At 68.3% G+C, this 57,671-nt stretch carries 44 protein-coding genes, 3 pseudogenes and 1 CRISPR repeat array (2 of these 48 running past the window's edge); of the genes and pseudogenes, 22 read left to right on the top strand and 25 right to left on the bottom strand.

All coding sequences use genetic code 11. The annotated features are described in order from the left end of the window. The 4 genes from ACN27A_RS00515 to ACN27A_RS00500 all read right to left on the bottom strand — a co-directional run. Positions 1 to 729 carry the 5' portion of a UbiA prenyltransferase family protein gene (locus ACN27A_RS00515; protein WP_421448856.1) on the bottom strand. Its footprint begins 48 nt before the window's first position, so 729 of the gene's 777 nt are visible here — the first part of the coding sequence; its start codon is at positions 727 to 729; its stop codon lies beyond the left edge, outside the window. Positions 730 to 790: 61 nt separating this feature from the next. Then, positions 791 to 1,861: an NAD-dependent epimerase/dehydratase family protein gene (locus tag ACN27A_RS00510; protein ID WP_421448854.1), complete on the bottom strand. Its 1,071-nt coding sequence runs from the start codon at positions 1,859 to 1,861 to the stop codon at positions 791 to 793. Beyond that, entirely contained in the window at positions 1,855 to 3,165 is a 1,311-nt protein-coding gene (locus tag ACN27A_RS00505) for an aspartate aminotransferase family protein (protein ID WP_421458332.1), read from the bottom strand. The genes ACN27A_RS00510 and ACN27A_RS00505 overlap by 7 nt, the downstream gene beginning before the upstream one ends. Before the next feature lie 76 nt (positions 3,166 to 3,241). Continuing rightward, the gene (locus tag ACN27A_RS00500) at positions 3,242 to 5,080 is read right to left on the bottom strand and encodes a glycosyltransferase (RefSeq protein ID WP_421448852.1); all 1,839 of its coding nucleotides are present in this window, start codon (positions 5,078 to 5,080) and stop codon (positions 3,242 to 3,244) included. A 175-nt stretch (positions 5,081 to 5,255) separates the two neighbouring features. Here ACN27A_RS00500 and ACN27A_RS00495 point away from each other — a divergent pair, with 175 nt between their 5' ends. After that, positions 5,256 to 6,314 carry an endonuclease/exonuclease/phosphatase family protein gene (locus tag ACN27A_RS00495; RefSeq protein WP_421448850.1) on the top strand — a complete coding sequence of 353 codons (1,059 nt, stop codon included), beginning with the start codon at positions 5,256 to 5,258 and terminating at the stop codon, positions 6,312 to 6,314. Here ACN27A_RS00495 and ACN27A_RS00490 read toward each other — a convergent pair. Continuing rightward, positions 6,292 to 8,091: a BTAD domain-containing putative transcriptional regulator gene (locus ACN27A_RS00490; RefSeq protein WP_421448849.1), complete on the bottom strand. Its 1,800-nt coding sequence runs from the start codon at positions 8,089 to 8,091 to the stop codon at positions 6,292 to 6,294. The two genes, ACN27A_RS00495 and ACN27A_RS00490, sit on opposite strands and share 23 nt — an antisense overlap. A gap of 779 nt (positions 8,092 to 8,870) precedes the next feature. Between ACN27A_RS00490 and ACN27A_RS00485 the strand changes: the two genes are divergently transcribed. Together ACN27A_RS00485 and ACN27A_RS00480 are read left to right on the top strand one after the other, a co-directional pair. Continuing rightward, on the top strand, positions 8,871 to 9,194 hold the full coding sequence (locus ACN27A_RS00485) for a hypothetical protein (RefSeq protein WP_421448847.1): 324 nt from the start codon (positions 8,871 to 8,873) through the stop codon (positions 9,192 to 9,194). Continuing rightward, a complete protein-coding gene (locus ACN27A_RS00480) occupies positions 9,191 to 10,117 on the top strand; it encodes an aminoglycoside phosphotransferase family protein (RefSeq protein WP_421448845.1) in 927 nt (308 codons plus the stop codon). Before ACN27A_RS00485 ends, ACN27A_RS00480 begins: the two co-directional genes overlap by 4 nt. A gap of 364 nt (positions 10,118 to 10,481) precedes the next feature. Here ACN27A_RS00480 and ACN27A_RS00475 read toward each other — a convergent pair whose 3' ends face one another. The 8 genes and pseudogenes from ACN27A_RS00475 to ACN27A_RS00440 all read right to left on the bottom strand — a co-directional run bounded on the left by ACN27A_RS00475 (position 10,482) and on the right by ACN27A_RS00440 (position 18,610). Continuing rightward, positions 10,482 to 10,853 (bottom strand): ArsR/SmtB family transcription factor, encoded by a 372-nt coding sequence (locus tag ACN27A_RS00475; RefSeq protein WP_421448844.1) that lies wholly within the window; start codon positions 10,851 to 10,853, stop codon positions 10,482 to 10,484. Positions 10,854 to 11,216: 363 nt separating this feature from the next. Then, positions 11,217 to 12,506, bottom strand: a complete 1,290-nt coding sequence (locus ACN27A_RS00470) for an MFS transporter (RefSeq protein ID WP_421448841.1) — start codon at positions 12,504 to 12,506, stop codon at positions 11,217 to 11,219. Between the two features lie 6 nt (positions 12,507 to 12,512). Next, positions 12,513 to 12,899: pseudogene (locus ACN27A_RS00465) on the bottom strand (aminotransferase class V-fold PLP-dependent enzyme); the annotation flags it as partial. A gap of 302 nt (positions 12,900 to 13,201) precedes the next feature. After that, positions 13,202 to 13,510, bottom strand: coding sequence for a hypothetical protein (locus ACN27A_RS00460; RefSeq protein WP_421448839.1), 309 nt, complete (start codon positions 13,508 to 13,510; stop codon positions 13,202 to 13,204). Between the two features lie 505 nt (positions 13,511 to 14,015). After that, positions 14,016 to 16,169, bottom strand: coding sequence for a glycogen debranching N-terminal domain-containing protein (locus tag ACN27A_RS00455; protein WP_421448838.1), 2,154 nt, complete (start codon positions 16,167 to 16,169; stop codon positions 14,016 to 14,018). Positions 16,170 to 16,729: 560 nt separating this feature from the next. Further along, positions 16,730 to 17,284: a TetR/AcrR family transcriptional regulator gene (locus tag ACN27A_RS00450; RefSeq protein ID WP_421448836.1), complete on the bottom strand. Its 555-nt coding sequence runs from the start codon at positions 17,282 to 17,284 to the stop codon at positions 16,730 to 16,732. Positions 17,285 to 17,327: 43 nt separating this feature from the next. Then, the gene (locus ACN27A_RS00445) at positions 17,328 to 18,185 is read right to left on the bottom strand and encodes an SDR family oxidoreductase (protein ID WP_421448833.1); all 858 of its coding nucleotides are present in this window, start codon (positions 18,183 to 18,185) and stop codon (positions 17,328 to 17,330) included. Then, positions 18,185 to 18,610: a nitroreductase/quinone reductase family protein gene (locus ACN27A_RS00440; RefSeq protein ID WP_421448831.1), complete on the bottom strand. Its 426-nt coding sequence runs from the start codon at positions 18,608 to 18,610 to the stop codon at positions 18,185 to 18,187. Before ACN27A_RS00440 ends, ACN27A_RS00445 begins: the two co-directional genes overlap by 1 nt. A 529-nt stretch (positions 18,611 to 19,139) precedes the next feature. Between ACN27A_RS00440 and ACN27A_RS00435 the strand changes: the two genes are divergently transcribed. Together ACN27A_RS00435 and ACN27A_RS00430 are read left to right on the top strand one after the other, a co-directional pair. Further along, positions 19,140 to 19,667: a M23 family metallopeptidase gene (locus ACN27A_RS00435; protein ID WP_421448830.1), complete on the top strand. Its 528-nt coding sequence runs from the start codon at positions 19,140 to 19,142 to the stop codon at positions 19,665 to 19,667. Positions 19,668 to 20,085: 418 nt separating this feature from the next. Continuing rightward, positions 20,086 to 20,227, top strand: a pseudogene (locus ACN27A_RS00430) (IS5/IS1182 family transposase); the annotation flags it as partial. Positions 20,228 to 20,710: 483 nt separating this feature from the next. Here ACN27A_RS00430 and ACN27A_RS00425 read toward each other — a convergent pair. From ACN27A_RS00425 to ACN27A_RS00415, 3 genes are all read right to left on the bottom strand, one after another. After that, positions 20,711 to 21,418 (bottom strand): TetR/AcrR family transcriptional regulator, encoded by a 708-nt coding sequence (locus tag ACN27A_RS00425; protein ID WP_421448827.1) that lies wholly within the window; start codon positions 21,416 to 21,418, stop codon positions 20,711 to 20,713. A 153-nt stretch (positions 21,419 to 21,571) separates the two neighbouring features. Then, on the bottom strand, positions 21,572 to 22,063 hold the full coding sequence (locus ACN27A_RS00420) for a C40 family peptidase (RefSeq protein ID WP_421448826.1): 492 nt from the start codon (positions 22,061 to 22,063) through the stop codon (positions 21,572 to 21,574). A 298-nt stretch (positions 22,064 to 22,361) separates the two neighbouring features. Further along, the gene (locus ACN27A_RS00415; protein ID WP_421458331.1) at positions 22,362 to 24,290 is read right to left on the bottom strand and encodes a cellulase family glycosylhydrolase; all 1,929 of its coding nucleotides are present in this window, start codon (positions 24,288 to 24,290) and stop codon (positions 22,362 to 22,364) included. A 181-nt stretch (positions 24,291 to 24,471) separates the two neighbouring features. Here ACN27A_RS00415 and ACN27A_RS00410 point away from each other — a divergent pair, with 181 nt between their 5' ends. From ACN27A_RS00410 to ACN27A_RS00380, 7 genes are all read left to right on the top strand, one after another. Next, entirely contained in the window at positions 24,472 to 24,852 is a 381-nt protein-coding gene (locus tag ACN27A_RS00410) for a hypothetical protein (RefSeq protein ID WP_421448823.1), read from the top strand. Between the two features lie 188 nt (positions 24,853 to 25,040). Further along, a complete protein-coding gene (locus tag ACN27A_RS00405; RefSeq protein ID WP_421448822.1) occupies positions 25,041 to 25,478 on the top strand; it encodes a hypothetical protein in 438 nt (145 codons plus the stop codon). Positions 25,479 to 25,541: 63 nt separating this feature from the next. Further along, positions 25,542 to 26,510 carry a glycoside hydrolase family 88 protein gene (locus tag ACN27A_RS00400; protein WP_421448820.1) on the top strand — a complete coding sequence of 323 codons (969 nt, stop codon included), beginning with the start codon at positions 25,542 to 25,544 and terminating at the stop codon, positions 26,508 to 26,510. Positions 26,511 to 27,921: 1,411 nt separating this feature from the next. After that, complete coding sequence (locus tag ACN27A_RS00395; RefSeq protein ID WP_421448818.1) at positions 27,922 to 28,545, top strand: YdcF family protein; 624 nt, start codon at positions 27,922 to 27,924, stop codon at positions 28,543 to 28,545. A gap of 133 nt (positions 28,546 to 28,678) precedes the next feature. Next, on the top strand, positions 28,679 to 29,398 hold the full coding sequence (locus ACN27A_RS00390) for a glycosyltransferase family 2 protein (RefSeq protein WP_421448815.1): 720 nt from the start codon (positions 28,679 to 28,681) through the stop codon (positions 29,396 to 29,398). Next, entirely contained in the window at positions 29,388 to 30,872 is a 1,485-nt protein-coding gene (locus ACN27A_RS00385; RefSeq protein WP_421448813.1) for a gluconokinase, read from the top strand. The genes ACN27A_RS00390 and ACN27A_RS00385 overlap by 11 nt, the downstream gene beginning before the upstream one ends. A 412-nt stretch (positions 30,873 to 31,284) precedes the next feature. After that, a complete protein-coding gene (locus ACN27A_RS00380; protein ID WP_421448812.1) occupies positions 31,285 to 32,274 on the top strand; it encodes a TerC family protein in 990 nt (329 codons plus the stop codon). A 620-nt stretch (positions 32,275 to 32,894) separates the two neighbouring features. On the opposite strand, the gene ACN27A_RS00375 is transcribed toward ACN27A_RS00380, so the two are convergent. Further along, positions 32,895 to 33,290: a hypothetical protein gene (locus ACN27A_RS00375; protein ID WP_421448810.1), complete on the bottom strand. Its 396-nt coding sequence runs from the start codon at positions 33,288 to 33,290 to the stop codon at positions 32,895 to 32,897. 511 nt (positions 33,291 to 33,801) lie between these two features. Here ACN27A_RS00375 and ACN27A_RS00370 point away from each other — a divergent pair. The 7 genes from ACN27A_RS00370 (at position 33,802) to ACN27A_RS00340 (ending at position 44,512) form a co-directional block, all read left to right on the top strand. Continuing rightward, positions 33,802 to 34,467, top strand: coding sequence for a TerC family protein (locus ACN27A_RS00370; RefSeq protein ID WP_421448808.1), 666 nt, complete (start codon positions 33,802 to 33,804; stop codon positions 34,465 to 34,467). 69 nt (positions 34,468 to 34,536) lie between these two features. Then, positions 34,537 to 36,369, top strand: coding sequence for an AMP-dependent synthetase/ligase (locus ACN27A_RS00365; RefSeq protein WP_421448807.1), 1,833 nt, complete (start codon positions 34,537 to 34,539; stop codon positions 36,367 to 36,369). A 127-nt stretch (positions 36,370 to 36,496) separates the two neighbouring features. Further along, a complete protein-coding gene (locus ACN27A_RS00360) occupies positions 36,497 to 36,724 on the top strand; it encodes a hypothetical protein (protein WP_421448805.1) in 228 nt (75 codons plus the stop codon). Positions 36,725 to 36,737: 13 nt separating this feature from the next. Next, positions 36,738 to 38,129, top strand: coding sequence for an acyltransferase family protein (locus ACN27A_RS00355; protein WP_421458329.1), 1,392 nt, complete (start codon positions 36,738 to 36,740; stop codon positions 38,127 to 38,129). A 571-nt stretch (positions 38,130 to 38,700) separates the two neighbouring features. Continuing rightward, on the top strand, positions 38,701 to 41,058 hold the full coding sequence (locus ACN27A_RS00350; RefSeq protein WP_421448803.1) for a putative bifunctional diguanylate cyclase/phosphodiesterase: 2,358 nt from the start codon (positions 38,701 to 38,703) through the stop codon (positions 41,056 to 41,058). 389 nt (positions 41,059 to 41,447) lie between these two features. Then, positions 41,448 to 43,046, top strand: coding sequence for a trypsin-like peptidase domain-containing protein (locus ACN27A_RS00345; protein WP_421448801.1), 1,599 nt, complete (start codon positions 41,448 to 41,450; stop codon positions 43,044 to 43,046). 89 nt (positions 43,047 to 43,135) lie between these two features. Next, positions 43,136 to 44,512: a WD40 repeat domain-containing protein gene (locus ACN27A_RS00340; RefSeq protein WP_421448800.1), complete on the top strand. Its 1,377-nt coding sequence runs from the start codon at positions 43,136 to 43,138 to the stop codon at positions 44,510 to 44,512. Here ACN27A_RS00340 and ACN27A_RS00335 read toward each other — a convergent pair. From ACN27A_RS00335 to ACN27A_RS00310, 6 genes are all read right to left on the bottom strand, one after another. Continuing rightward, positions 44,486 to 45,133 (bottom strand): hypothetical protein, encoded by a 648-nt coding sequence (locus ACN27A_RS00335; RefSeq protein ID WP_421448798.1) that lies wholly within the window; start codon positions 45,131 to 45,133, stop codon positions 44,486 to 44,488. The genes ACN27A_RS00340 and ACN27A_RS00335 overlap by 27 nt on opposite strands. A 667-nt stretch (positions 45,134 to 45,800) precedes the next feature. After that, positions 45,801 to 46,373: a CRISPR direct-repeat array (repeat unit 24 nt; unit sequence TCCCCGCACGCGCGGGGGTGTTCC). Positions 46,374 to 46,744: 371 nt separating this feature from the next. Continuing rightward, positions 46,745 to 47,203 carry a Pycsar system effector family protein gene (locus ACN27A_RS00330; RefSeq protein WP_421448797.1) on the bottom strand — a complete coding sequence of 153 codons (459 nt, stop codon included), beginning with the start codon at positions 47,201 to 47,203 and terminating at the stop codon, positions 46,745 to 46,747. Continuing rightward, entirely contained in the window at positions 47,200 to 47,874 is a 675-nt protein-coding gene (locus ACN27A_RS00325) for a hypothetical protein (RefSeq protein WP_311411330.1), read from the bottom strand. The genes ACN27A_RS00330 and ACN27A_RS00325 overlap by 4 nt, the downstream gene beginning before the upstream one ends. Beyond that, positions 47,871 to 49,904 carry a hypothetical protein gene (locus ACN27A_RS00320; RefSeq protein WP_421448796.1) on the bottom strand — a complete coding sequence of 678 codons (2,034 nt, stop codon included), beginning with the start codon at positions 49,902 to 49,904 and terminating at the stop codon, positions 47,871 to 47,873. Before ACN27A_RS00320 ends, ACN27A_RS00325 begins: the two co-directional genes overlap by 4 nt. Beyond that, the gene (locus ACN27A_RS00315) at positions 49,901 to 50,683 is read right to left on the bottom strand and encodes a hypothetical protein (RefSeq protein ID WP_421448794.1); all 783 of its coding nucleotides are present in this window, start codon (positions 50,681 to 50,683) and stop codon (positions 49,901 to 49,903) included. Before ACN27A_RS00315 ends, ACN27A_RS00320 begins: the two co-directional genes overlap by 4 nt. A gap of 38 nt (positions 50,684 to 50,721) precedes the next feature. After that, the gene (locus tag ACN27A_RS00310; protein WP_311411333.1) at positions 50,722 to 51,423 is read right to left on the bottom strand and encodes a Crp/Fnr family transcriptional regulator; all 702 of its coding nucleotides are present in this window, start codon (positions 51,421 to 51,423) and stop codon (positions 50,722 to 50,724) included. Positions 51,424 to 51,936: 513 nt separating this feature from the next. Here ACN27A_RS00310 and ACN27A_RS00305 point away from each other — a divergent pair. The 3 genes and pseudogenes from ACN27A_RS00305 to ACN27A_RS00295 all read left to right on the top strand — a co-directional run. Beyond that, the gene (locus ACN27A_RS00305; RefSeq protein WP_421448792.1) at positions 51,937 to 52,206 is read left to right on the top strand and encodes an ATP-binding protein; all 270 of its coding nucleotides are present in this window, start codon (positions 51,937 to 51,939) and stop codon (positions 52,204 to 52,206) included. 126 nt (positions 52,207 to 52,332) lie between these two features. Next, positions 52,333 to 52,614, top strand: coding sequence for an SCO0607 family lipoprotein (locus ACN27A_RS00300; protein WP_421448790.1), 282 nt, complete (start codon positions 52,333 to 52,335; stop codon positions 52,612 to 52,614). A 176-nt stretch (positions 52,615 to 52,790) separates the two neighbouring features. Further along, a pseudogene (locus ACN27A_RS00295) lies at positions 52,791 to 53,453 on the top strand (transposase family protein); the annotation flags it as partial. A gap of 235 nt (positions 53,454 to 53,688) precedes the next feature. Here ACN27A_RS00295 and ACN27A_RS00290 read toward each other — a convergent pair. Together ACN27A_RS00290 and ACN27A_RS00285 are read right to left on the bottom strand one after the other, a co-directional pair. Then, positions 53,689 to 54,123 carry a DUF4259 domain-containing protein gene (locus ACN27A_RS00290; RefSeq protein WP_421448789.1) on the bottom strand — a complete coding sequence of 145 codons (435 nt, stop codon included), beginning with the start codon at positions 54,121 to 54,123 and terminating at the stop codon, positions 53,689 to 53,691. A gap of 45 nt (positions 54,124 to 54,168) precedes the next feature. Next, a protein-coding gene (locus ACN27A_RS00285; protein WP_421448788.1) for an FG-GAP-like repeat-containing protein crosses the window boundary here: on the bottom strand, positions 54,169 to 57,671 show its final stretch. Its footprint extends 4,030 nt past the window's final position; only the last 3,503 of its 7,533 coding nucleotides appear in the window; its start codon lies off the right edge, out of view; its stop codon occupies positions 54,169 to 54,171.

Genomic DNA, 57,671 nt, shown 5'->3' with positions numbered 1-57,671 from the left:
GTTGACGAGCATCACGCCGTCGCGCAGCAGCACCCGGACGGGGCTGCCGCCGCCGGAGTGCACCAGGACGACCTGGAGGTAGCGGAACAGCGCGAAGAGCGCGAACGGAGCGGTGAGCAGCGCGGTGCGGCTGACCGACGACGCGTGCAGCTGGTAGGTGATGAGCGCGCTGGCGGCGGTCAGGCCGAGCAGCTGGTCGAGCAGGTGCTCGGTGTAGCCGACCAGGGCCGGCCGGTGGACGGTGCCGGCGACCCGCAGCTCGTGACGCCGCTTGCCCAGGATCAGCAGCAGGCAGACCGACAGTACGCAGAGTGTGAGCCAGCCCGACGGCGGCGCGTCGACCGCGGTGTAGCCCTGCACGAGGCGCAGCACGAACCCGACCGCGACGGCGAACAGGTCCAGCAGCGGCACGTGCTTGAGGAAGAAGCTGTAGGCCACGTTGACGGCCAGGTAGGTCAGCAGCGGCCACCACGAGCGGACGTCCGCCGAGACCAGCAGGGCCAGCCCGGCGAGCAGGAGCAGCGCGAGCGCCCCGGCCTGCCAGGGCGTGACGCGTCCGGAGGCGATCGGGCGCAGCCGCTTGCGGTCGTGGGCCCGGTCGCGTTCGCGGTCGGCGATGTCGTTGAGGACGTACACCAGGGCCGACGCGAGCGTGAAGCCGACCACCGCGGTGGCGACCGCGCGCAGGTGGGGCCAGCCCCACAGCTCGGCGTCGAGCAGGGGCAGCACGGCCACGAGGTTCTTGGGCCACTGGCCGGGCCGCAGGAGCTGGACGAGGTCCCCGAACGGCCTAGAAGAAGATCTTGGCAGCGGCGAGGACGCCCTGCTTCCAGGGGTCGCGGCTGGTGCGTCCGGTGGTGGGTCCGTCCTGGTGGGCAGCATTGTGCGACTCCTCGCGCTCCGGCCGGTCGCCGAGGCGGCGCTGCTCGCGCCACCAGGCGTACGTGTCGAGAATGGCGTCCTGGTTGGACTGCAGGGGGTGGAAGCCGAGCCGGTCGCGGGCCCTGTCGATGCTCACGTACGAATCGGCGGTGAGCTTGCTCAGTAGCCGGCCGTAGACCGGGGACAGGCGCAGGCGCTCCAGCGTGCGCAGCGCGGCGAGCGCGGGGCGCCCGGGCAGCGGGACGACCCGCCGGCCGTGGCCGGCCGCGTCGAGCACCGCCTGGAAGTCCTCCCGCAGCGTGCCGAACTCGGCGGCGGCGATGTTGTAGGTGTCGTTGGCCACCTCCGGCGGCGCGTCCAGCACCGCGCGGACCGCCGCGACGAGGTCGGCCAGGGCGAGCATCTGGATGCGTACGTCACCGCGACCCAGCACCGGGAAGTGCCGGCCCTCCTCGGCCCACTCGAACAGCATGGCGAACAGGCCCATCCGGCCCGGACCGAGGAACGTCTTGGGGCGCAGGACCGGCAGGCACGCCCCGCCCGCGCGCAGCTCGTCGGCGATCTCCTCGGCCGCCGCCTTGGCCGCGCTGTACGTGTCGACCGGCTCGCGGGGGTGTTCCTCGGTGGTCGGCACGACGCGCGGCAGACCGTAGACGGCGGTCGAGGAGATGTGCACGACGCGCGGCACCCCCGCCCGCACCGCGGTGCCGAGCACCGTGCGGGTGCCGTCCACCACGATCGACCTGATCTGCGCCGCCGGATAGCTCGGCAGCGCCGAGGCGCAGTGCACGACGGCGTCGGCGCCCGCCAGTGCCGAGCGCATCAGGGTCGCGTCCCGCACGTCGCCGGCGAAGGCGATGTCGGGCCCGGGGCGCAGGTCCACGGCGCGTACCTGGTCGCCGTCGGCGCGCAGCCGGCGGGCGAGGTGCGAGCCGAGCATCCCGGCGGCGCCGGTGACCACGACCGTCCGGTTCACCACAGGGAACTCACCTTTTCCTTGAGGAAGCGGACGGTCAGCCGGCCGAGTCCCCGGTGCAGGGTCTGGTCGAGGGCGTCGATCGCGCGCTCGACGTCCGCCGGATCGGTCACCAGGCTCGGGGCGAGCACGAGCGGGTTGCGGCCGTTGAGCGTGTAGTACGAGTAGATGTCGTGGTCCTCGTAGAGCGCGTTGACGACGGCGCAGGTGACGACCTTGGTCTTGAACTGCGGGTCGCGGGCCATGCCGACCGGGGCCACCTTGGCCAGCAGGTCCAGCAGCCGGGGTCCGCCGTCGAGGAAGACGCCCCAGAGCGCGCCGGCGCCGGTCACCTCGCCGATCGCGTCCGGGTGTTGTTTGGCGAGCCGCCGCAGCCCGGGGGCGAGGACCGCCTCCAGGTGGCGGGCCCGCGCCGGGTAGTCGTCCTCGACGGCGATGTTGATCGCTTCGAGGGCGGTGGCGCACTCCTCGCCGAAGCCGTAGTAGGTGGTGCTGGTGCTCTGGAGCACCGCGTCGTTGAGGTTGTCGTAGGCCCGGCGGTAGATGGACTCGCGTGCCACGAACGCGGAGATGGACGACTTGCCGCCGCCGAACGACTTGGAGGTGGTGAGGACGTCGGGGATCAGGTCCGGGTAGCGCATGAAGTAGAAGAGGGTGCCGGTCTTGCCCCAGCCGGTGTAGATCTCGTCGAAGACGAGCACGATCCGGTGCCGGGTGCACAGCTCGCGTAGGCCGCGCAGGAACTCCTCGGAGCAGCTGCGCAGAGTGGAGGCGCTGAACGGCTCGATCAGGATCGCGTACACGTCGTCGGGGTGCCGCTGCACCGCGGCCCGGACGGAGTCGAGGTCGCCGTACCGGAAGGTGTCGATGCCGGGAATGGTGGGGAACGGGTAGTGGCTCTGCCCGGTCAGGCCGCCCGAGCCGAGCAGCTTGCCGTGGAAGCTGCTGTCGGCCCGCAGCACCGTGCCGCGCCGGCCCCGGTGGAACTTGTAGGCCAGCTTCACCGCGCCCTCGACCGCCTCGGCGCCCGAGTTCGGCAGGAACGACATGGTCAGGTCGCCGGGAAGCACCTCGGCGAGGTTGTGGGACAGCGCCGCGAGGTACGGCGAGAAGTACGTCTTGTGGACCTCCATGCTGCGCCGCTCGGCGAAGCGGCGACGCACCTCGAGGATGCGCGGGTGGTTGTGCCCGTGGTTGAGCACGCCCACCCCGCCGGTCAGGTCGAGGATCCGACGACCGTCGCGCTGCCAGAGGTAGGCCCCCTCGGCACGTTCGACGAGCTCGCGACCGAAGCCGAACGAGGTCATCAGCGCGACCTGACTCCTGTTGACGTGGCGGCGGTAGAGGTCGTGGACCCGACCGGTGTCGAGGCCCTCGGCCTCGTCAAGGGTGAACAGCCTGGGCATGGTGATCTCCTGAGCGGACGGTGCGGGACAGGGCGACGACGAGCAGGGAGACGGTGACCTCGACCAGGACGCACACCAGCCGGCTGGCCACCGCGGCCATTCCGGCGGCCGACCAGGGCAGCACGGTGGCGAGGGCGGCGCCGATGGCGACCTCGCGTACGCCCCAGCCGTCGGGTGCGATGATCGAGAGGCTGCCGGCGACGGTCGCCAGGGCGAATGCCCCGATCGACACGGCCGCCGAGGAGCCGGGGTCGGCGCCGAGGAGCACCACCACGGCCCACAGGTGCAGGCCGGACACCAGCCAGGACAGCAGGGCGAGACTGACCGCGAGCCGCATCCGGCCGGGCGGGACGGGGGTGACCGACCGCTTCGCCAGCCGGGCGACGCGGGCGATCACCCGGTTGAGGAGCTGCGGTCGGACCAGGCAGACGGCAAGGCCGGCGACAGGTACGGCGATCCACCAGCCCGGCGTGGTGAGCAGCCCCACCAGCGCGCCGGAGGCGATCGTCAGGGCGATGCTGACCACGTACGCGGTGACCATCCGCTCGGCCGGCACCCCCGAGCGGCGACCCAGGTCGACGTGGGTGACCACGCCCCACACCCGGCCCGGCAGATACTTGCCGAGCTGACCGAGGAAGAAGATGCGGCCGGCGGTGAGCCCACCGATGGGCACCAGCACCCGCCACGCGAGCATGCCGATCAGCAGGCCGGCCAGGTTCGCCGCGAAAGCGGCCAGACACAGTGGCAGCGCGTCGGGCCGGGCCAGGACGGCCAGCGCGGCCGGACCGTCCCGGCGCAGCGCGAAGCCGAGCCCGGCCAGCGCGGCGAGGACGACCAGCGGGGTGAGCCATCGCCGGCGCAGCACGGTGCGCAGTACCCCGACCGCGGCGCCCGCCAGCAGCGCGAGGTGCACGAGCAGGCTGACCCCGAGGAAGAACGGCACGAAGCGCGCGCCCTTGTAGTGGGCGACGAGACGGAGCTGACCCGGATCCGCGAGCGCGAAGACGGCCAGCAGCAGGGCGGTCAGCGCGGCCACCGACGGCCGGAGCACCGCGAGCGGTATCGACGCGGTGGCCGCTGCGACGGCGAGGATGCCCAGCGGCCGGTTCGCGGTGAGGCTCGCCCGGCCCTTGCGCCGCGCGCCGAAGACGGTCCGGGCCAGGAGCTGGGACCGGCGGAACTGCTCGGCGAGCAACGGACCCAGCCGGGACACCTCGTCGTGCGCGGCGACGATGCGCTCGGTCAGCAGGATCCGGGTGATCGGCGCCAACCGTTCGCTGTACTCCAGGTCCTCGGAGTCGCGCAGCGACTCGTCGAACGGGCCGGCGGCCTCGAAGACGGACCGCCGGATCGCGGCCTGGGCGAAGAACGCGGTCTGCCCGAGCCCGACGGCTCGCCGTCGCCACCAGTACGAGTGCAGCGTCCGGTACCACTCGACCGGCCCGTCGTCGATCAGCGGCTCGGGGGCGATCAGACCGTGCACGCACCCGATCTCGGGGTGCCGGTCGAGGATGTCGACCGCGTTGGCGAGCGCATCCGGGGCCAGTGCCTCGTCGGAATCGAGGAAGAAGAGCACGTCGCCGGTGGCGGCGGCGGCACCGGCGTTGCGCGACACCGAGACGCCGCCGTTGACGGTGTTCTCGATCAGTCGACACGGGAAGCCGCGGACGATGTCGCACGAGTCGTCGGTGCTGCGGTCGTCGACCACGATCACCTCGTCCGGGGGGTGGGTCTGCGCGTAGACGGACTCCAGGCATCTCCGCAGGGTGCGGGCGTAGTTGTGGTTCGGGATGATCACCGAAACGGTGGGGCTCATGACGGCAAGTGGACCGAGCACGGATGTCGGGCCGCTGTCGGCCGCGCCCGACCGGCGATAGCGGCGGTGCCGTTCCGATAGCCTCGCGGGGTCCGCTGGCGCCCTCGACCGGGCGCGGCGCGATCGGTCGCGGCCCGTGCGGGTGCGGGTCGACACGACGGGCACGGGGGTGGACATGGAGACATCCGCACCAGCACGGGTGGATCGCGGGTCGCGGCTGGTGCGTGGTGCGGTGGCGCTCTGGGTGGCGTTCGTGCTGACGCACTGGGCGTTGAACGGTCGCTGGTGGGTGTGGCTGGTGCCCGCCGCGCTACCGCCGTTGCTGTTCGTGGTGGTGCCACTGGCGCTGGTCGTCGCGGCGGTGGCGGTCCGGCCCCGGCGACGCTCCAACGCCGCGCTCGCCGTGCTCGGCCTGCTGCTCGGGCTCCCGTACGGCGGGCTCCGTCCCGTGCTCGCGGTCGAGCCCGAACAGCGGGGCATCCGGATCCTGTCGTGGAACACCGAGTTCTGGACCCAGGACAAGGACCCGGACCAGTTCTACCGGTACCTGCACGAGCAGGACGCGGACGTCTACCTGTTGCAGGAGTATCTCGGCTGGGACCTGGCGCGACCAATCGACGGTCAGCGGCCGATCGACGACCTGGACCGGCTGCGCGCGGAGTTCCCGGAGCACACCGTGGTGCGGCGCGGCGAACTCGTGACGCTGTCCCGCCTGCCGGTGGTCGCCCAGCCGCCGGTGGCACCCGACCCGGCGGCGGCCGGCGACGCCACCACGGACTTCGACACGATCTTCCGTGAGGCGAAGGCCCTGCGCACGGACCTGCGCGTCGACGGCTCGGTGGTGTCCTTCTACAACGTCCACATCGCCGTGCAGCTCAAGTTGGTCAACCCGGTGTCGGCGAACTTCTGGCGGATGCCGAGGACGGCCGACCCGCAGCGGCGGCGGCAGCTCGCCGGGCTGTGGGCCGACATCTCCACCAACCCCCGGCCCGTGATGCTGGCCGGGGACTTCAACACCAGCCCGGCGATGGCCGACCTCGACGGCGCGCCGCGGCGGCTGCGGGACGCCAACGACGAGCCCTACCCGGCCACCTGGCCGGCGCGGCTGCCGCTGTGGCGGCTGGACTGGGCGTTCACCAGCGCGCCGCTGCGGGTGGACGGCTACGACCTGCGGTCTCCCGATGGGCTGTCCGACCACCGCGCCCAGGTGATCACCCTCGCCGCGCGACGGTGACGTCGACCGCCCGCCGCAGGGCCGCGTCGCGCTCGCCCGGTTCCTCCTCGGCGCGCAGCCGCTCACCGGCGAACGCCCGCGTCAGGTCGTGCAGCAGATATCGGGGCAGCCCGTCCGGGGCGAGGTACGCCTCGACCAGCCCCGCCTCGATGAGCCGCTCCGCCGCCTCCTCGGCCTCGTCGTGCCCGATGTCGAGCAACGCGGCGCACAGCGGCACGGTCAGATCGGGCACCTCGACCAGGGCCAGCCGGCGCAAGAGCCGGCGCGCCATGACCGGCAGTCGCCGATAGCCGAGCGCGAGCCCGGCCCGGACGCTCACCCCGGCGTGTTCCAGCTCGTCGAGACGCCGGCCCTCCTCGCTGAGTCGGCGCACCATGCGGGACAACGGCCAGTGCCGGTGTACGGCGAGCCGGGCGCCGATGATGCGCACCGCCAGCGGCGTCTGCCCGGAGAGTGCGACGAGGCTGTGTGCGGCAGTGGGCTGGCTGCGTACCCGTTCGGCGCCGATGATCCGGGTCAGCAAGGCGAGCGCCTCGTCGACCGTGAGCGGCCCGACCTCCACGTGCCGGGCGGGCAGGAGGCCCAGGCGCGCCCGGCTTGTCACGACGACCGCGCCACCGGCGGAGCCGGGCAGCAGGTCGGCGAGTTGCGACTCCTGCGCCACGTTGTCGAGCAGCACCAGGATCCGGCGGCCGGCAAGTCGTGACCGGTAGACGGCGGTGCGCCGCTGCGGATCGTCGGGAATGTCGCTGAGCGGCACGCCCAGCGCTCGCAGGAAGTGCTCAGAGACCTCGGCGGTCACCGCTCGACCTGGTTCGCCGCGCAGGTTCGCGTACAACTGGCCGTCGGGGAAGCTAGCACTCACCCGGTGCGCGACGCGGACCGCGAGCGCGGTCTTGCCGGCCCCGGAGAGCCCGGTCAGCGCGAGGACCGGCACCCCGTCGGTCTCGGCGGTCAGCAGCCGTGTGCCCTGCGCGATCTCGGTGGCGCGGCCGGTGAAGTCCGGCAGGTCGGTGGGGAGCTGCCGCGGCGGCACCGCATCCTGCGCGCGCAGGATGCGTTGCTCGATCCGCCGCAGCTCCGCCCCCGGCTCCAGGCCGAGCTCCTCGACCAGGACGGACCTGGCCCGCCGGTACGTCTCCAGTGCCTCGGCCTTCCGACCGGACCGGGACAGCGCCAGCATCAACTCACCGTGGAGGTTTTCCCGCAGCGGATAGCGGCGGGTCAGCTCCTGCAACTCGCCCACCAGCTCGTGGTGCCGGCCGAGCTGCCGGTCGAGCCGGATCCGTTCGGCGAGCACGGTCAGCCGCTGCTCCTCGAGTCGGGCCGCCGTCTCGGTCAGTGCCCCGCCGGCCAGCCCGGCCAGGGCCGGGCCGCGCCAGAGGGCCAACGCGGCGCGGAGCCGCCCGGCTGCCTGGGCGTGCCGGCCCGCGACGGCGAGGGCGCGCCCCTCGGCCGCGAGTCGGGCGAAGCGCACCGCGTCGATGTCGTCGGCGGTGAGGTCGAGCAGGTATCCCGGCGACTGGGTGCGCAGGATCGTTCCGCGGTCGTGGCGGGCAAGTGTCCTGCGGACCATGGAGATCGCGGTCTGCACCTGGTTACGGGCGGTGGGCGGCGGCGCGTCACCCCAGACCGTGTCCACCAGCAGGTCCGTCGAGACGACCCGGTTGACGTGCATGACGAGGGTGGCCAGCACGGTGCGTTGCCGGACACCGCCGATCGGAACCGCAGCGTCCCCCACGGTCAGCTCCATCGGCCCCAGCACGTTGATGAACACCTGGCTCCCCCCGGTCACGTCGCGCCCGGAAACCGGGAAGTGCCTCTCCGCCTCCGACTGGAAAGAGACTTTACTAAGAAAATCTCCAAACAGCGATTCCCATCGATGGAGCGGCTGTGGACATCCCCCTGGCGGACGGGTCCATATTAGAACATGTGTTCGAACGACTGCCGACCGTGATTCCGGCCACGCCAGCGGGATGCGGCCGGCGGGCGCGGCCGGGCAGCGGGCCCCTCGCAGCGGTCCGGCGTTCGAGTTGGAGCGGCCAACGCGATGGCCGCACCTGAGAGTGCGAACCTGTTGAGCTGCTGCGCGAGCCGTTGGAGGGCGGCGTCGCCGGACGGGTCGCAGGCGATGGTGCGCATTCCGCTTCCTCGGCCCCACCGCCGCCGCTTCAGACGCCACTATGACCGATCGGCCCGCACCAGGAGTCCTCATAGCGGGCAGACCACCACGTGCGTCTTGGCGTACTCGGCGAGTTGCTCGATCTCCGACGGAGTTGGCTCGTCGAGCCGTCGCTATCCCCAGTGTTCAGAAACCCGCCTTCCAGTACGCCGTACGCCCTCCGCGTACCATCGCTGACCGCCGCCGCTACCACGGGCGTGTCCTCGGCGAACGTCGGTGCGGGTGGACGGCCCGAGGCCGCGTCGACGAGGTCAGCCGGCGAGACCCCCATCCGTGCCAGCAACAATGCCAGGTGGGAAGCGGATCACCGCCGCGTGCGCGGGGAGCAGAAGACCGATGGCTGTCCCAGCTTCTGTACAGTCGGGGCAGTGTGGATGCCCAGCTGCGCACGTTCTGGCCGCACCGCCAACGTGCTCCAGGTCAAGAGCGCCTCGGCGTTCGCCCTGGAACTGCCGACCGGCCCGGACAGCGAGGCTGCTGTTCTCCATGAGGGCATCGACCGCCACCGCATCACCGTGCTGAAACGGGCCCAGGACAACAAGCTCATCGACGAGGCCGCCGACCTCGACCGGGTGCGCCGGGTCTACTACGCGCCTCTCGGCGAGTCTCTGCGCAGCAACGCGGACGACGCCGGCCCCGACGCCCTCGCCGCCCCCATCATCGGCGCCCTGCTGCAGGGCGCCGGCCCGCGCCCATGAGCACGCCGAGTCGCATTGAGGTTCCGGAGGCGTTCGCCATAGCGTACGGCGCAAACGGCAGCTCAGCGCAGGCGTGGACCGCCGAGCTGCCTCGGCTGGGCGGCGACGTTCTGGGCCGCTGGCGGCTGCGGCTCGACGGGCCGGCCGCGCACGGCATGGCCTCGCTGGTCCTGCCCGTAGCCCAGGCCAACGGCACACCCGCCGTCCTCAAGTTCCAGCAACCGCGGGAGGAGACCGCCGGGGCCGTCATCGGCCTGCGGGCTTGGAAGGGCAACGGCGCGGTACGCCTGCTCGACTACGACGAGGAGAGCGGCACCCAGTTGCTGGAACGACTGGACGCCACCCGCCCGCTGTCCACGATCGACGACGACCAGACGGCCACCCAGGTCCTGGCGGAGCTGTTGGCCCGTCTCACCTCGGCACCCGCCCCCGAGGGGCTGCGGCACCTGTCCGACATCGCCGCCGCCATGCTCGACCAGGCCCCACAGGCCGTAGCGGCCCTGCGCGACCCCGCCGAACAGCAGCTGGTGCGCTCGTGCGCGTCCGCCGTGGCCGAATTGATCGGTGAACCGGGCGACCGGCTGCTGCACTGGGACCTGCACCACGACAACGTCCTCGCCGGGGAGCGGGAACCCTGGCTGGCCATCGACCCGGAGCCGCTCGCCGGTGACCCCGGTTTCGACCTGTGGCCGGCCCTCGACGGCCGCTGGGACACGGTGGTCGCGTCCGGCGACGTGACACGTGCCGTACTCCGTCGCTTCGATCAGCTCACCGAGGTCCTCGGCCTGGACCGCCGACGCGCGGCCGGCTGGACCCTCGGCCGCGTCCTGCAGAACGCCTTGTGGGACGTCGAGGACGGCAGGGCGACGCTCGATCCGGCGCAGGTCGCCTTGGCCACGGCACTGCTGGGACGTCCCGGATAGGACCCCCTCGATCGGCGCAGGGCCACCCGGTCTTGGAAGAAGCCACGTCGACCACCTCGGCGGCCTCGCGACGGATCCGCTCGCTCCCCCAGGCACCGAGCGGCCAGAGCGCCTGATTGAGCGTGCGCCCGTGCTCGGTGAAGTCCAGCTGCGCCACGACAGTCCCCCGCTACACCGTCCACCTGGCGAGAATAGGTACACGCGGCCTCTAAGATCCGCCCTGCACCGCCGCGACGGGCCATGCCTGAACGTAGAGTCCACTGCTCAGGCCCGAGCTACGCACGGTGGGGACGCTCAACCTCCGCGTTCCGGCTCTCGCACGGCCGGGTCGTGAGGCGTCGGCGGCGATCGCCGATGGCGTCGGTCAGCGGGTCTTCTTCGTTGCTCGCTTGCGAGGTGGGGTCAGCAGGTCGGCGATCGTGGCGATGGCGGACGGTACGAGGCGGTAGTAGGCCCAGACGCCGCGCTTGTCACGCTCGAGCAGGCCAGCCTCGGTGAGGATCCGCAGGTGGTGGCTGACGGTCGGCTGGGAGAGCCCGAGGGGCGCGGTGAGGTCACTGACGGATGCCTCCCCCTGCGGGGCCGACTGGATCAGGCTGAGCAGTCGCAGCCGGGCCGGATCGGCGAACGCCTTCAGCACTCCCGCGAGCCGTTCGGCATCGGCGCGGTCGATCGGCTCGCCAGCGAGGGGCGAGATGGAAGGCGTCGCACTCTTCACAGTTCCCACGTCATGCATCGTTGCAGCTGACACTGCCGATCGGCTGGTGAACGAGGGCAGGATCACCGTGAGTTCGCGTGCGGGCCCCCTTCTGCCGCCCGACGCCGGCCCGGAGATCATCGCGTTGACCCTCGCCGAGATCCGCCGGCTCCTCAACTCCTTCGTTCTCGCCGTGACGCTCCCACCAGTGCACACCCTGCACTGGTCGATCTGGCGACGAACAGCCCGAGCCCGCCGAGCCCACACAGGCCCCGGCCGGATTCCATTCGCGTTCTTCGCCTCGATGGCCGAGGGCAAGATGGATGAGGCGAGAACGGATTGCCTGTCTGGTGGGCGTCGCCTGCCGCGGCCGTCGGCGCCCACCAGGCACAGAACGTCGTGCTACCGCGCCGCAGCCGTGGGGAGGACGCGCAGCCGGCTGACCGGTGAGGCGGCGAGCGCGATCACCACCGCTGCCGAGGCGGTGGCCGCGGCTGCCAACGCGGGTCGGGCGCCGATGGTCCCGGCGAGTAGGCCTGCGGTGAGTCCGCCGAGCGCTCCGCCGCCGAACAGCAGGGTTCGGAAGACTGCGGTCATCCGACCCATCATCGGCTGCGGAGTGAGTGCCTGGCGAAGACTGACGATGATGACGCCGGCCACGCCGAGTCCCAGGTAGGTGGTGAAGAAGGACAGGGTGAACATCGCCGTCATCACTGGACGGGGACCGGCGGCCGCGACGATCATCGCCGCGCCCAGCAGCAGGGCGGCCTGGGCGATGAGGTAGACCCGGCCGATGGGGAACCGGACTATCACCTTCCGGGAGATGACCGCCCCGAGCAGGCCTCCGACCGATGCCGTCGCGAAGATGCCGCCGAGTGTGGTCGAGCTCAGGTGCAGGTCCCGTGTGCCGTGCAGCAGGAACATCGTCCAGACAGTGATCATCGAAAAGTTGCAGCAGAACCCGATGACCGCCAGCCACCGCAGGATGCGGTCGTGCAGCACCCACCGCAGACCATCGCGTAACTCGGTTCCGAGGTGGCGGTCCTGCGCCGCCCGCGTCGGTCGGGGCTCGGGGGTGCGGATCAGCAGGAGCGACACGACCGAGACCAGGAAGGAGCAGGCGTTGGCGATCAGTGCCATGGGTGCGGTCAGGATGCCGATCAGGACACCGGCGAGGCCGGGCCCGACCACGTCCGTTGCGGACGAGCTGACGCCCATCTTGGCGCTGGCCTCGACGTAGTGTTCGGGATCGCGGACGAGAGTGGGCACATAGGACATCCAGCTCACGTCGAAGAGCACAGAGGCGACGCCGATCGCACTCGCGATGACCAGCAGTGCTGCCATGTTCAATGCGTGTGCCGAGTAGAGGATCGGCACCATCGCGAGCAGCGCCATCCGGGTCAGGTTGGCGGCGAGCATCACGTTGCGTCGGCGGGCGCGGTCAACCCAGACTCCGAACACCAATGCCAGGCCGATGTACGGGGCCAGCTGGAGGAAGCGCAGGATACCGACCTGCTCATCGGTCGCGCTGAAGGCGTGGATCGCCATCAGGGGTAGGGCGAGGTTGGTGACCTGCGTGCCGAGTAGCGACAGGGTCTCGCCGATCCAGAACGTAAGGAAGTCGCGGTTGTGCCACAGGTTTCCCGACGGGGTGGCGGCTGGAGCCTGGCTGGTGGTGTCCACGGTTGACATCTCACCCTACCTGCCGGCCGAAGGACTGGCGGCGAGTTCCGCGACCGCGCCGGCGACCGCATCCACCTCGTCCTCGGTGTTGTAGTAGTGCGGTGATAGGCGCATGGCCCAGGTGACGTCCTTGTCGGCGAAGTCGAACTGGGCGAACTCCCGGTAACTGAGCGCCGAGTTGATCCGGCGATGGTCCATGGCCTGTTTGAACGGTTGTGGTGACCATCCGGCGACGTCGAAGGTGACCAGTGCGGCGGGGCGTGGGCCGCGGTCGAGCACGCGTACGCCGGGGATCTGGGCCAGCTGCTCGCGCAACCGGGTGGCCAGCTCGGGCGTGCACCGGGAGATCGGCTCGATGCCGACCGCGAGGGCATAGCGGGTGGCGGCGGCGCTGCCGATGACGGCGGCGTAGGGGAACTCCCAGTCCGCGAAGCGCGCGGCGGTGTCGACCGGTCGGTAGGTGTCCGGTCCGGTCCAGCGGGCGCGGGAGAGGGGTCAGGTAGCTGCTTCCCTGGTCAGCTCGTCTGCCGTTGTCGGGTGGCGTCGCCTTCAGCGGGTGGTCTTGGCTGTACGGCTGGCTGCACGGGCGCGCGGTGTAGGAAGTGTGGACACGGGCTAAAGTCGCTCGGCGATGGCCGGCTTGACCTGCGCCGCCCTACTGTCCGGCACGTCCAGGAAGTGACCGCTGTTGACCGTCGCCTTCCTCATTTGCTCGACGGCATCGGCTCGCCGGACAGGAGCCCGTGAACGAGAACGATCAAGAACATGACGCTGGCCGCAGCGAAGATCACGCCAATTGCCCGCTCCAGCAGAGCGAAACGCGCCAGGCGCTCGTCGTACCGGTCATCCGGAAGCCAGCGCCACGGCGGAACTCGCCGTAGCACACTCGCGGTCGCCATCGACCGGCGCATGTGCCACTCAGTCACGCCTCGAAAGTTGGTCGCTAGGGCGACACCGATGAGGCCCATGGTCAAAATCATCGTGACAGTGGCCACGAAGCGCCATGTCTCCATCTGACCTCCTTGACGCGGGCCACCGATCATATGTGCTCTTGTCCTGAAAAGATCATGACCGCTGGTGGCTGGTGTGGGGCAAGGCGCTGCTCCTGCGCTTCAAGCCCATCTCTGTCGAAGATCCCCGCCGGAGGCATCGGTTCCGGTCCTTGGCGCAGTCTGCAATCGGCCGGCGCGCCGGCCGAAGCCGGCGCTTGCGCCGCCAGCAGGCCGAGCGTGCCCGGCGCGGCCCGCTTGCGGGCCGCCTTGTTACGTCGAGAGAACAATTCGGCAGGCAGGGACCGATCGTTGGAGGCCTGACCGGCGGTCAGGCAGCGCTACGCACGCTCCAACTTGACTGATCTTGGTCCCCAGAACGGCGAAAGGGCCGACCCGAACATGCGGGCACGCTGCCGCCGAGGCTGACCCTGGGTTCGGCCACCGGGCTGACCTCTGGCACACCACCGACGCTGGCAAGTTCGCCTCCACCGTCCGCGTGAAGGGCTGCTGACGAGCAATCACCCGATCAGTGCTCCTCTAGTCGGACGTTTCCGCTGCGGCCAGCAGCCTCGATCGTCCAACGACGCCCGAAAGCCCGGACGCGTTCCGCAGTTACCTGTCCGAATTCCTTCGGCACATCCGGATCGAGGGTCAGACAATCATCGGCGGGGTTGAGGTTCAGCATCGCTCGGATCAGAGCCAGCGGGGCCCCCGTCGCCCACGCCTGCGGACTGCATGCCGTCGGATAAGGCACGGCAAACATCATGAGGTCCCGGGCGTATCCGCTCATGGCCTCCGGAAGCCGATATCCGAACTGTTCTGCCGCTTCGAACATGGCGAGGCTTATTCGATTCGCTTCGGCACGATACCCGTATCGGACCATGCCGAGCGCGGCGAGTGAGTTGTCGTGCGGCCAGACAGTGCCCAAATGATAGCCCAGAGCGTTGTAGCGTCGCTCTTCCCGCGATATCGTGCGGATCCCCCACCCGGAGAACATATCCGGCGACATCAACTGCCGCACCACCTGCTCGGCACGGTCAGGCGGAACGATGCCGCTCCACAGCAGGTGACCCATGTTCGAGGTTTTCGAGTCGATTCGGTTCTTGTCGCCGTCGAGGCCGATTGCGTAGTAGCCGCCGCGCTCTTCGATCCAGTAGTCGCGGTTGAACCGCTCGAACAGGGCGGTGGCATCAGCGCGTAGCCGCTGGGCGAGCGCCGGGTCATCCAACGGTCCGTCCGCCAGTTCCGCCATGCGCAGCTTGGCGTCGTAGGTGTAGCCCTGCAGATCGCAAGTGGCGATCGGCAGAACCGGGATCCTTCCGTCGGAAAAGCACACTCCATCCGGAGAGTCTCGCCAACACTGGTTGCCCAATCCTTCCGGCGACCGGGTCGCGTACTCGACGTAACCGTCGCCGTCACGGTCGCCGTAGTTGTCGATCCACCGCAACGCGGACAGAACGTTGTCGCGCAAGTAGCGCACCGTGTTGTCGTCGCGGGTCCACCTCCAGTATTCCGATAGCAGAATCAGCCACAGCTGGGTGGCATCGGCCGTGCCGTAATTTGGGTTGTAGGGCTTGACGCCGGTCCGGGTCAGCTCGCCGCTGCGGAACTCGTGCAGGATCTTCCCCGGCTCCTCGTCGGTGAAGTCGTCGCATCGAGTGCCCTGCAACCGGGCGAGGGTAAGCACCGCGCCGCGCGCCAGCATCGGACCAGCGACCAAGGTCTGGTAGGCGGTGATCAGCGTGTCCCTGCCGAAGACGGTGAGAAACCAGGGAAGCCCAGCGCCGGGCAGCAGGACGCGTTGCCCTTTTATCTCCATGTCCAACCGCAGCGCTCCGAGATCCCGCCGGGTTTGAGCGAGGACACGTTCCAGCACCAGACTGTCGCTGCGCACCAAAGCCCGGCCCTCCACCCAACGGCGCAGCGGATCGTCTACCCGACCGTGGATAACCTCCGCAATGTCACCTCGCACCGGTTCCACCACGCCCAAGCCCGGCGGCAACGGCACAGCCAGATCAAGCTGCCACATCTGACGAGGCTTCAAATCGAGCTGCCAGACCAACTCATCACCCTCTATCAGGTCCGGCGGGATCGAGGAGCACACCGACGTGGTGGCCGTGAAGTCCCCGTTGGCATAGGAGAAGCTCAACGCCTCCCCTCCGGTCACCTGCTGACGTGTGATGTGGGTGGAGCGATCACGAACGCCGGACTTGATCTCAAAGAGGTCGGCGAAGTCGGCCGCAACGGCAAGACGCACCTCGACCCGTACCTGCTCGGTGCGAAAAGACACCAGTTCTATCCGCTCGCGGAAACCGTCGCCGATATACCGCAACCGCCGCACACCAAGACTGTCCGGCGGCAAACCGGGCAACTCCGGGTTAGTCAATACAAACTGGGCCGAGTAGTGCTGCAATGTTTGCGAACGCAGCACCAGTAGGCGCCCACCATTGATGGTCAACAGCCAGCCGCTCAGCAACCTCGTGTCCAGATGCACCAAGCCGCCGATACTGCCAGGGGGCACATCTCCCACGAGGTCGGAGTACATGAAGGTAGGACCGCTCAGCACCGCGATCGAGTCCGGTCCGAGATTAGGCGGCATGGCCCGCTGGTCGCCGCTCTGCGGTGCGGTGCGTGGACCCGGCGTCGGATCGACGGGTGTCGGCCGTGCAGCAGCTGCCATGTCACCCACGGTAGGAGTGCAGTCTCGTCGAGGCATCACCTCCTTTGGGTGAACCACGCGCGGATACTCGCATGAGCGAGGCCACGAAGTGGTCGGCGTAGCCGCCCGCATCTGATCGATCGCCTTCCGGGCGGCCGGAAAAGACACGGTGGCCAGGCCCGGCGTACCGACGAGAGGCAGCCGGCCGATGCGCCGGGTAGCCGCGACGCGAAGACGAGCACGTCGAGACCAGCCGTGAGGGTGGTCCAGGTGTTTAGGGCGGTGGACGCCACCCGGAGCAGTCACTAACCGTAGACTCGCGCAGATCCGCACTAATTATCGTCGAACGTGTGGACGGAGGCGTTGCGAGAGCCTTATCGCACCGATTCGGCAGACCGGGCAAGTTACCGGCGGTCCCGTTGATCGCGAGCCTACTGTGAGACAAACCGTCGCCGACTACCCGGGTCACCCCGCGGAAGTCGGCACCGCTCACTCGCGAGGCTTGGACACCCTCAAACTTTCTGCAGGCGCGGCCAGGGCTGGAGTTGAGCTATGGCTGGTTCAGGTCCGCCACTTCGGACCTACCGCCTATAGGCCATCAATACCCGAGTCACAATGTGCTCGGCGTACCGCCTGTCGACGCTGCCGCCGGCGGCGCGACGGTAGAAGATCGGTCCGGCGAGAAGGTCGAGTACCTCGATGGGGCTCGTGTCGGCGGGAAGTTCTCCTCGGTTGATGCCACGCTCGATGGCCTGCAGGATGACGGCGTGGCGTGCGTCGGCCTCCCGATGGTGCAACGCGGCGAGTTGCGCGTCGCGCTCGGCGGCGTCGATCAGAGCGAACCACAGTCCGGCGGCCGGACCATGGGACAGCGCTACCGCGAGCCCGGTGACTAGCTCGACGAGATCGCCGCACAACGTTCCGGTGTCTGGATCGTCGGGTGTGCGCCGCACATTGTCGAAGGCGTCGAGCACGAGTGCGGCCTGGTCGTCCCAGTGCCGGTAGATCGTCGTCTTCGCCACTCCGGATCGTTCTGCGACGGCCTCGATCGTGGTCCCCGCGATACCGCGCTCGGCGAGTAGATGGAGAACAGTGGTGAGCACCGTGGCGCGGGTGCGTAGCACGCGTGGGTTCATCGGTGGACTCACCCGTCACCTCCCCGCGTCTGTTGTCTGTGGCCTACTGCCAATGGTGCTGGTGGTCAGCCACATACTGCCGCAGGGTCCGCGGCGGTCGTCCGAGTAGGTGCGGCAGCGTGGGGTCCACCTGTTCCGCCTGCCCTCGTCGGAGGCCGGTGTGCAGGATCGTCTGAACGATTGCCTGCGCTAGGGGCGCCCGCTGTCGTCGGAGGTGCCGCAGATAACCGCTGACGCTGGCGGGCTGGTAGTGGATGGGGCGTTTGAGTGCCTCGGTGAGCAGGGCTGCCACCTCGTTGAAGTCGAGTGCTTCCGGACCGGTCAGGGTGTACTCGGCGCCGCGGTGCGCGACAGGGCCGGTAAATACGGCAGCGGCGACGTCGCCTAGGTCGCGGGTGTCGACGAATGCCACACGGCCATGCCCGGCAGGCAGGTAGAGCTGGTTGTCATCGCGGATGTCCCGCTGGTACGCGTCGGCCAGGTTTTGTGCGAAGAAACCTGGCCGCAGGATCGTATATGGCAGTCCTGAGGCACGAAGATGCGTCTCCACGCGGTGATGGGGCAGTATCGGGTTGTGCTCGGCACCGATGACCGAGGCGAACACCACGTGCCGGGCGCCGCCGTGCGCGGCAGCATTGACCAGCGCGTTCAGGGTGGGTCCCACCCGGGCGATCTGCGGCGGTCGAAGCAGGAACAATCCGCTCGCGCTGTCCAGCGCCGCGTGGAAGGTGCGCGGGTCGCGCAGGTCCAAGCGCACCGCGGGTACCCCGGGAAAGCGTTTCCTGAGGGCGGTGGGATCGGTCCCGGCGACCCTTATGGCCATCCCTGCGGCGAGCAGTGACCGGGTCACCGCCCCGCCCACGTTGCCGGTAGCCCCGGTCACCAGCACCGACGCGGCCATCAGGTACCGCTTTCAACATCGAGGTAGACCAGAGCCAGCCCGTCGCGGCGGACTGCCTCGGTCAACTCGCCGTGCGTTGGCGTACGCGGCACGTTGATCTTGATGCCCATTCGCCGGCCCGCACGCTGGTGCCCGGCCTGCTCAATGAGCGAGTGGTAGACCTGTGCGACACGGTCCGGGTCCTCGACGAGCTGCGCTCGCGCCGCCAGCCGCCGACCCAGCAATGTCACAGCAATGTCGGGTCGGTCGCGCAGATTGACCCGCCACGGCGAGTTGGTCAACACCAGCAACCGGCCGTCGCCGCCGTCACGGTAGGCAACCGGGAAGACCAGCTCACGGCCCGAGCGTCGCCCGAGGACGTGCAGCAGAAGCAGGTGACGACCAACCCGCTGCGCACGTCGTGGCGTCGACAGGAACCAGCGCATGACCTTGTTGACAACCCGGTACGGGGCCTTGGGAGGACGAACCCGCTGTACGGCTGGAAGTGAGTTGGGGGCCATACCCACACACTAACGCTACGGATGCGTAGCGGAAGACCCACCTGCGTCAACCAGCTCAAGCAGGTCAGGCGCAAGGAACTTGACCATGCTCGTGCCCTGCAGACGCGGCCGCCCCGCTCCGGTGCCTCCCGGCAGCCACGACTTCACGTAACCCATGGCATCCGCACAGCCAGAGCAAGCGGTTCCATCGAAGGAGCACAACCGGTGCTGACCGAAAGCCCACAATCGATTTAACCATTATCCGCACGCTATGACCGACTAGCACCTTTTGGCGCTTTTGCCTCCGCCTGATCGCAGGTAACGCGAGCGACCCACCGCCCGCACACCTGGACATTGACTCATGTGCAACTATCTTCATATTCCTTGTCGGGCCGTACGACGAACTCGCCCTAGCCCTACTCCCCCGCAGTCCCGAACTCTCGCCGACGGAGGAAAAATGCCCACACGCTGGCGTATGACGCTTGCCGCCGCCTTGGCCGCCACGCTAATCCTGCTGTTCGCCCCAGCCGCTGTAGCCGCACCGCTGCCTGCCGGCACGTGGTGGGGGGTGGAAGACGGCCGCACCACCTCCAATTACAAGGAGTACTTCCCGGGCTACCAGTTCGGTTGCGGAGGCGACCAGCGCCACAAAGGCGTCGATGTCGGCGCCCCTACCGGTAACCGCATCTACGCGTGGGGAGCCGGCCGTGTCGTAGGCCGCGGTTACGACCCCGGCGGTTACAACCGGTGGATCCAGGCCTACTTCCCCTCCGTCAACATGAGCCTTACCCTCGGCCACCTTCTTGACGGCTCCGAACTACGCGTCGGCACCACCTTCACCAAGGGCACCCGATGGGCAAAGATTGGCACCAGGGCGGACGGGCTCAACCACTCTCATGTCCACTTCCGCGCCGCTCGCGGCAACCACGGTGCCTCTCCCATCGGTCCCTGCGAGGACATGAACCCCTTCATCCTGTGGGACGCGTTGGGCCTGCCGTCCTGACAGCCAGGCCAATCGCCGCCAGATATCCCGATGCGCTCCCCCGCCAACTCGATCGAAAAGCGCGGCAGCCCCATCTGCTCCGCAGCGTACGACATCCTCAACAGCCGACGCATCGACTTCCGGCTGGTCAAGAGCGGCAACGGCTTCAGCACCACCACCCCACGATGGCCGACGGTGAATACTCCGAACACCTCGCCCTTACCGCCTACGCAAACTGCTGAGCCCGGTCTTACAGTCCAGGAGCGGTGTTGGCGGCCCGGTGGGATCGATGAAGATGAGGATCGGATATGACATGAGTCGACAAGACCACACGGCCAATTTGGGAGCCTCGCCTGTGCTGTCTTACCGTCCACGATCTCGTTGTCCAGCCGGACTCCCACCACCTCGCCGCTTCCGGCCGAGGCTGTTACGCAGGTAGAGAGCCGTGAACCGCACCAACGCGAAGATCCGCGCCCGCGGTAGCGAGCGATTGCCACACTCAAACCTGGAGGATCCTGGTCAAGCTGCGCTGCTGCCCACGCCGAGCCACCGCGATCGTGCAGGCGATCCTCGTCCTGTAACTCCGGCCGCACCACGTTGGCGGGCCTTTCGTCCGGATCGGCTCTTGAGACATTGCCGATGAAGCTCCCATGTCCGGCAGGACGATGTTGTGAGTCGAAGCGCAGGCAACCGTACACATCGGTTTACCCCTCACCATCCGGAACGAAGCACGAGGAAGTAAGCCTTGTCCTGCTCAGCCGGGACGCCCCGCACGATCGGCAGCCGGCCACCGCGCACTCCCACCGAGCGGTGCCGCTGCCGACTTGTCGTGTCCAGCCGGACAGGCCAGCAAACCGCGACGGCCATTGGCGCAAGTGCCGTGGACGGCGGTCTCGGGCGAGACCGGCGAGCGGATGACGGACTGCCGCCGGTGGCACGCGCCACCTGTCGGCTGTTGTCGTCGCGGATCTCCCAGCGGATCCGGAGGCGGCGGAACGGGCTGTGTGAGCTGGGTGCGCGGCCTGCACACGGGGCTGGGCAGCGGCGTCCGATGCGATTGTGTGTCAGGCGGGGCGGGGGACGGACTTCGTTTTGTTGACGTGGCTCAGGTCGGCGTCGTGATGTTGCGGCGACGGCGGTGGACGATCGTCCGAGGGTAGGGCCGCCTGCACTGCGGTGAGATCCGTGCCGGTGGCCGTCTCGGCGTAGTTGACGATCAGCGTGAGGGCGTTGGCCCGGTCGATGGAGGTACTGGTGACGATGTGATACCCGTAAGCGTCCTCGAGCGCGACGAGGTTGCAGGCGACGTGCCGAATGGGGCCGCGAATGGTGAACACGCCGCAAGCGACACCGTCGTTGAGAATCTGTTCGTAGAGGTCGACTTGCTGGTCGAAGAGGGCTCGCCTCATGTGCGCGTCGCCCGCGCGTAGTCGGGCCTGCGGGGAGAACTCGTACAGCAGACAGCAGAGGCCGTCGTCATGATCGGTGGGAAGTCCGGACCCGATCATCGCCAGTAGCCGGCCGACCGGCTCACGCAGACTGTTGGTGGCCTGCTGCCGGCGTTGGTAGAACCGCTCGATGGCGTGTTCGTACACGTCCTGAAAGAGGTCGCGCACGTCGCGCCAGTAGTAGGTCACCGTGCCGGGTGAGGTGTTCGCGGCGTCGGCGATGTCGCGGACCCGGACGTTGGCTAGGCCGCGGTTCTTGATGGCCTGCTGGGCGGCGGCCATGAGGTGGGCGCGTTGGGCGTCCTGTCGCCGTGGTCTGGCCATACATCGCCTCCTACGGGTGGCGCGTGTCCTCGATGGGGTGGTGCGGATCGCGGCCCTGGCGTCCACTGCCGTCTGGCGGTGCTCGCAGTGCGGACAGCTCGACGCCGGTCGCGATGGCTCGCGGCGCCGAGCAGGTCAGTTGTGCGGCCGCAGTCAGTATCCGTTGGGGGTGAGCACGTCGATGAACAGGGGGTTAGGTTCGGTGCCGCCGAGGGTGACGCTGTCGTTCTTGACATAGCCGTAGTAGGCATTCGCGTCGATAACCCGGTTGTTGCCGATGTAGACGCCGGTGTGGTCGAGGTCGCCGCCGTAGCGAATGCCGTCGTTTGGGTTTGTGTCCCAGAAAACGAGGTCGCCCGGGCGGGGGGTGCTGACCCGGCGGCCTTGGTTGATCTGGCCTTGCAGCCAGTAGTTCAACTGCAGGCCCCGCCCGGTCGCGGCCTTGGTGCCGTCCCAGATCGCGTGCCGGTTCAGGCACTCGCAGTCGACCGCCTGAACGCCGCAGGTCCAGCCGTACGCCAACCGGTAGGGCGTTCCCAGGTAAGCCTTGGCCGCGTTCACGACCGCCGCCCGTACGCCGGACGCCCCGTGGGCCGGGGTGGCGGTCAGCCCGAGCCCGAGCATGGTGATCACCGTGGTCGCCACGGCTCCAAGTTGTCTCTTCATCGCCTGTCGCTCCTGCCTCTGTTCATCCAGGGAGATGATTGTCGTACGAGACAGCAAAGAACAACAATCGACCGGAGTCAAGCTCCCATCCGGGCTGCGGTCAAGCCCGCTGTCTACGCTGCCGGGACTGGAGACTGAGGCTTAGTTGACTAAGGTTCGGCCTCGTCGGCGCTGGTTTGCGATGAATTGCCCGGTCGGGGAAAGCACGATGCCGGCCGGTCACCCGTTGCCCGGAGTGACCGGCCGGCGCGTCACCGGCACGCATGCCGGAAAGTGGTCAGGACGCGGCGCAGGAGATGTCGCCGGGCACGGTGTTGGGGCCGTTGGCGGTGAAGCCGAAGGCGGTCGTGCCGTTCGGGGGCAGGGCGCCGTTCCACGCCTCGTTGCGTACGGTCACGATCGGGCCGGAGACGGTGTGCCGGCCGCTCCAGAGCGAGCCGATCGAGGTGCCGCTCGGCGCGGTCCAGGTGACCGTCCAGCCGCTGGTGGCGCTGGTGCCAGTATTCTTCACGGCCACCTCGGCCTGGTAGCCGCCCGACCAGGAGGTGGTCACCCGGTAGGTTGCCGTGCAGCCGGCGTCGCCGCCACCGCCGTTGAGTGTGGTGAATGTGCGTCCCGGCGAGAGAGCCGAGGTGTTGCCGGCGGCGTCCCGGGCCCGGACGCTGAACGTGTAACTGGTGTTCGCGGACAGTCCGGTGGCGGTGTGGCTGGTGCCGGTGACGGTGCCCACCACGGTCGCCGCGCCGGTGCCGGTCGCGCGAAGCACGTCGTATGAGGTGACGCCGACGTTGTCGGACGCGGCGGCCCAGGTCAGCGAGGCGCCGGTGGCGGTGATGCCGCTGACGCTGGGTTGTCCCGGAGCGGTCGGCGCGACGGTGTCGTCGCCGCCACCGTTGGCGTAGCGTTCGACCAGGCTGATGCCGGTGGTGCTGCCGGCGCCGCCCAGCCGGACCGCGTGGTCCAGCCCGACGAACTTGTTGCCGTGTTGCCACAGTGCCGGCTTGAGTAGGGCGTACTTCTGCTCGTCCCAGGTCTTCCAGTCGTCGAGCAGCAACCCGCCGGTGTCGCCGGAGTTGGGGTTGAGCACCCAGAACGTCTGGTGCAGCCCCTGCTCGACGATCAGGTCACGCAGCGCGGTCATCCACTTGTCCTGCCGGGCGTCCTGGCCGAGGCGGCCGCCCCACTCGCCGATCAGCAACGGCGCGGTGTCGTTCTCGTGGATGAAGAGCCAGTTGGGCCGCCACACGTCGTTGGTCAGTGAGGTCTTGTCGAACTCCTTCTGGAACCAGGGCTGCTCGAAGACTAGCGGACCGTAGTCGTGCGGCGAGTACACCAGTTGGTCCTGGTGGGCGCCCAGATTGACAGGCAAAGTGCGTACGCCGCGCAGGTTGCCGCCCCACCAGTTGTAGTAGTAGTTCGGCGAGAGGTCAGGGTCGGTGTTCGGCGAGTTCCAGGTTTCCCCCTCACGGGGGTAGACCTCGATTCCCTCGACCAGGATCAGCAGGTTGGGATTGATCGCCAGGATCCGCCGTGCGGCGGTTTCCGCGACGTGCTTCCAGTTGTCCTGGTCGGTTGAGTTATCCCATTTCGCGCGCGGCGGCTGGTTCGGCGTGCCGTGCGGTTCGTTCTTGAGGTCCATCGCGACAATGGTGTCGTTGGTGAGGTAGCGCGCGGTGACCCACTCCCACGCCTGGTAGAAGTGCTCGGTGGTGATCGAGCCCTTGTACCACATCGGATGTATGTGCCCTGAGTTGTCGGCCTCCGCGCTGTGCACGTCCAACATGACCTTGAGGCCGTACTGCTCGCAGAGCTGGAGCCAGTAGTCGAAGACCTGCAGGCCGTTCTTGCCGGCCAGCTCCGGGTTGGCGTAGGTGTTGACGTTGACGGGGCCGAACGTTCCGGCCTTCCACTCCAGCAGCAGTTGGGTGGAGACGGGCACTCGGACGATGTTGATGCCCCGGTCGGCCATCGACTTGGTGATCTGCGTGATGTTGCCGGACCACAGGCCGTGGAACACCCGTTCCGAGGCGTTGAACCCGAACCAGTTGGTCCCCGTCAGCCAGACCTGATTGCCGGCCTCGTCGACGATCTTGTTGCCCTCCGTGCGCAACCAGTCTGCAGTGGGAACCGCCACCGGCGCGACAGTGGGGGTGGCCCCGGCCGGGGCGGCGACACCGGGGCCCGCCCCGACGGCGAGGACAAGCAGGGCAGCCGCAGCGAGGCGGGCTTTACGTTTTGAAAACACTTACGCCTCCAGGAATCGATCGGCAACGCGCACGACATGCATCCATCTCGATGCATGGAAGCGCTCCCATAGCTTATTACCAATATGTTTCCACCGGAAGACGCTCGTCCGCATCGGCATCTGGGCGCCGGTCGACGGCCGGGTGGCGGTTCACTTCTCCCTGCTGGACGCCGACGACCGGCCACTGACCCGCCGCGATCTGATCGACCGGCTGGGGGCCGAGGCAGTGCAGGATTCGGCGGAGGAGTACCCGCAGCTCGTCGACGCCCGGCTGCTCGGACTCGGCCCGGCCCGCTACGAGCAGCTACCGGACCTGGTACTGGCCCTGCGCAAGCCGCAGCTTGCCAAGGACCTGAACCCGGTCGAGCTGACCCGCACGCTGCAACGGGGGCTACGCCCGGTCGAGAACCATCTGCTGGTGGAGGCCGCCCGCTCGCTCGACGACATGGAGACGGTCGCCCGTACCCTCGAAGGGCTGGTGGCGACGGACGGCGCCACGGCCGCCTTCCTGACGGTCTACTAGACCTGCCTGCGCACGCACGCACGGGCAGCCGCCGACGCCCCCGACACCGCGGCGACCGCGCTGACCGGCGCCGATTTGGACGAGTACCTACTGCCACCCCCGCCGCACCGGCGGCCGGCCGCGGCCGTCCTCGCCAACGTGCTGGCTCCCGAGGAACAGGACGACGTGCCCGCCGGGCGGATCACGAGGTGCTCACCTCGGTGGCGCTGGCCGACGTGACCGCTCCCGACGCCTCGCCGGTCACCATCGGCGTGGGCGGCCGGTACGCCCGGGGCACCGCCGTCGGCCGGTACGCCAAGACCTCCTGCAAGTTCTTCGGCGTGACCGCCCGGGCCACCCGCCGCGCGGCCCGGGTCAGCGAAAGCGAGCGGCTGCTGGCGGCGGTCGAGGCCGACCTCGGCGCGGTGGACCGCGACCGCGCCGAGGTCGAGGCGCAGCTGACGGCCGCCGCCGCGGCCGTCGCGCAACTGCCGGCACCCGCAGCGGTCCACACCGGGCTACGCGAGTTGGACCGGGCAGCCGCGACGTTGCGCACCCGGCAGGACGCCAGCGCGGCAGCCGCCACCCACCTCGACCAGGCTCTGGTCGAGCGGGCCGCCGCCAAGGTGACGGGCCGCCGGGGGTGAGCCCGGATCATCCGCAGGGGTGAACCGCGGGTGCCCAGCCCTGATCCGGGTACGACGGGTGGGATGCGCACACTGGACGACCCCCGGCTGGACCGGGTGCTGACTGCTCTGCTGACCATGCAACGGCAGTCCTGGGAGCAGGGCGTGGCCGCCCACGCACTGCTCGACCTGGGCTGGGACGAGGAAGTGGTGCTGCTCGCCGACGCCGCGGTGACCCGGCAGCAGCCGGATGGCCGGCTCGGCGACGTCTCCGGCGAGCAGGCCGCGGTCAACGGCGCGGCCTGCGGCGAGGCGGTTCGGCACGCAGCCCGCAGGTACCCTGACCCTCGCTGGACGGCGGCGCTGCGGCGGCAACTCGACTGGCTGCTGGTCCGCGCGCCCCGGGCCACCGACGGCACCCTGTTTCACCTGCTCGGCAACCGCCAGGTGTGGGCGGACACCGTGTACATGGTGGTGCCGCTGCTCGCCGTGTGCGGGCACCCGGAACAGGCTGCGGCCCAGGTAAACGGGCACCGCCGCCGGCTGTACGACCCTGAGGCCGGCCTCTACGCCGCCCGCTGGGACGACGACACCGGGGTGCTGGTGCAGCCGCAGCTCTGGGGCACCGGCAACGGCTGGGTGGTCGCCGGGATCGCCCGCGCACTGCGGCTGCTGCCGCACTGGCCGGCCAACCTGCACGCGGAGTTGGCCGGGCACGCCCGGCAGGTGCTCGACGCCTGCCTGGGGCATCGGCGTCCGGACGGGTTATTCCACGACGTGCTCGACGACCGGAGCAGCCACGTGGAGACGAACGTCGCGCAGATGCTGGCGTACGCGGCCATGACCGGCGCGGCCGACCGCTGGCTGCCGCCGTCGTACGCCGACACCTCGCGGGACCTGCTCACCACCGCCGACCGCCAGGTCGACCCGTACGGGCTGGTGCGGCCGGTCAGCGGCGCGCCGCACTTCGACCGCCCAGGCACTTCCGCCGAGGCACAGGCGTTCCACCTGCTCGCCCACGCCGCCCTCCGTCGTACCGGTCAGCCCGGATGAGCAGCCCGCACAGCAGGCGGCCTGCCCGACGTGCCGGAGGTCGTCCTCGGCCGACAGCGGGTCGGGCAGCGGGCACAGGCGTGGTCCCGGTAGCCGTGGTGGCGCGGGCCGACGCAGCACCCGGCCGGAACGCTCGGCACCAGAACCCGCACCGCCAGATCGGCTAGCAAGAACGCCAGTCGGGACCCGCGGCAGTGGCACCGCCGCCACCGCGGGTCCGCAGCCGCGCGATGTCGATCCGGCCGCGGTTCACGCACATACAGCGACCCGTGACCGCGCCAGTGCTCACCCACCAGCGACAACTCCACCAGGCACCGCACCGGCGCGTCACCGCACGACAGCGTCTGCCAACTCGGACATCGCATTCCGGCGAGTGGCCGAACAGGAGTGGACCCCACGCCGCAACGCGGCCAGCCGCCCGGCCTCATCGATCGTTCCGGCACCATGCACTCTGATCACCAGACAGCCCTTGGACGCTCCTATTGATTGGCGCGTCTGGTTCACCCGGACGGGACGCGCGAGCCCGCTGCTCCTCCCGCTGCACGGGCAGGGTGTTGATGATGTGACCTTGTCGCCGCCCGTCAGGGGCGCGTCGGACGAGCCGCGTCAGGACCGCGTCGGCCGGACGCTCTTGCCGTCGGGACTGCCAGGACGTCGGTGGTTCGTGCGGTTATGCCGGTGGCTCCGGTCTGGCGCTACACACTTTCCGCTGTCGCTCAATCGGGTGACAACAAGGCCGCGATCGTGACCTGGAAGTGGACCAGCCGTTACGGGAAGTGGCGGTACCGCAGGGCGTCCATTTGTATTCCCGTGCGAGGGTCGTTGTAGTTTAGATTCTGCGCGCCCGCCAGTCCCAGCGTCCCCGCTCGGCCGCAGCCGAGCGGGGACATCCTTTTGCGGTGGAGTTCGTCATCACTGTCAGTGGTCGAAGCTGCCACTGGCCACACTCCGAGGAGTCGACGAGCAGCTCAGGAGCAACGAGACCGAGCGGGACCAAGCAGTCACCGCATCTGGAGGCACCGTGACCGAACTACCCGGCAATCGACGTGATCGTAGTCGCGCAGATACCCGGCCACCGGCGCCACGCACCATCGACGCCTTCAGCGGACCTCGGTAAACGCCACCGACTCAACATCGGCGGCAACCGCCAACTCAACTCCGCCCTACACATCATCCTCGTCGTCCAAGCCCACCGCTCTGACCTCGGACGCGCCTACTACTAGCGCAAACATCGGTGGAGGCGAGACATCAGCCGAAGCCCGCCGCGCCCAACCCCGCATTGCACGATCAACGTTCAAGGACGAGGCACTAGGTTGCCTGCCATTCGCGTCGAACCTACGGTGCAACCATGCCGCTAGCTGGACGTCGCTGGTGCCTCCCGACACCGGGTGACCGCGACCCGATCGCATCCGTGCTGTTGGTGTTCGGGGGTGGCGTGCACCGGGTCGACGGGGGGTGGACGCTGATGCCGGCTAGCGCCGCGCGCGTCGACACGGCGGTGGCCTACGTGGCTGCCAACGAAGCCGCCTACAGCAGCGGTGCCGCGCGGAGCCCGAGGCCGCGCGTCATCTTCAGCGGCGGCTGGCCGGGTCGACACCGCTGCAAGGAGGCCCCGCCGCCAGGCTGTCGCGAGGGCGACCTGATGCTGAGCCGCGCCCGCGCAGCAGGTCTCGACCGGCACGCGGACCTAAAGTGGGAGACGCGATCGACGAGCACGCTTGAAAACCTGTACTACGCCGTCGAGGACGGATTGCTCGCGGATGTCTCGTTCGACCTGGGGCAGCCGCTGGGCCTGGTCTCCCACCCCTGGCACCTGCCCCGCGTCAGATACCTCATCGCGCGGCTGCTCCGGCTTCCCCCCGGAGCGATGCTCGACATCTCGGTGCTAGATGCCATCGCCGTCGGTCCTGCCTGGTCATCGCGCGCGCTTCACGCGGCGGCGTGGCTGTGCCACCTCGGGGCGCGCAACCCGGCCGCGCTGCTGCGCCGCGAGCAGCGGCTCCTCGCGCTGGCGGCAAGGCTCACCCACCGATGACACGGACACGGCGGCCGGACGTATGCGTGAGGGGCTGAGTGAGAACCCCTTGCCAGGGGTAAAGCTGCCGACACCGGGGCCGCGCCGGTAGGAACCGGTGCACACCCGTGCGGCGCGCTGACGAGGAGGTGGCATGACGCAGGCCGTCGTGGTCCTGCCGGTGTACCAGCCGGGAGAGAGGCTCGTCGAACTCGTCACTGATCTGCGCGCGGTCACACCACACACGCCTGTCGTCGTGGTGGACGACGGCAGCGACGCGAGCTCGGCGCGATTGCTTCGGCGCGTCAGCGACCTCGGCTGCACCCTACGGCGCCTCGACTGCAACCGGGGCAAGGGAAGCGCACTCAAAGAGGGTTACCAGTACGTGTTGCGCGCCCATCCAGGGCGGGACGTGGTGAGCGCTGACGCCGACGGCCAGCATCGCGCGCCAGACATCCTGCACCTGGCCGAACGGGTCCGCGACAGCAGGGCCATCGTGCTCGGCGTCCGCCGGTTCGACGGTGACGTTCCGCTACGCCGCCGGATCGGCAACGCCCTCACACGAACCTTATTCAAGATCAGCACTGGCGTGACGGCGACGGACACCCAGACGGGTCTGCGGGCCTATCCCCACGAACTGGTGCGATGGCTGTTGACGATTCCAGGTGAGCGCTTCGACTACGAGATGGCGGTCCTGGTCGCCGCGGCCCGCAACCGTTGCCCGATCGAACAGGTCACGGTACCCACCCGGTATCTCGACGGGAACGCCTCGTCGCACTTCGGCATGATCATCGACTCCGTGCGCACGTACCGCCCTCTGCTGATGCCCGGCGAGAAGCCGATACAAGAAGTGGATCCCTGCTATGACCCATGACGGCGATGACATCCCTTTAGGCTCGGCGTTGGACCCGCTGGTCCTCGCGTTGGACATCGGGTCCACCGCGACCCGCGGAGGCGTGTACGACGCGTCGGGCCGACAGATTCGCGGCCTACAGCACAAAGTGCCGCATACCTTCACCGTCGCGCCTGACGGAACCTCGATCATCGACCCCGATCAGGTAACCTCCGAGGTCGAACAGGTACTCACCACGATCACCCATGACTCGCGGCTAGGAACCCGAATCGCCGGTGTCGCGATGGACACCTTCGCCGCCTCGCTGATCGCGGTCGACAAGGCCGGAAGTCCACTGACCGCGTGCCTGACCTACGCCGACTCTCGCAGCGCTGACGCCGTCACGGCGCTGCGAGAGGAGCTCGACGAGCGCGCGGTCCAGCAACGCACCGGCACCCGCCTGCACACCAGCTACCACACCCCGCGCCTGCGCTGGCTCACGGTCGCGCAGCCGCACGTCGTCGCCAAGGCCGCGAACTGGTGGTCCTTGGGCGAGTATGTCCTGGCTCGGCTTATCGGGAATCCGCTCGCCGGAACATCCACGGTGGCATGGACCGGTCTACTCGACCGCACCACCGGCAAGCTCGACACGGAACTGCTCGCCGCAGCGGGCATCGACCCCGATCAGCTCTCCCCACCGCAGGACATGACTCGACCGGCCTCCTCAGCGGCACCAGCGCGTTGGCCCGCACTCGCCAAAGCTGCATGGTTCCCCGTCATCACCGACGGCTTCGCCAGCAATATCGGGGCTGGGGCGAGTAACGCCACAGTACTCACCGCCGCGACAGCCACCAGCGGTGCACTGCGCGTGCTGCTCGACGGTCCTGCTGATCCCCTGCCGTTAGGGCTGTGGAACTACCGGGTCGACGCCGGACGCACGCTCCTCGGTGGGGCGATCAACGACGTCGGTCGCGCGGTCAGTTGGGCGCAGAGCACCTTGCGTCTCAGCCCTGAACTCACGGCCGCCCTCACCGCGCCGCCGAGTGACGCCACGCCGCTCGTGCTGCCATACCTCACCGGCGAACGCGCGCCTGGCTGGATCGGCGGTGCACGCGCCGTGTTCGATAAAGTGTCGGTAGCCACAGATGCCGACGTCCTCTTTCGGGCGATCATCGAGGGCGTGGCGTTGACCTACGCGCGCGTCGCCGACGAATTGCGCCCCGCCGCCCCGCTGGTCGTAGAGGTAGCAGCGGCCGGTCGCGTCAGCAACGATCACCCTGCCTGGCTGCACGTCCTCGCGGATGTGCTCGGGCGACCCGTCACGCACGTGACTCGACGCCGAGCCACGCAGTGTGGCACTGCGCTGCTCGCGCTCGATGTACTGGCACCAGACGTGCCACGCGCACCTCGGGCCACCGGTGCGACGTATGAGCCGCGGCCCGCACACGTTGAGCATTACGCCGAACGGCGCGCTCAATTCACCACCGTGTACGACACAATCGTGCGCGATCGATGACCGCACGGCAGCTCCACCAGCCCGAGACGTGACGAGCTGATGCGGGTACACGGCCGGCTCCGCACTGGGGCAGCCAAGGGCTTACCGGACTGCGTGACCATCACCTCGGCGTTGGATCTGACCCGTGTGGCCGCCGACGGCCGATCATCCGCCAACTGCGTCGCAGAAGCCTCGGGGCAGCACCACCGTCGTCCGCTCCGACTTTGCGCTTCCCTTGACACACGAACTGCACTTCGCGAATACTGGTGCGTAGTTCGAGGGGGAGTACCCACCTACTGGACACGTCGGCCGTCAGTACGGACCCACCCGGGTTCCGGTCGCGTGAGCCGCCGGCACCAACGGCGGTTCGGGGAGACCTTCGACCAGCACACCGGCGCTACGCGCTGGTTCGGTCGAGGGGAGAGTCTTGGACATGTCCGCACCCTGGTGGGCCTGGGTGGCCCTGATGGTGGCGATCGCCGTCATGCTGGCGGTTGATCTGTTTCTGCACCGTGACAATCACGTCATCGGGTTCCGGGAAGCCGCCGTCTGGTCGACGATCTGGATCGCCGCCGGACTGGCGTTCGGTGGCGTCCTGTGGGTGTGGCAGGGCGGTGACGTGGCCGGCACGTACTACGCCGGCTATTTGATCGAGAAGGCACTGTCGGTCGACAACGTCTTCGTCTTCGCACTGATCTTCACCTATTTCGCGGTCCCCGCGTCGGTGCAGCACAAGGTGCTGTTCTGGGGCGTCATCGGCGCCCTGCTGTTCCGGCTGGTGTTCATCTTCGTCGGCGCGGAGCTGTTGGAGACGTTCTTCTGGACCGCGTACGTCTTCGGTGTCTTCCTCATCTACACCGGCTGGAAGATGGCCTTCAAGCACGACGCCGAGATGCACCCCGACCGGAACATCGTCGTGCGACTTGTCCGCCGGGTCGTGCCCACCGACGCCCGGTACCACGGCGACAAGTTCTTCACCCGCATCGACGGCAAGCGCGTGGCGACCCTGCTGTTCGTGGTCCTCATCGCCGTCGAGGCCACCGACCTGATATTCGCCATCGACTCCGTCGCCGCGATCCTCGCGATCACCACCAGCACGTTCATCGTCTGGACCGCCAACGCCTTCGCCATCCTCGGCCTGCGCAGCCTCTACTTCTGCCTCGCCGGCCTGCTGCGCCGCTTCGTGCACCTGCACTACGGCCTGGCGTTCCTGCTCGCCTTCGCCGGCGTCAAGCTCATCCTCTCCGAGACCCCCGTCGGCAAACTCCCCGTCCCGGTCACCCTCGGCGTCATCGTCGCCACCCTCGCCGTCTCCATCATCTGGAGCCTCGCCACCACCCGCGGCGCCGCGATCACGGGCCCTGATATCTCTTCCGCCGACGGCCCGGCGGATCCCTCCACCGCAGCCACGCCCCACAGTTGACCACCGAGTAGCTCGCACGCCACCGCACCAGACGTGCGGGTTGACGAACGGAATACGCCATGACGACCCTCCAGGTGCCTGTGCCGACGAAACTGCCGAGCATGACGACCAGTGTCGGCGTTGCTCATGCTCATACACCCGGGACGGCTCGGCCCCATCTCGACGTCTTCACCGCTGCGCTGTGTCCAGTACCTCCACAGGGGATGGCCTGGGACTCGCTGCGCTGCCGGACCGACGGCTCTGCCCGTGAAACCGGAGGCAGACCAGTTGCGAAGCGAACCGCTGCCTGAAACGCTTCGCGTAGGCGAATCCTACGAACTAATTGCTCAGACATCGCAGTACGCGTGCCTGCCATCGACCTATATGCACTGCCCAGGGAGGTTGGTTGAGGTGTGACGACACGGCGTAGATGGACATGATGACGAAGGCCTCCGGTTGCGGAGTGGAGCTGTCCAGGAACCGCTCCGCCAACCAGGGGGCCTTCGTGTCCCCACGCTGACGCTGCTCTACTCCTCGAGCACGTCTTCGACTGGCGCGTCTGATCGTGGGGAATGTCCGTTCGCCCACGCCGCAGAACGCTATGACGTGTCCCGGCCGACCCCGAAACGGTGGGCGGTGCGCTATGCCGAGCTCGGCGCCGACGGGATACGCGAGGTCCACGCACGCAGCTCGGCGCGGACCTCGTCGGCCTCGGCGCTGCCCACCTCCGTGAACAGAGCCAGCGCCAGACGAAGCTGTTGGATCCCGCCGACGGGATCACCGCGTCGGAACAGCATCCGGCCAAGCCGGCGCAGCGCCACCGCCTCGCCATGCCGGAAGTCGGCCCGTCGCATCGCCTCCACGGCCAAATCGGCGTACCGGACGGCCGGGCCGACCTGTCCGTCACCGAGGCACGCCTCGGCCAGGGCGCCCATCAGGCTGCCCCGGTTGCGCTCGTTGACCGGAACGCCAGCGACCGCCAGGCCACGCCGCGGGTAGTGCAGCGCCGAGCGGTAACGACCGAGCAGACACTGCACCCCAGCGGTGACGGGGACCCCCGAAGTGCAGTCTCGCCGCTTTGCGCTCACGGCGATGTGGCGACTCCGCGCCACCCGAAACTCTCGGTATCTCGGGTTTCGTGACGCCGATGCCAGGCGCCGTTGCAGCCTGAAGCGGTGGTGACACTGGCGCTGACACAGGGCCCCTCAGCGTGGGGAAATCGGGTGTTTGACCAGGTCGATGCCGTGTGGTGGTGGGGTTCGGCGACAGCGGTCGCGGTGTTGCTGGTGGTGGATCTGGTGGCGCATCGCCGGTCGAGGACGGTGGAGGCTCGGGAGGCGGTGCTGTGGTCAACCGTGTGGGTCAGCGCCGGGGTGCTGTTCGGCGTGCTGGTGTGGGCCGTGCTGGGTCGCGCGGCAGGCGCCACCTACTTCGCCGGCTATTTGTTGGAGAAGACGTTGTCGTTGGACTACGTGTTCGTCTTCGCGCAGGTGTTCGCGTTGTTCTCGGTGCCGGAGCCGGTGCGGCAACGGGTGTTGTTCTGGGGGGGTGCTGGCCGCGCTGGTGTTGCGGTTCGGGTTCATCATGGCGGGGACGCGGGTGCTGGAGGCGGTGTCGTGGGTGGCGGTGCCGTTCGGGGCGGTCCTGCTGCTCAGCGCCGTACAGGTGTGGCGGGGCTGGCGGCTGCCTGCCGGTGGGGGCCGGGCGGTGAAATTGCTGAGCCGATTGGTGCCGGTGGTGCCGTTGTTTCTCGGCGTACGTCTGACGGTGCGGAATCGGGGACGCCGCGCGGTGACCATGGCGGGTGTGGTGCTGCTGGTAATCCTCGGGGTGGATGTGGTGTTCGCGGTGGACGCCGTCGCGGCGGTGTTGGCGATCACCGACGACGCGTTCCTGGTGTGGGCGGCGAACGCGTTCGCGGTCCTCGGCCTGCACAGCCTGTACTTCGGTCTCGCGGTGCTGGTGCGCCGATTCCGGTACCTACGGGCGGCGCTGGCGGCGCTGCTGGTCTTCGCGGGCGTGGAACTCATGCTGTCGGAGACACCCGTGGGTCGTCCACCGGTGGCGGTCAACCTCGGCATCGTGGTGGTGAGCCTGACCGCGGCCATCGTCGGCAGCGTCCTGACTGCACGGCACGCACCCGCGAGCGGCGACGCCGATGCGGGTAACCCAGGCGACGTGGACTCCGCCGAATTTCGTCGCCGCCACTCCTGATGACGGCATGCTGGCCTCACGGACCAGACGCGCCCTGAGGCGCAGTGCGGCACGACGGGGGTGTGTGGCATGCAGGACGTGGCGGTCGAGCCGGTCCTCACTGACGAGCGGGTACCGGGACTGGCCGAGATGGTGTGGGACAACGCTCGGCAGGATCCCGAGGCGGTGCAGTTCGTGCGCCCTGATCCGGACCCGCGATCCTGGCCAGCCCGCCGGGGACGCCGGGCCGGGACGGTTTTGGTGAGCTGCGCTACCTTCCGCGACGACGTGCACGCACTCACCCGCGGCTTCATCGCCGCCGGCATCAAGCACGGTGATCGGGTCGCGTTGGTCAGTCGTACCCGCTACGAGTGGACCCTGGTGGACTACGCGCTGTGGGCGATAGGGGCGGTGACAGTGCCGATCTACGACACCGCCAGCGCGGAACAGATTGAGTGGATCATCGGCGACTCCGGTGCGGCCGGCTGCGTGGTGGAGACCGCCGAGCACGCCGCGACCGTCACCGGCCTGCGCGAGCGGACGCCGGCCCTGCGCCAGATGTGGCAGATCGACGCCGGCGGGCTGATCGACCTGGCGGCCCAGGGGCGCACGGTCCCCGACGCCAACGTCGAGGCACGGCGCCGGCGGGTCAGCGGGGCCGACGTGGCCACGATCGTCTACACCAGCGGCACGACCGGCCGGCCGAAGGGCTGCGTGCTGACCCACCGCAACATCTTCTGCGACGTCACCACCGCGGTGTCGGTGCTGCCGCAACTGCTGCACGCGGGGGCGTCGACGGTGCTGTTCCTGCCGCTGGCGCATGCCTTCGCCCGGCTGATCCAGGTGGGGATGGTGCAGACCCGGGCGACGCTGGTGCACAGCGCCGACATCGCCGGGGTGCTCGACCAGCTGCGCCAGCACCGACCGACGTTCATCCTCGCGGTGCCGCGGGTGTTCGAGAAGATGCACAACCGGGCCCGGCAGAAGGCCGAGGACGCCCACCGTGGGTGGCTGTTCACCGCCGCCGAGCAGTTGGCGGTGCGCTACAGCCGCGCCCTCGACGGCACCTCCGGCCCGGGTGGCATTCTGCGGTTGGCGCACACCTTGTTCGACGTGCTGGCCTACCGGAAGCTGCGGGCCGCTCTAGGCGGGCGGTGCCGGATGGCCATCGTCGGTGGGGCGCCGCTGGGTGAGCGTCTGGGACACTTCTTCCGCGGCGCGGGCGTCACAGTTCTGGAGGGTTACGGCCTGACCGAGACCTCTCCGGCGCTGACGGTGAACCTGCCCGACGCGCAGCGCATCGGCACCGTCGGCCGGCCCCTGCCGGGCGTGCGGATCCGCATCGCGGACGACGGGGAGATCCAGGCTGACGGCGACGTCATATTCCCCGGCTACTGGAACAACGCTGACGCCACCCGCGCCACCTTCACCGACGACGGGTGGCTGCGCACCGGCGACCTCGGCAGTCTCGACCCCGACGGTTTCCTGCGGATCACCGGCCGGACAAAGGAGATCATCGTGACCGCGGCCGGGAAGAACCTCGCCCCCGCCCCGATCGAGGACGCCGTGCGCGCGCACCCGCTGGTCAGCCAGTGCATGCTCGTCGGCGACGGACGCCCCTACGTGGCCGCGCTGATCACCGTCGACCCGCAGGCCTGGCAGCGGTGGCGCACCGCAACGGGGCGGCCGGACGCGCCCCTGGCCGACCTGCGCGACGACCCAAGACTGCGTGCCGAGATCCAGCAAGCGGTGGACCGCGCCAATCGCACCGTGTCCAAGGCCGAACAAATCAAAACCTTCCGCATACTGCCCCGCGACCTCACCGAGACCGACGGCGAACTCACTCCCACCCTCAAGGTCAAACGCGACGTGGTCGCCGACCGCTACGCCGCCGACCTCGACGCCCTCTACCGCGGCCACTGACACCCACGCCAACCCGGCCCATACCCATGGCCCGCTGCCGCGGCCTACCCGGCAGCAGGTGCCACAGCGGGACCTGACCCGCTGTTCTCCTCCAGACCACCCGACGAAACCGTCAAAGGACCACCCGATGAAACTCTCGCGCCGCCCAGCCCGCCGACCGGTAGCCGCCCGTACCATCTACCTGGCCTGCGCGGCGCTGGCCGTTGCGGGCCTGGCTGTGGCAGCCCGCCGCCGTCGCAGCCTGCCACCGGCCAGCATCGAGGTGCCGCTGCCGGACCTGCCCGGCGGCCGTGAGGCCACGCCCTACCAGTCGGCAGGCAACCCCATCGGCAGCGCCATCTCGGCCGTCCGCTGACACTGTGAATCCCCTGGCCGGTGTGCGGCGGCTGGCTGAGGGGACGCCGCCGCAGCGCGAGCGTTTCGTCGACCTGCTACGAGCGGTCGCCATCGTCGCCGTGGTGCTCGGGCACTGGCTGGTCACCGTCGTCGGCTACCAGGACGGGCAACTGACCGGGCGGTCGGCGCTGCCGGACTTACGGTGGGCATACCTGATCACCTGGCTGGTGCAGGTCATGCCGGTCTTCTTCCTCGTCGGCGGCTACGCCAACGCCGCCTCGCTCACCTCCGCCCACCGCAAGGGCCAGCGCGCCGGGGATTGGCTGGTGCACCGTGCGGCCCGGCTGGTGCGCCCCACCACCGCCCTCGTCGTCATCCTCTCCGCCGGCGCCGGCATCGCCCGGCTGCTCGACGCCGACGCATCGCGGACGCGGCAGGTGGTGTGGTTCGCCGCGATTCCCCTGTGGTTCCTGTCGGTCTACCTCATCGTCGTCACCCTCACCCCGCTCATGTGGGTCCTGCACCGCCGCTACGGCGTCGCCGTACCCGCCGTCCTACTCGTCCTGGTCACCGCCGGCGACCTCGCCCGCCTCTACGGCGAGGAGGCCTGGGGCAACGGCAGCTTCCTGTTCGGCTGGCTGGCCATTCACCAGATCGGCTTTTTCTGGCGCGACAACCGGCTTCCCACCCGCCGTCGCGTCCAGTGGGCGATGCTGGCCGGCGGCGGCGCCGTTCTACTGCTGCTCACCGGGCTCGGCCCGTACCCGGTCAGCATGATCAACGTGCCTGGGGAGCGTCTGCACAACATGTCCCCACCCAGTGTCGCCCTGCTGGCCCTGTTCACCTGCCAACTCGCCGCCGCGCTCCTGGTGCGCCGCCGGGCCGAACGGTGGCTGCGCCGTACCCGCCCCTGGATGACGGTCATCGCCGTCAATGCCGTTATCCTCACCGTCTTCCTGTGGCACATCACCGCCGCGATCCTGCTCACCGCCGCCCTGCACACCCTCGACGTCCTACCCACTCCGACCGCCGGCAGCGCGGCGTGGTTCGTCTGGCGGCTGCCCTGGCTGGTGATGCTCACCGCCGTCTTGGCCGTCCTCGTCGCCGTCTTCGGTCCCATCGAGATTCGCGGTAGCCGGACACCACGCCACCGGCCCCGCTGGCTACCCGCCCCCGCAGCCGACCTGCTGGCCCGGCCGGCACCCCGCCTGGTACTCGCCGTCACCGGCCTCGCCGCGGTCGCGTTCGGGCTGCTCGACAACAGCCTGCTGCCCCGCACCCAACCCGTTCCACTCGGTATCCCCGCCATCGCCCTGACCGCCTACTTCGCCGGAGCGCTCCTGCTACGCGTCCTGGGCTCCGCACCCCCGCCGCCGCCGGTGACGGGCAGCGTTCCGCACGCACTCCCGCGAGAGGACCAATGACCACCAGCCACCCACCCGTCGTCGGCGTGGACGACCCTAACCACGCCCCACGCCCCACGCGCCGTGCGCTACGCCGCCCAGCAAGCCGCCTGGCGCCACCGACCCCTGCGCATCGTCCACGCCTTCATCTGGCCCCTGTTCCACGTGCCCCTCGACCACCCGCGCACGGGCCACCCAAAGCCGGTCTACGTCACCAGGCCCACCAAATCGTCGAACACGCCACCGACGTTGCCACCACCGCCCAACCCGGAATCGACGTCACCGGCATCGTCATTACCGGCTCCCCCTCCCAGGTGCCTACCACTGAATCACGCACCGCCGACATGATCGTCATCGGCGACGGGGCCTCGGGGCATCAGCGCGCAACACCAGCGCGACCAGCAACGCTCGACCGACTCCAGGTGCCCGCGGCGGAGACACCACCGGGGCCGGGCAGGCATTCAGGTCGGGTGGCGGTCGGTTCGAACTAATCAGCTCTGGCGGTCGGTCCTCGCCGTAGTTACGCTCTCAAATCCGTGGGGAAGCCCGTCTTGTATCGAGAACTGCACGAGGAAGAGCCGGAGCAATCGTCGTGCCGCCAAGAGACGAAAATACTGGCGAAGGCAGCCGCACTCCGGCCTCCGCGAGATGCGGCCCGATCCCTGGATCGGCCGTCGAATCGGCCCCCGCCGCATCCTCGCGTGTCCGAGCGACAGTTCGCCTGGTCCTTCCCGTCGCCACGGCTCTGGTTCTGATCGAGGCCGTCTGGCTGCTGCTGGCGTTGCCCGGTGCCGCTCTTGTCAGTGACCTCGGCGGACTACTCGTCGCCGGGCTGGCCGCATTCGCCTGCGCGGCCGCGACCCGCCAGCAGTCCCGATCGGTGCATCGATTCTGGGCCCTGCTGGCGCTCACCATGGCACTGGCCGCTCTCGGCCGCACGGTATGGATGGCCGACCGGCTGGCCGGCACCGGCCTGCCCCATACTCCGCTGGTAGGGACTATCTTCGTCGCCGGCATTCTCTCCGGCTCAGCTGCCCTGCTCTACTCGACCGCCGCACCGCGCACCACTGTGGGACGGGCGCGGACCGTCCTCGACGGACTTATCGTCGGGCTGGCTCTCATCCCGGTCGGTTGGGTGCTGGTGCTACGAGGCGTCGCCGTCGCCGATCTCGCCGATCCGCTGCGTACCTACGGGCAGCTCTATCCGATGCTCGACCTGGTGCAGTTGACGATTCTTGTCGCGGTGGTCGGGCCGCATCGCGCTCGGTGGCGGGCGATGACGTTCATCGGCGCGAGTCTGACGCTGCGGGTGGTGGCCGACGCCGGGTACATCTCGATAGTCGCTGCCGGCGACTACACCGCCGGTCACCCGATCGACGTGTGCTGGCCCCTGAGCTATCTCCTCGTCGCTGCCGCCACCCGGCATTCACCGCCGAGCGTGCGTGACGAGATCGACGACGCGGTCGAGCCGTCCCTGCCTTCGTGGTGGCGGGTGGCGATGCCCTACCTACCGGTTGGCGGGGCCATCGTGGCCGTGGTGTTGGCCCGCCGTCCCTCCGGGCAAATCCCACCACTGGTGTTCGTGGGAATGATGGTGCTGCTCGCCACGCTCGCGGTGCGTCAGGGATTGGCGGCCAACGAGAATCTACATCTGGTCGCCCGGCTGCGTCAGCTTGCCTACACCGATCAGCTCACCGGGCTTCCCAACCGTTTCCTGTTCACCCGGCGGCTTCGCGCGGCGCTTCGGGGCAGGATGCCCGTTGCGGTACTGCTGCTTGACCTCGACGGCTTCAAGCAGGTCAACGACCGGTTCGGACATGCCAGCGGCGACCTGGTGCTGGCCGAGGTCGCCGAGCGGATGCGGGCCGTGGTGGACGGCGACGCTACCGTCGCGCGGCTCGGCGGGGACGAGTTCGCGATCCTCGTCGACCGCCGTCAGGTCGTGTCACCAGAGAGTTTGGCCCGCCGGTTACTCACCGCTTTGGGCCCGTCGCCGGAGCAGGACGATCCGGGGGTGCACGCATCGGCGAGCATCGGCATCGCCGCGTACGGTCCGCAGCACGCCTCGCACACCGATCTGTTGCGCGACGCCGACATTGCAATGTACGCGGCCAAGGCCGCCGGGAAGGCTGCCTATCGAACGTGCACCCCCGCTCTGCGCGACGCTGCAGTGGGCCGGGCGGAACTGATCGCAGACCTGCGACGGGCGGTAGACGAGGGACAGCTGAGCCTGGTTTTCCAGCCAATCGTCGATCTCGCGACCGGAGCGGTCAGCGGCGCCGAGGCACTGGTGCGATGGCGACACCCGCGACTGGGCACCATAGGCCCGGGACGTTTCCTGCCGCTGGCCGAGGAAGCAGGGCTGATTCTGCCAATCGATCGGTGGGTGCTCCGGGAAGCGTGTCAAGCGGCGGCGACCTGGCGGCACCGGGCGCCGGGGATTGCCTTGTCGGTGAACGTCACCGCTGCTCATCTGCGCAGACCCGATCTGATCACGACGGTGGCCGCCGCGACCGCCACCGCCGGGCTGTGTCCCCGGGCACTCACCCTAGAACTGACCGAGTCGGCGCTGATCGAGGGAACTGAGGCGGTCATCGACCGGCTGCGGCAACTGCGCGAGATGGGTGTCCGGATCGCCATTGACGATTTCGGCACGGGGTACTCATCGTTGAGCTACCTACACCGGATTCCGGCAACGGAACTGAAGATTGACCGTTCGTTCGTGGCGCGGCTCGATGACGACAACCGGGCGTACTCGACGGTGGAGATGGTGACCCGGCTGGCGAGCGCGTTCGAACTGTCGGTGGTCGCCGAAGGGGTGGAGACCGAGCGGCAACACGCTGCCGTCACCGCGATCGGCTGCGTCAACGGTCAAGGATATCGGTACGGCCACCCCGGAGATCTGGTGCAACTACACGCGGCGCATGACAGCTCCGCTCGCGTGTGGTGATTACCAGGTTGCGCCGAGCGTGGTGACATCGGGTACGGCTTCGGGTTCGCGAGGTGAGCACGGTCTACAACCGGCCGCTCTGACCGGTCACTTTTGCCGGGCGGTTCTTACGGAACTCGCCGGCCAGATCGTAACGGCGGCGCCGATCGGTCTGGTCGGTGCCCGGTGGGCGATCCCCTAACGAGACACCAGCTCAACGACCACCGACCGCCCCAGGCGGCCCATGAAGCTCAACACTCGGCCCCTGGTGGCGTGGTTCTTACCAACACCCCCAGACGGCTCAGCCAGGGCCGGCTGCGCGCCGTGGTGTCCGACGACGACTGCGACCACGCGGCCACCGCGCCGCCAGGTGACCACGGGCGTGGTCACCTCCGTCTATATTGACGTTTGTGGCGGCCGACGAGAGGATTCGTGCCTCCCTCGTCCGGTTCGCGGGCGGCGGCGGCCTCGGCTTCCTGGTCGCCCCCGATCTGGTGTGCACCGCAGCCCATGTCGTGACGGCCGCGCTGGTGCCGGAAGAGCCGGCCGTCGGGGCGGAGATCGAGATCGATGGACTGCCCGGCTGCATTGAGGTCTGGCAGCCCGAGGTTGACCTCGCCGGCCTGCGGCTGACGGCCCCGGCCCCGCCCCGGTACACACCGATTACCCTCGCCGACAGGGCACCGAGCACCGACCGTCGCTGCCGCATGTTCGGCTTTCCGGCCGGCCACCTGATTCACGGCGCCTGGGCCACCGGTGAGCTCCGCGGCCGGACCGCACTGGGCCTGCTGCAGATCGACGACGAGCGCGACCGGGGATTCACGGCCAGCCAGGGTTTCAGCGGCACGCCGGTCTGGGACGACGGTCTGGACGCCGCGATCGGAGTGCTCGTCACCGTTGAGCGCCAGACCAGCGAACGGCGCACCTCGTACGCGCTGCCCGTTGACGCCATCCTCGGGCACTGGCCGGCATTGGCCGCGCTACGCAAGGACGCGAACCCCTTCCGAGGCCTGAGCCCATTCCGCGAGCAGGACGAACGTCTCTTCCACGGCCGCGACGAGGAGACGGCCGCCCTCGCCGCCAAGGCGAGATACCAGCCGTTCACCGTGCTGTCCGGCGCGTCCGGCAGCGGCAAATCATCGCTGCTGGCCGCTGGCGTCGTCCCCCGGCTGCGGCGCGACGATGCCGTCGTGGCCACCATCCGTGCCCACGCCTTCACCGACCCGGAGGCGGCGCTTCGCCGGGCGCTGAACGCCGCCCTCGACGGGCCGGCCGATTCTGGCGGCATCGCTGAAGCCCTCGACCGGCTCGGCAAGCAGAGGCTGGTGCTTGTCGTCGATCAGTTCGAGGAGCTGCTCGACGACCGCGAGCAGGCCGCCACACTGCTGCGGCGGTTGCATGACACCCAGGCCGCCGGCCCGCGAGTGCGGATCGTGGTGGCCATCCGGTCTGATTTCCTCGACCAAGCGGCGACGCTCTTCGGCTCGGCCGCGACATGGAGTGAGGCCGCCTATCCGCTGACCCCGCTGACCGGTGAGGCGCTTCGCCCGGTGATCGAGGGTCCGCTGGCCGGCACCGGGCGCGTCCTTGATCCCGGCCTGCCGGAGAAGGTCATCGCCGACGCCGGTACCGACGCCGCCGTCCTACCGATGGTCGAGCAACTGATGCACGACCTGTGGGAAGACGAGTTCACCCGCGAGGCCTACGACCGCGTCGGCGGGGTGGCCGGCGTCATCGGCGGTCACGCCGAACGGGCGATCGAAGAGCCGCTCGCCCTGCACGGCGAGCCGGCCGTGCGCCGGGTGCTGCTGCGACTGGTGCGTCCGGTCTCGGCCACGGCGACGCTGTGGCGCACCGTCAAAGCCGACGAACTCACGGCCGACGACCTCGCGGTCGTGCGTGAACTCGCCGATCGCCGGCTGGTGGTCGCCCGCGAAGACGGATTCGACCTGATCCACGACACACTCGTCCAACACTGGAAGCGGCTCCACGACTGGGTTTCACGCTAGCGTGACTTCTTGCTGTGGCGCGACGCGGTACGGGCCAGCCGCGATCTGGGCGAGCCGCTGCGCGGAGCACGGCTGGCTGCGGCTGACGAGTGGCTGCGGCTGACGAGTGGCTGCGCGTCCATCGCGCCGACCTATCCCCGGCCGGCATCGACCACGTCACGGCCAGCCGCCGCCGCCAACGCTGGACCGCTGTGCTGTGGCGGGCTACGGCGGCCGTCCTGGCCGTGCTGCTGGCCGCCACGGCGACGTTCGCCGTTCTGCTCCAGCGGCGTGGCGCCGACCTTGACGCCCGGGTGCACGAACTGGGCGCCCGCGATCTGGCCCAGCGGGCCCGCGATCTCATGCCGCGCGACTTGAACGGAGCAGCTCTCGCGGCGCTGGCAGCCTTCCATACCGAAGACAATGCCGCCTCCCGGTCCGCCCTGTTCTCCACCTACGCCCAGCTCGCCGATGCCAGCGCGCTGTTGCCCGACACGCGCGACGTCCGCGTCCTGGCCGTGGCGGCCGACCCGCCGTCGTTGATCACCGCATACCCCCGGCTTCTGCGCTGGACCTTCGACGGTGGCCGGCCTGCCAGCACGCCGTTGGCCGACGACGAGGCGCGGCAGGTCGTCACCGACGCCTCCGGAACCCGGATCGCGTGGGTGGGCCCGGACTACGTCGAGGTGATCCTTCCCGACGACCGCCGTCTGCGCCTGCCGTTCACCGGGACGGTGACGCTGCAAGGCTTCGACCCGACCGGCCAGCGGTTAGCCCTGCTCAACGGACCCACGCGCCAGCCGCAGCGCGCGGTGCTGTGGGACCTCGCGTCAGATACTCAGCGGGTGCTACCGCCGCGCGAGGTGCGGGCCGCGTGGTTCACGTCCGAATCCGGCACGATGATTTTTGAGGACGGCGCGGTCTGGAACCCGCGGACAAACCGCGAGGTGGGCCGGCTGCCTGGCGTCCGCGCGGTGTCGCCCGACGGCCGGCTCGCCGTGCGGTGCGGCACCGCCGGCGGAAGCCTGGAGGCTTGGCGGATCTCGCCACCCCGGCGACTTCGCACCCTGCCACTGAACTGCCTGGACATCGGCGACCGGCTGTACTTCGACCCGGCCGGCGAGGTGATCCTGCCCCCTCTGCGCTTCGCCGGATTAAACGGCAGTCGGACGGTCCGGGTGAAGGCGGTGGCGACCGGCCGACTGGCCTCCATCGCGTTGCCGCCGGTCGGCGGCGACCCGCAAGACGATCGCCAGGTACCGCCGGTGGCCGTGCCGACCCGTGACGGCTTCCCGCCCCGGCCTTCGGGCCGGGGCGGTTTGCCGTGGCGCCGGGTCACTGCGCGCCTGGACCAGGTACTCCGGTGGCAAGCCGCGAAGCGGTGCGGCAGCGATCGCCCCGCGTTCGACGGTGGCCCGCCACCGACGCGATCGTCCCGGCCTGGCAGACGTTGGGGTGAACTACGGCGGCGGAATGCCTTTGTCTAGATACGATGACCGTGACCTGGCAGGGGTGCTGTAGTGCCTTGCTGCGGCTTGCACGGACTTGATGAGTGTTGAGCCCGGGTAGTAGCGGCGGTCGGAGTACAGATGCCGGTGGTAGCAGGCCCAGTAGCTCGCCGCTTGCTGGCGCGTGATGGCGAGGAACGACGGGTTCGCGGCGAGTACCTGTCCGTACACGGCGTGCTGCGGGGTCGTGGGGTCGTCGAGTTCGACGAGTTCACGGCGGATATCGAGCAGGATTTCTAGGACATACTCCCCGACCAGCCGGACTACGAATGGAACCACCCATGGCTCGTTTAGCCTGAGAATGTGCCCAAGCCGTCGCTGCCGTACTCGACCGTCGTGGTGACGTGTGTAGAGGCAGTTGAGGATTGCGAGTTGGGTGGGTGACAGGCTGAGTTCTGTAGCGGCTGAGGGTTCGGCTTCGTAGATCCGGTACGGGATGATCAGTGGCTGCCCGTCGACGGTGACACGGAACGGCAGCGCCGGATTCAAGGGCGGCGGTGGTAGAAGCTTCGTGACGGTCTGCACGTCTCGCTGAAGATGGGCCGGGAAGCCGGCCGCCAGTGATGGCGCGGTAGGAGTAATCGGCGCTGGGCTTTGCACGGTCGGACGGTACAGCGTTCCAGCCCTAGGGACTGGCCTAGAGCGCGATGCCCCCTTCCTCGGGGGTGAAGCCGCGACCGGCCGATGCCGGCCGGAGGCCGCCAGCAGGCCGGTCGCGAGCGGGCCGGCGCCACGCTTGCGTGGCGCCCTTGATACCCCCGAGAGAACAATCCGGCAGGTGAGAGAGTAGTCGTTGGAACTTGACCAGCGGTCAAGCAGCGCTAGACACGCTCCAACTTGACTGATCTTGGTCCCCAGTACGCCAAAGAGGGCACATTCACCGATCGAATGCACCCTCTGACCTGCGTCGGGACGGCCGGATTCGAACCGACGACCCCTTGACCCCCAGTGAACTAGCCGGCGTACCGGCGCCTGCCGGACGGGACCGGCTCGTGCCGGACACGCTGGTCAATGGCCGGTTGGCGGTCGGCCTCATGTCGGGCTGTGTCGAGTCTTGCCCGACTATCCGTGAGACGGTTGTGAGATATTCAGGCGGTCCGGCTCGGGGTGAGGCGCTGGAGATCAGATCCAGCGCCTCATCGCCTGCGAGTAGGCTTTACCAGCATCGAGCCGGACGTCCCGCACCTGAGAGGAAAGAAGATCTTGGATGCCAGAGTGAACGAAATTGGCGTTCCTGATCTTTAGAGCCGCAGGTCAACAAGCCTGTTCCCCGCACGCGCGGGGGTGTTCCGTTCACGGGCCGCCGCCAGGGCAGGGGCCGGTGCTGTTCCCCGCACGCGCGGGGGTGTTCCGTCCCGGCGCCCGTCCAGGTGGCCCGCGCCTTCCTGTTCCCCGCACGCGCGGGGGTGTTCCGTGCCCCGAGTGCGGCAACTACATCACCCAGGCCTGTTCCCCGCACGCGCGGGGGTGTTCCGGTCTGGTACTGCGTGGTACCGGGCGAGATCGTCTGTTCCCCGCACGCGCGGGGGTGTTCCGGAAGAGTGGAACGAGGAGCCCGGCGTCAGCGACTGGTCCCCGCACGCGCGGGGGTGTTCCCGGCTTGCCGTCGCCGTCGAACCCGAACACCTCCTGGTCCCCGCACGCGCGGGGGTGTTCCCTCGCCGGACATCGGGCCGGTGCCCCGGATCAGCTGGTCCCCGCACGCGCGGGGGTGTTCCGGAGGCGAGCGCGACGTTGCCGGCGGTGCGCAGCTGATCCCCGCACGCGCGGGGGTGTTCCCCGCGACGCGAGCCGGGTGCCGTGCAGGGGTCCCTGGTCCCCGCACGCGCGGGGGTGTTCCGTCTTGGCGCATCTGGGCGAGGATCGCCTTCGGCTGGTCTCCGCACGCGCGGGGGTTCCGATGTATGTCCTGCGGGTGCCGCTGGTCATCGGCTGGCCCCCGCACGCACGGGGTGTTCCCCGGCGTCGGAACCGCCGACACGGTGTACAGCGCTGGTCCCCGCACGCGCGGGGGTGTTTCCGTTCGAATGTTGCGCCCAGGGAACGTCAGTTAGTGGGATTGATTCGCATCTACCAGTTGGTCGCTGCTCAACGAACCACAACTGGGCACAGCGCCGGTAGCCGGTGAGCTGGAACGCCTATTTAGAGTAGTCGCGATCCTCGTCCGGTCCGACGGCGGTGAGGGCGACCGTCAGGATTACGAGAAGCACGTCAGGTAATTGCCAGGGCCACGAGGGCCACGACGCCGGCCACCAAGGTGCGGATGGACCAAGTGATCCAGGTGAACTTGCGGTATGCCACCATGTTCGCTGCCCAGATCTGTCCGACGATCGCCCGATCAAAAGCGTCTTCGTCGGCCGCCGCCTCCACCCAGGCGCTGACGAAGGCTTCCCGGTCATCGCCGTACCGACGGGCGACGTGGTCGTAGAAGTGCAGTGACCACGCGGATGCCACCTGCCGCCGTGGTGCCAGGGTATAGAGCGCCAGTAACGCGCTGAGCACGATGCAGATGCTGGCGGCTAACAGGACGCCTTTGGCCCAGGAGCCGTGAGCCGACGGCAGTTGCCCGGCGAGGACGCCAGCGGCGGCGAGGACGGCGGCCGCCTTCACATCGGCGAAGCGGATCATCTCGTTCGCCTGTTGCAGGTAGGCTCGTTCGGCTTCCCTCATGAGGCTTCCAGGCTTTCGGCCAGGTCAGGGCGGTCGTACGAGGAGAAGATCTTGCCCAACTGTCCGAGCAGATATCGGCGTTCGCCGTCCTCGAGTCGTCCGAAGAAGTCGTCGATCAGTTTGGCGATCACCAGAAAGCGTGACTCCTCGGCGTCTCCGAACTTTCTTGCGATTCCCTCGAAGTCGATGTTCAGCATTGTGTTCAGTTGGTCTGGGTGGTGGTAGAGCCAGTAGCTGCGGGCAACATCGGGACGGGAGTAGACGCTTTCTCGTAGGTATCGGATCCGTTCCAGCTCGGTCTGCTGCTTTAGGTGTTCGAGGGTGGTCTGACGTCCGATATCCAGGATTGCCTCCGCAGCGGCACGGGCTTGCCGGCTGACCGCCAGATGGACGCGGGCGCCGTAGGCGATCCTGGCGTTGATGTCGTTCTCGGCGTTGCCGGCCTGGGTGACGCAGTATCGGGCGCTCTCCTGGTCGGCCCATTCTGTGAGCTTCTGCCGCGTCGTCCATAGGGCGGCCTGATCGTCTCCATGCCACCGCAGCTGGAAGGTCGCGTCGAACGCGACGTGCGGATGGCAGCTGCGCAGTTCCGCGGAAAAGGTGACCGGCTGTGCGGGTTCCTGGTGTCTCCTCCAGAGGCCCGACAGGCGGCTACGCCAGCTTTCGATCATGAAGCGTCCAGTGGGTTTGCTTGGTGGAATCGCTCGTTGAGTCGGTCACGCAGAGCCCGGGCATCCGGTGCCTGGGCGTCGTGGGCGGTCGGCTGCCAGTCGTACAGCAGGTCGGACATGCGGGCGAAACGGCTGCTAGCACCCTGACCTGCCCCGCCGGCGCGGATCATCAAGTCGGTGATCAGGTCCTCGTACATGGGTTCGACTGCCGCCGCGTCCAGCCAGCGAAAGAGCGTCTCGCGGAATTCGCCCTGTGGACCTCTGCCTGTGAACAGGAGCGTGAAGGCGTCTACCAGTCCGGTCTGCAGTTCCGGGTGGCCAGCCAGCTCGGTGAGGAGAAACCCGGCCTGGTCCGGGGTGTTGGAGATCGCCGCCAGGGCGCGCAGCCCTGCGTCATGCCGCTGGTCCTGTCCGGCCGCCCACGCGATGACCCGCTGTAGTGTCGCCTGCCGGTGCAGCGGTCGTTCCCAGAGCGATCGCACGGCCTCCACGACTTCCTGGGTGACGGCGTCGAGTCCCCGCCCGGCGAGGTTGTTCAGGCGGGTCATCACCGCCTGCGGATACGCGTCTGCCAGCGCGCCGCCGCAGACTCGGGCCACCGCGCAGAGCAGCGTCAGGCTTCCTGACTGGACGGCCCATTGGTTGAGCCGACCGCGCATCGCCGCACCGGCCTCGGGACTCATCGCAACCGCCGTCATCAGATCGACGACCAGCGGACGCAGGGTCTGGTAACCCCACCATCGTTCGACCAGAATGCGCACTTCGGGTGCATCGGCTCCGGGAAGGGCTAGGGTCACGGCGAGCATGGCCGAGGCCACCTGACCAGCAATGCGGGCGTTGGGGGAACCTCCGCGGCGCATCGGTAGGTCAGACGCCCAGCTCCAGAGGCGGTTACGGAAGCCCTTGGACTGATCACCGTGGACGTAGCGCAGGATCGCGACATCATAGGACGGCAGGGTGAAGAAGATGCGGTGCTCGTCGTCAATCCTGGCTTTGACGTTCTTGGCAAGTTGGCGAATCCCTGGGGCGCCCATGCCGCCACGTACGTCTGCCGGTTCCTCCAGCTTTTCGGCTAGCTTCTCCATTGCGTGCAGAACGTTGGTTGCCTGTCCTCCCTGTAGGAAGGCCAAGGCAATGAGGAAGAGCCGAGTCCGGGGGTCGGCGTACTTTTCAAACCAGGCGACCAGTTCTTCGTCCCAGTTCTGGTATGCCTGGACCGATTTGCGGGCGATCTCGGCCAGGGGTTCCTGCGGGTCACCCGCTGCGGCCCTGATCCGGCGAGACAGCCTCGCGATCTGGGCCGGGTTGGCGCCGTCCAACATCGCTGGCAGTGGCGGCGTCTGGAGCAGCAGATCCACGTCCAGCCAGGCAGGTCCATCGCCCAGGAGGCGGCTCAGCAGCTCCTCGCGTGCGGGAGCGCTGACCGTGAGGACGGTGAAACCGGGAACGTCCTCGGGCCTTTCGAGGCTCTTCCGATCGACCAGGACAACGAGGTACGAGTCGCGCTTCTCCACGGCTTCTCGATAGGCGATTAGCGTCTCCCGCAACCGTCCGTTCCGGTTGCCGGGTGGCACCGTGAGCAGATAGGCGGACCGGCCGTACGATGTCCACGGCACCTTGTCAACCGGCAGGAGTCGCTGCTCGTCGTCGTCGATCGGGATCTCCCGCCGAGGCGAGGAAACGCCGCCGAGAAGCCCCACTGCGGCGGTCCTCCGGCCAGTGCCGGGATCGGCCACCAGCAGGACGTAATGCTGCTCCCGCAGGACCTCGGCCGCTGCCTCCCTGGACAGCCCGCCCGGGCTGTAGACACGATTCACGAAGGTCGCGATCGTCTCGTCCACGAAGGCGTCGGAGAGCTCGTGGGCGGCCTGGTAGTGCCCGAGCCAGTTGTGGACGTTCTGCACCATGTCCCGGCCGACCCGCGAGGCGACCTGGCCGCTGCTCTCCTCGACGTATAGTGCGTCGTCGATGTCGTCGGCATACGACTCGTCGGTGTCCGGGGCGACGGCCTCGATCGGGGTGGTGGTCATCGGTCACCGCCGCGGTGCTGCGTCATGGTCTCAACCGTGGTGGCGACCTGGCCGTTGTTCCGCTTCACCCGCGGTCCAGCGATTTGAGGCCGTACGGGTTTCCCGGCCCTCGGCAGTGGCGGCGACGCGGCTGGCAACACGCCGAGCAGGTTTCCCGAGACCTCCGGGAGGTAGAGCCATGCCTGCCGGCTGAACGCCTTACCATCGACCGTCGCTGTGACCGGGAGGCAGCGGTCGGGCTGCATGCCGGCGTACCCGGCGGCGATGACGTCTTCGAAGACGCGGTCGGAGAAGATGCAGGCTACAAATGTCACGCGCGGGCTGGCCGCAGCGAGCACGGCCTTCACCGGTGCGGAGTCAAGCAGGCGGTGAGTGTCGTTGCGTGCATCCCCGTTGCCGGTCCAATGGAGGTTTTCCGGGTCGGCAGGCAGCGGCCCGACGTGCAGACTGACCCGCAGTTGAAGGTGCGCCCGCGTCTGGCGGTTGTGCTCGGCGAGGCGCTCCTGAAGCAGACGTGGGAACGGTTCCACCAAGTAGGGCAGGACGCGTGTCGGGAGCCCGACGGCGAAGCCGTCGCCGGTCGGGCCGAGAAACGCTGGGCGTTCCCACTCGGCCGCCAGCCCGGCGTCGGCTAGGGCGTCGCCCACAAGGTCGAGCAGGTTCTTGCTGATTGCCTCGTGGGTGCTTCCTGGTTCGGCGGTGAAGCCCTTGGCGTCCACCGCCAGAATCGCCCGGTACGGTGGCAGATCGGTCGAGCGTGCGAACGGGATGTGTTCCACGGGAGTCCTTTCTCGACGAGGATGGGACCCCCTCAGCGTCAGCCCGTGACAGGCGATTCTCTGCCCAGTTCTGGGCGAAACCCGTGTGACCGGTCGCTCAATGCCGCCAGGTCCAAGATGGTGACCTCGCGCCGCCCAGTGACGAGGATGCCGGCCTCACGCAGGGCGGTCAGCTCGGCGACGACCGCGTTACGCGAGGCGCCGACAAGTTCGGCGAGTTCGGCCTGGGAAAGCCGGATCGCCGGCCCCCCGTCGGCGTGCCGGCTCTCTCGGTCGAGCTGGATCAGCGCCCGGACCAGCCGCTCCCGCACAGGCAGCACGGCCAACGCCGCACGCTGCGCGTCCGAGGCGCGCAACCGGCTCACCGTGTAGGTGGCGAAGCCCACGGCGAACGCAGGCCGGGTCAGGAAGCGCCGGAACTGCGGTCCGGTCAGCAGCCGGGTGACCGTGGTGGTGAGGGCGGTCACGGTGGCCGAGCGGGGCTGCAAGTCGACCGCAGCCAGATCCCCGACGACGTCGCCAGCAGCCCGCAGCGTCAGAATCGCGCAACTGCCGTCGCTTTCCGACCGCACAATCTTGACGCAACCAGCCAGAACCACATGCACGTGCTGGGTGGTGTCGCCCTGACGCAGAAGCACGTCGCGGGGCTCGAAGCGTACGGGGATTCCGGTGTCCTGCACCCGGAGCCACTCGTCCTGCGGAAGATGAGCGACGAGTCCGGATCCAAGATGGCCACGCATGTACAGAAAGGTATCGCCGACGGGCACAGAGGGTGGGGCAGCAGTCACTCTGGCCTTGCTTCCACGCGGGGTGGCGATCCCTCATCAAGGGCTGACGTGACCTTCACCGCCCATTAGGGCTACCAGGGGTGCCCAGGGCAGCGTGCGAAAGCCCAGCTGGCGATGCGCCAACTCTCCGAGCATCTGACCGAGGCGGCACACGGCGTCGTTGAGATCCAGCCCCGCAGGCCACAACCCGCACGGCGCACCGGGCGGACGGTTGCGTCCGTGGAAGTGGTGTACAACTTGCCCGTGATCGGCGTGTTGCGTAGATAGGAGACGGCCCGCCACCCCGAGTGGCCGCAGGCAGGTCGCTGTCCCACCGGATGCGGATGGAGGGCCGCGAGGACGAGTTCCGGGAACTCTCCGACGCGTTCGATTCGATGCTCGAACAGCTCGAATCGCACCTCGCCGAGCAGCAGAGGTTCGCCGCGACGCCTCCCACGAACTGCGCACCCGCTCGCGATCTCGCGGATGCTCCTCGACGTCGCCCGCCGCGACCCCACCCAGCAGCGCGGCGAACTCATCGAACGTCTGCACACCGTCAACCAGGGGGCGGTCGACCTCACCGAGCCCTTCCAGCGCGGTACCGAACGCGTCCGCACCGACGAACACGCTGGCGTCGGACTCGGCCCGGCCATCGTGGGCAGCATCGTCCGCGACCACGACGGGACCCTCGACCTCGTCCCCGGCCCCGACGGCGGTCTCGTCGTCACGGTCCGGCTTCCCGGCACGACACCGTAAGACCCTCGCCGAACGGACCCACGGGCCACCGAGCAGATCCGCGAGCCGGCCATCACAGCGCGAAGAACAGATCTTGAGTACGGGTACGGATGGCAGACCCGGCCGCTTACCACCAGACTGCTGGTCATGCGCGTACGGATAACGATCGTCCTCGCCGCGGTCGGGCTGAGCGGGCTGTTGGCCAGCGGCTGCTCCTACCGGGAGAACATCTGCGGCAATGGTGAGTACCCGGTTATCGCGGTCGGCGGCCAGGGCGGCAGCGCCTGCATCCCGAACGACGAGGAGCCGACCGCCCCGTACACCCGCTATCCGGAGGGCAAGGTCCCGAAGCACGTCGACGACGAATGGGACGTCTACTGGCGCACCCACGGCATCGACGCAAACGGCGTCATTGTCGAGACCTCGTAGCTGGTGCGGCCGAGTGGTCGCCTAGTACTCCAGCCGCAGTTGTCTAATCTGAAGTTTGGCAGCTCATCGACATGATCGATGCCCGAGTTGTGTCAGCTATGTAGCTGCGGATGTCGATGCTATTCGGCGGACGGGCTGCATGGTCGCACCGTCCGTCTGTTGTGGTTGGTCGGAATGAGGCCCTGCTCGCATTGGCCCATCTGCGTAACGGGGACACCATCGCCCGTCTGGCCTGCGGCTTCGCGGTCAGCGTCATCACAGCCTGGCGGTACGTCCGAGAAGCCGTCGACCTGCTCGCCGCGCACGCCGAGGACCTGATCGCGGCCCTACGGCGCATCGCCCGTCTCGCGTACGCGATCCTGGATGGCACCCTGATTCCGATCGATCGGGTCGCGGACCAGAGGCCGTACTACTCCGGAAAGCACAAACGCCACGGAGTCAACGTGCAGATCGTCGCGGACTGCAAAGGACGCCTCATCTGGGCCTCACCCGCCCTGCCCGACGCCGTACACGATCTGACCGCCGCTCGCACGCACGGCCTGATCGACGCTCTGAGCAGCGCCAACGTGATGACCTTCGCCGACAAGGCGTACCAAGGCGCTGGCGGCAGCACCCGCAGGCCGTTTAAGCGCCGCCGTCACCGGCCGCGACTGTCCCGCCGGCAGAAGACCGTCAACCGGCACCACGCCAAGATCCGCGCCGTCGGCGAGCGTGCCGTCGCCACCCTCAAAAGCTGGAAGATCCTGGCCAAGCTCCGCTGCTGCCCCCGACGTGCCACCGCGATCGTCCAGGCCATCCTCGTTCTACATCACGTCCAGACCAGCCGAAACCCACGATGAAAAGCGCTCATTGTCTACCGCACTTCGGGCATCAGCCAGAAAATCGCGGGACAGCCGGTCATGGCCGGCGCCCCCTTGGCGACCCGCTCGCCCATCACTCCCGCCTCGTGGTGACGAGCGGCCTTTTCTGCCATAACATAGGCCTTCTTTGAAGGATCAACGCCTTTCTTGGGAAGGCCAAACCCCTCGCCAAGCAAACAATTCCACGCAGCCCTTCACTCTAGCCCGGGTGCCGTCACCAAAGCGCAGGTGGATTGCCTGACAATTTCCTTGAAATAACCGCTAACAACTGATTTAGCATCACCCTAAACGACTGATCATCAAGGTTATGGCCGAACCGCCAATCGATACTCGACCTCTCATCGAGCAGAACCAGAACGGCCCGTTCAGCGATTTCAACAAGCTCTACAGTTGGAGAGGGGATGGGATTTGATGGACCACAGATGTCTGACCTGAAGTCTTCACCACCTTCCAACTCGCGGGCCACTAGCGCGGCCGCAGCAACGGCATGAACGCCATCACGGAATTCGAAGCGGCCCCCCTTTAAGACAATCAACTCAAGCGCCGATTTGATGCAGACGAAACGGTCTTCCTCACTGAGGTCATCAAGATCGAAGGAGAAGTTCGCCGCGTCGTCATCATCGAATATGCACTCACCCCAGTTACCCACTACAAACACCTACGGCCGATCGGAAGAATGCTGCGAACATAGTGCTCAACTATCCCCACCTGGCAAATGAAATAGCGGCCTTTGAATGAATCGCCGGCGGGAATTATAGACATTCCTGGTATTCGGCTCCATTGGGCTACTAAGCTTAAATCCATATTCCAACAACTGATCCTTGATGATGTACTCCATGACCTTAAGGTCGTCCGGACTGCCACATACATGGATGCAAATGGCATCCTTGCGACTGGCCAGCCGCCCCAAGCCTACATGATTACGGAAGCGGTTTGTAAAGCTCGTGGTCTGCCCCACATACACATGACCCGGCTTACTCAGGTCATCGAAAATGTAAACACCTTGATTCTTGTTGCAGTTGTGCACCAGGACCGGGGTACTGCCAGCCAGCACGTAGTACGTATGGATCGCGGCGACGGTGAGGTCGTTCATAGTTGCGACGCCGAGGTAGTTGTTGACCTTGGCCACGGAGACGGTCTTGCCGAAGGCGGTCTGAAGGAGTTCGGTGGGCTCAAGTTCTCCGGCTTCGACCCATCTGCTGCGGCTTACACTCCAGACTGGATGGTTCTGGGTTGTGTGGACAGTGATGAACTCGCCATCATCGGTCCGGATGCTTAGGTCGGTCAACTCCGTGTCTCGATTGACGTGCACAACTTGAACAGCCTCGGGGCTGGTGGTACCCGTTTCAGGATCGTGAGCGAGCACCTTGTCGCCCTTGGTGACATCACTGATGGGTTTGGAGGTGCCGTCGGCCATGAGGACGGGGGTCGCAGGGGCGAAGCTGTGTTTGCAGTCGCTATCCTCTTCGGGTTTGTTGACCGGCTTCGCCTTCGGCCTTTTGCTGGGCGTGGGCGTGGGCTTGGGTTTGGGTTTGGGCCCACCCCCTCGGCCGCCGCTCGACTTCGGCGGCTTCGGCGGATTGGGCTTAGAAGGGGGTGCTGGCTTGGGCCTCCTGTTCTTGTTTGGGTTCCTACGGATTTCGTCTTTGATCTGCCGCATTTCGTCGCGGTCAGTGAGGCGCTTCGGTCCGCTGCTGCGCCTTTGTGCTCGACGTTCGTCAAGATCGTCGTTTCGCTTCTTTCTGGGCGTGCTGATCTTCTTGATTGTCCCCTTGTTGGATCCGCTTGACGACGACCTTCCAGGACTCTTTCCCTTAATGCGGGCAGCGCCACCACTACCGGCTCTGAATGTTCCACCGGGTCCCGTGCTATATCCCGTTGGTCCTCCTCCCCGCTCGATCATTAGACCGTCGGGGTCGGTGTAGGTGATTGGGCTGTTGTTTGCGTAGGCGTAGCCGTGCAGGGTTTGTGGGTCGTTGTAGTCGATGAGGGGGTCGACGGAGGTGAAGCGGCCGGTGGTGGGGTCGTATTGGCGGGCGCCGAGGTGGGTGTAGCCGGTGGGGTCGTTGGTGCCGCCGACGAGGCCTTTGTTGTCGGGCCAGGTGGCTGGTGGTGCGCCGCGGTCTTCGCCGAAAGGGGTGAGGCGTCTGCGGGTGGTGGTGAGGGTGGTGGCGTTGATGGCGAGTTGGTTGGTGCCGTGGTGGTTGGCGGCCATCCAGGTGAGGCCGTCGGTGGTGGTGCGTACGGCGTTGGGGTAGTAGCGGGTGGCGGTGACTTGGCCGGTGGCGTGGCTGAGGTGGTATTCGGTGTCGCCGAGGTAGAGGGTCTTTTCAGTGCCGGGGTTGTCGGCGATGAGGCGGTTGCCGGTGGTGTCGTAGATGTAGGTGTGGGTGGTGGTGCCGTTGGCGAGTGCGGTGAGATTGCCTTCGGCGTCGAAGGTGAGGGTTTGGTTGGGCTTGCCGGTGCTGGTGCGGGTGCTTAGGTAGCCGCCGTTGTCGTAGGTGTAAGTGCTGCTGGGTCCGCCGCCTCGGGTGGTGGTGCCGGTGAGGGTGTGGGGGCGGGTGCTTCCAGCGGTGGGGTAGGTGTAGTCGCGGGTGGTGTCGCCGGTGGCGGTGCGGCGGGTGTCGGTGAGTCGGTTGCCGGTCTTGTCGTAGGTGTAGGAGTGCCAGTAGGCGTCGGCGCCGCCGACGATGGACTGTGTGGGTGTGGTTTGGCAGGTGGCGGCGCTGGTGGTCCAGGCTTCGGTGAGTCGTTGGAGGTAGTCGTAGCCGAAGCACTGGTTGGCCACGGTGGTGGTGCCGTTGGTTTCGGTGATGCTGGTGACGTTGCCGGCGGGGTCGTGGGTGTATTGCTCGGTGAGTTTCTCGACCCACGTGTCCGGGGTGGTCTGGTTCTCGGTGTGGACTTCCGACTTGGTGAGTCGGCCGGTGGCATCGTCAAGGGTGGTCGTGAGGCGGGCGCGGGTGGTGCCGGAGCCCAGGGTTTGTTGCTTGATGGCGCCGTGCCAGTAGTACTGGGCGCTGGCGAGGTAGGTGTCCAGGCCGGTGACGCCGGCGAGATAGCCCTGGTCGGTGAAGTTGTACGTCACCGTTTCGGCGGGCAGTCCGCCCTTGGCGGGCAGGTCGGTGGTGGCGGGGGTGCCGTTGGGGTGGTAGCCGAACCCGGCGCTGTAGGTGCCGCCGAGGAGTCCCTGGCTGGCGGGGATGGTGTTGGTGTTGCCGGTCGGCTGGTAGAGGTCGGTGTATCCGGTGACCTGCTGGACGTAGGCGCCGCTGGTGTGGTGGCGGGTCGCGGAGGTGGGGTAGCCCTTGGCGAGGGTGTCGTAGACCCAGGAGGCGCGCAGCGCACCGCTCGCGTTGTCGTCGCGCAGTGCGGTGGGTCGGCCGAGTGAGTCGTAGGCGTGGTGTAGGACTTCACCGCGGCCGTCGGTGGTGGTGGTCAGCTGGTCGTTGTTGTCGTAGCCGAAGGTGCTCGTGCCGGCGTCCGGGTCGGTGCTCTGGATTTGGCGGTTGAGGCGATCGTAGGTGTGCGTCCAGGTGTTGCCGGCGGAGTCTGTGACGGAGGTGAGCCGGTCGAGGCGGTCGTAGGCGTAGGTGGTCTCGTCGTAGTCGCCGGCTGGACTGGTGCCCTTGTACTGGCGTTGGGCGATGGTGCGGCCGGAGGCGTCCTCGATGGTGGTGGTGGGGATACCGCCGGTGGGTGGGTCGACGTTGACGCGGTCACCGTCGTACGTGATGGCGGTGTGCCACTTCTCGACGTTGAGTGACCACAGGGCGTCGTGGGTGAGGTCTTCGGTGCCGTCGTAGGTGTAGCGGCGCTGCGTGGGCACGGTGGCGTCGGTGAAGGTCACCAGGGCGCTGGTGGGGGCGCTGGCGCTGTTGTAGAACGCTGATTCCTTGACGACGAGGCCACGGGAGTCGTAGCGGATATCCGAGATGACTCGTTTGCCGTCGGGGGCGGTGGCCTGTGTCTGCCGAAGCCGCAGGTGCCCGTCGTAGATCTCGAAGCTACTGATCTGGTTGCCGTTGGGGCCCAGCTGCTTGCTGTGCAGGTAGTTGGCGGCCGCGCGGCTGTCGGTGCCGTAGACGTACTCCTCGTTGGCAGTGCCGCTGGTGGGGCGGCCGGGCAGCCAGAGCTTCAACTGCCGTCCGAGGGGGTCGTAGCTGGCGGTGGTGGTTTTGCCGTTGGCATCAACGA

Origin of the sequence: Micromonospora sp. WMMD737 (assembly GCF_049179055.1) — a bacterium.
GTDB classification, from domain to species: domain Bacteria; phylum Actinomycetota; class Actinomycetes; order Mycobacteriales; family Micromonosporaceae; genus Micromonospora; species Micromonospora reichwaldensis.
This window is presented reverse-complemented; position numbering and strand designations above follow the sequence as displayed.

Bases quoted from the DNA above. Each gene is read 5' to 3' on its own strand.
- ACN27A_RS00435 (WP_421448830.1), top strand. From the start codon at position 19,140: ATGACGCTTGCCGCCGCCTTGGCCGCCACGCTAATCCTGCTGTTCGCC.
- ACN27A_RS00500 (WP_421448852.1), bottom strand. From the start codon at position 5,080: ATGAGCCCCACCGTTTCGGTGATCATCCCGAACCACAACTACGCCCGC.
- ACN27A_RS00475 (WP_421448844.1), bottom strand. From the start codon at position 10,853: ATGCATGACGTGGGAACTGTGAAGAGTGCGACGCCTTCCATCTCGCCC.
- ACN27A_RS00385 (WP_421448813.1), top strand. From the start codon at position 29,388: ATGACCCATGACGGCGATGACATCCCTTTAGGCTCGGCGTTGGACCCG.
- ACN27A_RS00390 (WP_421448815.1), top strand. From the start codon at position 28,679: ATGACGCAGGCCGTCGTGGTCCTGCCGGTGTACCAGCCGGGAGAGAGG.
- ACN27A_RS00505 (WP_421458332.1), bottom strand. From the start codon at position 3,165: ATGACCTCGTTCGGCTTCGGTCGCGAGCTCGTCGAACGTGCCGAGGGG.
- ACN27A_RS00380 (WP_421448812.1), top strand. From the start codon at position 31,285: ATGTCCGCACCCTGGTGGGCCTGGGTGGCCCTGATGGTGGCGATCGCC.
- ACN27A_RS00330 (WP_421448797.1), bottom strand. From the start codon at position 47,203: ATGAGGGAAGCCGAACGAGCCTACCTGCAACAGGCGAACGAGATGATC.
- ACN27A_RS00305 (WP_421448792.1), top strand. From the start codon at position 51,937: ATGCTCCTCGACGTCGCCCGCCGCGACCCCACCCAGCAGCGCGGCGAA.
- ACN27A_RS00455 (WP_421448838.1), bottom strand. From the start codon at position 16,169: ATGGCAGCTGCTGCACGGCCGACACCCGTCGATCCGACGCCGGGTCCA.
- ACN27A_RS00425 (WP_421448827.1), bottom strand. From the start codon at position 21,418: ATGGCCAGACCACGGCGACAGGACGCCCAACGCGCCCACCTCATGGCC.
- ACN27A_RS00310 (WP_311411333.1), bottom strand. From the start codon at position 51,423: ATGCGTGGCCATCTTGGATCCGGACTCGTCGCTCATCTTCCGCAGGAC.
- ACN27A_RS00300 (WP_421448790.1), top strand. From the start codon at position 52,333: ATGCGCGTACGGATAACGATCGTCCTCGCCGCGGTCGGGCTGAGCGGG.
- ACN27A_RS00480 (WP_421448845.1), top strand. From the start codon at position 9,191: ATGAGCACGCCGAGTCGCATTGAGGTTCCGGAGGCGTTCGCCATAGCG.
- ACN27A_RS00485 (WP_421448847.1), top strand. From the start codon at position 8,871: ATGCCCAGCTGCGCACGTTCTGGCCGCACCGCCAACGTGCTCCAGGTC.
- ACN27A_RS00440 (WP_421448831.1), bottom strand. From the start codon at position 18,610: ATGCGCTGGTTCCTGTCGACGCCACGACGTGCGCAGCGGGTTGGTCGT.
- ACN27A_RS00445 (WP_421448833.1), bottom strand. From the start codon at position 18,185: ATGGCCGCGTCGGTGCTGGTGACCGGGGCTACCGGCAACGTGGGCGGG.
- ACN27A_RS00470 (WP_421448841.1), bottom strand. From the start codon at position 12,506: ATGTCAACCGTGGACACCACCAGCCAGGCTCCAGCCGCCACCCCGTCG.
- ACN27A_RS00360 (WP_421448805.1), top strand. From the start codon at position 36,497: ATGAAACTCTCGCGCCGCCCAGCCCGCCGACCGGTAGCCGCCCGTACC.
- ACN27A_RS00495 (WP_421448850.1), top strand. From the start codon at position 5,256: ATGGAGACATCCGCACCAGCACGGGTGGATCGCGGGTCGCGGCTGGTG.
- ACN27A_RS00365 (WP_421448807.1), top strand. From the start codon at position 34,537: ATGCAGGACGTGGCGGTCGAGCCGGTCCTCACTGACGAGCGGGTACCG.
- ACN27A_RS00325 (WP_311411330.1), bottom strand. From the start codon at position 47,874: ATGATCGAAAGCTGGCGTAGCCGCCTGTCGGGCCTCTGGAGGAGACAC.
- ACN27A_RS00460 (WP_421448839.1), bottom strand. From the start codon at position 13,510: ATGGAGACATGGCGCTTCGTGGCCACTGTCACGATGATTTTGACCATG.
- ACN27A_RS00450 (WP_421448836.1), bottom strand. From the start codon at position 17,284: ATGAACCCACGCGTGCTACGCACCCGCGCCACGGTGCTCACCACTGTT.
- ACN27A_RS00320 (WP_421448796.1), bottom strand. From the start codon at position 49,904: ATGACCACCACCCCGATCGAGGCCGTCGCCCCGGACACCGACGAGTCG.
- ACN27A_RS00400 (WP_421448820.1), top strand. From the start codon at position 25,542: ATGCGCACACTGGACGACCCCCGGCTGGACCGGGTGCTGACTGCTCTG.